Here is a 56,709-nt window from a genome sequence, read left to right on the forward strand (position 1 = left end):
GCATAGCCCTGTCGCCAGTCGCTCGTGTCCTGGGACCATCGGACCCCGCAGAACTCATGCCGGACCTCGAAGGTCAGCGGACGCTAGGCGGTAGTCCGGTGGAACCAGATGCACCGACGACCCTGTGTCGCCGGCACCAACAAGATGCCTGACAGGACCGCCAGCCAGGAAGAGTCTGCGCAGTGAGCGGACGCCGTCGGCGTCGAGAGACGCCACCTTTGAGAGTGCCATGGACGACGGTGGCAGTGTTGCAGCGTGTCGAACCTGCACATTCGGCGCTTGGACCCGATAGACAGGGTGGAGGGGGCACCACGAAGCGGCGCCCCGCGGAGGCGAGGAGGCCCAGGAATGGAATACGTGGTGATTCAGGTGACGCTCAAGGCGAAGTTCCTCGGAACAGGATCGGGAAACCTATCCGAACTCGAGAGCGTGCTTAACAAGCAGGCGGCGAAGGGGTACCGCCTGCACACGATCACAACCGCGTCCGCGAAGAGCGGCGGACTCGGTGGTGGTGACCGGATCCAGGCCACTATGGTCTTCGAGAAGCTCAGTTGAGGCGACGGCGCGTGACTCGGTAGTTGTGTCGCAGTGCGGCGGGGATTTCAGCCCGAGTGCAGTGAGGACGCACGGCCAGGTGGGCACACTATGCGGCATGACCGGACGTCGGTCGAGACGGCGTCCCGGTACTCAGTCGAGCCGGCAAGAAGGCGGACGGGCGGGGCGCAGCACGCGCCAGGGTCGATCGGCTGAGGTCAGTCGCTGGGGAACAAGGCGGTCCAGGCGGCGGCGTACTCCTCGTTCACTGACGGGACGACGGTGCCGCTCACCCGCAGCAGGTGCGTGCCCTTCAGGTGGTGCCACTCCGTTCCGAACGCCGGGGCCCAGATCGGCGAGGGTCTCCTGGATGTAGTCAGACCGGGCCTGTGCGTCTTCCGGAGTGGCGAAGACCTCGATGACGGCACCGGCGTCGATGCCGTCCCCGCCCTCAGCACGGGCGTCGGTGATCCGCGCCGCGGAGATGTACTGGCCGGGCCGACCGATCAGCTCGTTCGGGTCGTTGGTGTCGTCGTACACCGCGACGTCGGTGATGTTCGCGTTGGCTGCGCGCAGGGCTTCACTGGCGGCGGCGTCGTCTACCGGAATCACGGCCGTAGGAGTCGGTTCAGGCTCCGGTGTGGCGGTCGGCTCCGCCGTTGGTTCCTCGCTGGTCTGCGGTTCCGGGGACCCGGCCGAGGCAGGGGCATCCGATGGCAGATCCGGACACACCGGAGCGGCTGCGTGCCGGCTACTGAGGATCTGGACACGAAGGTGAGACGGCGGGCCGTCTCACGGGTCAACAACGCGCAGCGGACCCCTCGGCAAGACACCCAGCCGACGAGTCGTGCCCACGCGAGCGCGCACCGCTCGCAACGTCTCGGCTGGGCGCGCCCGCGCCTGGCGGCCTAGACCGCGGTCAGCGAGTTGAAGAGCAGGCTGGTCTGCGTCTCGCGGACGCCGGCGACGGCGCGGATGCGCTCCAGGACAAGGTCGAAGTCCGAGAGGCTCCGGCACCTTAGCTGCACGACCAGGTCCCAGACCCCGGTCGTGGCGTGCAACGCCTCGACCTCGGGGTAGCCGCGGATCTCCCGAACAACGGCCGCACCTTGGTTCGGCGCGGAGCGGACCATCGTGACGCCGCGGATGGCGTCGCGGTCGACATCGTTGCTCAACCGGACGGTGAAGCCCTCGATGACCCCGGAGCTGACGAGCCGGGCGATGCGTGAGGTAACGGTCGAGCGGTTCACGCCCAGCGCTCGCGCCAGCACCGCTACCGACGTTCGACTGTCGGCGCGGAGGGCCGCGATAAGGCCATGATCGAGGTCGTCCAGCACCCAAACAGCCTACTGCGGGTCTGCAAACCGCTGCGGAGTCAGGCGGAAGTTGCAACGGGTGCCGATTGCATGACCACTTCGCCGGTTCCTAGCGTCTAGGGCATGACCAGCGCAGGAGCAACAGCAGCCGACTCGACCGTCCCCGGGAGGGAGCCGCGCCAGCCGCTCGCCGGTGTCGGCCTCACGCACTTCGCCGGTCGCGCCGGCGACCACAACGACCGTGCCATGGTCGCCTCGGCGCACCTCGTGGCAGCACTCGGGGAGCTCCTGGCGACGTCGCCGGCCGTGATCGGGACGCCCGAGCCCGCACTGTCGACAGGGTGGGCCGAGGGGCTGTCCGCCGCCATGCCGACGCTGCAGGCGATGCAGCAGCGCCTCACGGCCGTCTTCGACGCGGGCCAGGTGCCGGTCACGGCTTCCAGCCGGTGCGCAGTCGCACTGGCCACCCTGCCGGTGGTCGCCGCTGCCCGGCCGGACGCGGTCGTCGTCTGGTTCGACTCGCACGCCGACATCAACACCCCCGACAGCACCACCACCGGCTACCTCGGGGGGCTGGCCTACAGCGGGCCGATGGGGATGTGGGACTCCGGGCTCGGCAGCGGCCTCGCTGCCGAGAACGCGGTGCTCGTCGGGGCTCGCGACATCGACCCCGCCGAGCAGGATCTGCTCGACCAGGGCGTCATCAAGCTCGTCCGGGTCGGACCCGGGATGGCCGACGAGCTCCGGGCCGCGGTCGCGGGCCGCCCGGTGTACCTGCACCTCGACTGCGACGTCTTGGAGCCGGGCATCGTCGCGACCGACTACCAGGTCCCGGACGGCATGACGCTCGAGGATCTGCACGCCTGCGCGGCTGTGCTCGCAGAGTCTGAGATCGTCGGCCTCGAGCTCGCCGAGCTCGAAGCGGACGGCGACCCTGCCCTCATTCACGGTCACGTCCAGGGTCTGCTGACGGCCCTCCGCCCGGTGTTCATGTCGTCCTGGACCTCCTGACAGGCACACCTAGCGAAGCTGGACAGACGAGTCGCGTCTCTAACGAGTTCTTCCAGCCAACCCGGGCCCGTGCGAGCCTTCCTCACAGGAGGAGTCCGGAACCGGCTGTGCGGGCGCGACCGCCCAGTAGGACTCGACCGGTGTCGGTGGTGACGACGGTCAGTTCGCCGCCTCGGGGCGATGCCTGCTCCGCGGCCAGGGTCGCGCCGAGCTGGTCGCGCCAGTACGGGCCGACTGTGCAGTGGGCCGAGCCGGTGACGGGGTCCTCGGGGATGCCGTACGCCGGCGCGAAGTAGCGCGACACCACGCCGGCGTCGTTCCGCTTGGCGGTGACGATGAGGCCGCCTGCGGGCAGGGCGGCGACGGCCCGCAGGTCCGGCGTGAGCTCCCGCACGGTGTCCTCCGATGCGAGGACCGCGAGGATGTTCCGCTCGCCCGGGTCGGCGGCGTCGGTGACACCCGTCCAGACGGGGATCGGGCCGGCAAGCGCGGCCAGCAGGCCGTGGTCTGGCGGGACAGGACTGGCCGGGAGGGCGGGGAAGTCGAGCACGATCCGGTCGCCCTCGCGCCGTGCAGTGAGGCGCCCGCTCAGGGTCTCGAAGACGGCGGTTGCGTGGGCCGGCAGGACGCCGGTCTCCCAGAGCCGGTGGGCGGCGGCGAGCGTAGCGTGCCCGCAGAGTGCGACCTCGGCGACGGGTGTGAACCAGCGCAGGTGGAACGTCGCCCGGTCGCCGGGGGTGAGGAACGCCGTCTCGGCCTGCGCGAGCTCGTTGGCGATGCCCTGCATCCACGCGTCGTCGGAGAGTTCGTCCAGCAGCACGACGCCGGCGGGGTTCCCGGAGAACGCTCGCGCGGTCGTGAAGGCGTCCACGAGCGCGAACGCGGTCCGTCTCGTCATCGCGTTCGCTCCAGGACGACGTCCCACTCAGACCTCACGCCTGCACTCTACGATGCAATATGGTGCACCGCATGGAACATGAAGCGCCGCTGGCTCGTCTCATCGGGGAGCGGGTGAGGAACGAGCGGCAGGCCCGGCAATGGACGCTGGATCAGCTCGCCAACTTCTCCGACGTCAGCCGCCGCATGCTGGTCAACATCGAGCAGGGTGCTGCCAATCCCAGCATCGGCATCTTGCTCAAGCTCAGCGACGCGCTCGGGGTCGGCCTGCCCGCGCTGGTCGAGCAGCCCCGTCCAACGAGTGTGAAGGTGACCCGCCGCGGCAGCGGGCCTGTGCTCTGGTCGAGCGAGGCCGGCGGCCGCGCGGTCCTCGTCGCGAACACCGTCCCGCCGGACGTCGTCGAGCTGTGGGACTGGGCCCTGGGCCCGGGCGACCGCTCCGCCAGCGAAGCGCACGTCGACGGGACCCGCGAGCTGCTGCACGTCCTCGAGGGCGAGGCCACAGTCGAGGTCGCCGAACAGGTCCTGGTCCTGCAGGCCGGGGACGCACTGTCCTTCCCCGGCGACGTGCCCCACGCCTACGCCAATCCGGGCGCCACGCCGGTCCGGTTCTCCCTGTCGGTGTTCGAGCCCGCCGTCGGCACCACACCCCGAGGAAGGACCGCCCATGCGTGACCTGAACGGGCTGCAGACCTACCTGGACGGCGCCCACGTCGACGACGCCGTGCTCGCGCTCCGCCCGGACTACCGAGCCCTCCTGCTCGCCGTCGACGGGATCGAGCCACGCCCGAGCGACGTCGCCAGCGAGGAGCTGCTCCTGCGGGCGGAGGAATCCGCCCGCGAGCAGCTGGCCACCGTGCCGGTCGACCAGCTCCCGCACATCGCGGCCTGGCGCGAGGCCTACAAGGCCATGGGCTCCAAGCCCAGCCGCACACGCAACAGCGCAGAGGCGCTGCTGCGCCGCGCCGAGGCAGGACTGCCGCGGGTGAACACGCTGACGGACGTCTACAACGCTGTGAGCCTGCTGCACCACGTGCCGATCGGCGGTGAGGACCTGGACCGCTACGCCGGACCGCCGCGACTGATCCGTGCGACCGGGCAGGAGCCGTTCGACACCATGACCAGCGGCGAGACCGTCGTGGAGCACCCGGACCCCGGGGAGGTGGTGTGGACCGACCAGGCAGGCGTCACGTGCCGACGGTGGAACTGGCGACAGGCCAAGCGAACCCAGCTCACCGACCACACCACGGCCGCCCTGTTCATCCTCGACGCCCTCGAGCCGCTCAGCGACGACGAACTAGGTGCTGCCGGCGACGAGCTCATCGGCCACCTCCGCCGGCTCGGTCGCGATGTCCGCGTCGCGAGGCGCCTCCTGGGTCAGTCGTGACGGTCAGAGGCTCCCATGGGCGGCTGCCGCCGTGGACGCTGGCGACAGCCGCGATGCTGTCGGTGCAGCTCGGGTCGGCGCTGTCGGTCGACCTCATCGACGAGGTCGGCGCCGCGGGCACGGCCTGGTTGCGCCTGACCGCGGGCGCCCTGGTGTTCCTGGTGATCGCCCGGCCACCGCTGCGCTCGGTCCGGCGCGCGGACCTCCCGGCGCTGCTCGGCCTCGGCGTCACCAGCGGGATCGTCACCATCTGCTTCCTGGCCGCTCTCGACCGCATCCCGCTCGGCACGGCCGTCGCCGTGGAGTTCCTGGGACCGCTGACCGTCGCAGCCGTGCGCAGTCACAGCCGCAGCGCCCTAGTCTGGCCGGGACTGGCCCTGCTCGGCGTCGTCGGGCTGACCGAGCCATGGAAGGGCGACATCAACGGCCCTGGGCTGGGCTTCGCCGCCATGGCCGCCGTCGGCTGGGCCGGCTACATCGTCCTCACCCAGCATGTCGGCGACCGCTTCACCGGCATCAGCGCGCTGTCGATGACCGTCCCGATCGCCGCGCTCACCGCCGCCGTCGTCGGCGTCCCGCAGGCCGCCGGACACCTCACCCCCGGCGTACTGCTCGCCGCCGTTGGCCTGGCCCTGCTCCTGCCCGTCCTGCCCTACGCGCTGGAGATGCTCGCACTACGCCGAATGACCCCGACCGCGTTCGGCACACTCATGGCGCTGGAACCCGCGATGGGCCTGCTGCTCGGGCTGCTGGTGCTGTCGCAGCAGCCCACGGCCATCCAGGTCGCCGGCATCGCCCTGGTCGTCCTGGCCGGAGCCGGCGCGCAACGCGGCGGCCACCGGACCACGCCGAGCGACGCCGACGACGAGCCGGTCCTACCACTACTCAGCGCTCCGGAGCCGACATGATCCAGGCCGACAAGCCGGACGAGACCCGACGAGCCGCTGCTATCCGGCCTTGCCGCCGGTCTCACATCGGAAACCGAGGCGCCGCTCGCCGACCTGCCAGCACTGCGGGATGCACCCCCGTGTTCCGGCCCTAAGCCTTTCGGCGAAGTCACCCACCGAGGGCGCCGCAGGCCACGTCTTCACCACCATCCGGGAACTGGCGGCGGCCTCCACCCGTCTAACGATCATCGGCACGAGCGGTAACGCTCGCGCCAGAGAGATCGGTCGGGCTCCGTCCGTTCCTGTTCATTTTCGCAGCGAGGCCTCCGCGCCGGCCGGCCGTCTTCACGTGAGCCGACTCAGGGCACGCGGTACCCCGCCGCCCGGAAGAGCTCGTACCACTGCGGCCGGGTCAGCGGCAGGTCCGAGCCGAGGGCCGCCCCGGTGACGCGCTCGGGCGTCGTCGTGCCCACGACGACCTGGATGTCGGCCGGGTGGCGGGTGATCCACGCGGTCGCGACGGCGATGGCTGGGATGTCGTACTCCGCGGCGATCCGGTCGATGACGGCGTTGAGCTCGGCGTACTCGGGGTTGCCGAGGAACGTCCCGGCCCGGGAGCCGGCCTGGAACGGGGACCAGGCCTGGACGGTGATGCCGTTGAGGCGGCAGTAGTCGAGCAGACCGCCGCCGTCGAGGACGACGGACTGGTCGAGCCCGGCCATGTTGGCCGTGACCCCCTGTGCGACGAGGGGGGCGTGCGTCATCGACAGCTGGAGCTGGTTGGCGACGAGCGGCTGGCGGACGGACCGCCGGAGGAGCTCGATCTGCCCCGGGGTGTGGTTGGAGACGCCGAACGCTCTGACCTTCCCCGCCGACTCGAGCTCGTCGAAGGCGCGGGCCACCTCGTCCGGCTCGACGAGGGCGTCGGGGCGGTGCAGCAGCAGGACGTCGATGCGGTCCGTGGCGAGGGCCTCGAGCGAGGCGTCGACCGACTCGAGGATGTGCTCGGCGGAGAAGTCGAAGTACGGCCCGTCGCGCACGATCCCGCACTTGGTCTGGATGGTCCACGTGTCCCGCTCGGACGGCGAGAGCCGCATCGCCTCGGCCCACCGGCGTTCGCAGCCGTGCAGGCTGTTCCCGTAGATGTCGGCGTGGTCGACCATGTCGATCCCGGCGTCGCGCGCCGTGCGCACGAGGGTGCGGACGTCGTCGTCGGACTTGCCGTCGATGCGCATGAGGCCGAGGACGACGTTCGACGCCGCCATCGCCTCCGTCAGGTTGATGTGTCGCATCTCAGGCCTCCGACAGGGTCGCGACCTCGGCGGCGTCGAGCTCGAGGTCCGCGGCGGCCGCGGAGTCCTCGATGCTCGTCGGCCGGGAGGCACCGGGGATGGGAAGGACGACCGGGGCGAGCGCGAGCTCCCACGCGAGGGTCACCTGGTAGACGCTCACGCCGTGCGCGTCGGCGACCCGCTGGAACGCCTCGTGCCGCGTGGCGAGCTCACCCGCGTTTGAGATGCCGCCCAGCGGGGACCAGGGCAGGAACGCGATCCCGAGCTCGGCGCAGTGCCGGAGCTCGCCCAGGCTCGAGCGGAAGGCGGGCGAGAACTGGTTCTGCACGGAGACGAGCCGGCCGCCGAGGACGCGCTGGGCCTCGTCGATCTGGCCGACGTCGGCGTTGGAGATCCCGGCCATCTGGATGACGCCCTCGTCGAGGAGCTCGGCGAGCGCTCCGACCGAGTCGGCGTAGGGCACGTTCGGGTCGGGCCGGTGGAACTGGTAGAGGCCGATCGCCTCGACGCCGAGCCTCTGCGCCGAGGCCTTGGCCGCGGACTTGAGGTACTCCGGACGACCGTCCTTGGTCCAGGAGCCGTCTCCGGGCCGCAGGTGGCCGCCCTTCGTCGCGACGAGCACGTCGGACGCGTCGCCGCCGTATCTGCGCAGGGCCTTGGCGATGAGCGACTCGTTGTGGCCGACCTCGCCGGCGTCCCGGTGGTACGAGTCCGCCGTGTCGATGAGCGTGACACCGGCGTCGAGCGCGGCGTGGATCGTCGCGATCGAGCGGCTCTCCTCGGGGCGCCCCTCGATCGACATGGGCATGCCACCGAGGCCGATCGCCGACACGGTGCGGTTGCCCAGAGTTCGCTGCTGCACGGGTTCTCCCTACATGGTGGATGACGGCGCAACACTAGACACCGGACCGCGCCGGGGCGACCGATGGAGACCTGCGCCCCCTACCTCCGCGCCCGCAGGCCAGCGCCCGCCGGTCCGCGGTGCTTGCGCCACGACGACGCCGCACGCAGCGCGCCGTCGCGGACGGTGGGCGTGCGGGCGGTGCGGGCGCCAGAACGCGTGGGCGCGACTCAGCGAGAGCGGTCGAGGGTGGCTCGTCCGTCCACCGTGATCTCGACGGTGGCGCTGTCACCGAGGATCTGGGCGGCGCCCCGCGGGACGGGCACGCGCACCCGCCAGTGCCCGGGCCGGTCGTCGACGTCGCGCAACGGCGGGGTGCCGGCCGGGTCCCAGTCCCGGATGGCCCCGCCGATCTCGGAGTTCCACGTCGCCCACGTGCACCCGCTGTCGGGCCCGCTGAGGGCGATGTCGACGACGAGCACGTCGGCCCAGTCCTCGGTCTGCTCGAGGTGGTCGGTGAAGAAGAGGATCCCCCCGCGCTCGCGCAGCGAGATGAGGCGGAGCCGCAGCACGTGGCGCATCGTCCGCACCCGGTCGCCGGTGCTGGGATCCTCCGGGCGCTTCGCCGTTGCGGAGAGGAACGTCGTCACGAGCGGGACGGGCGTGCGCGGCGCGTCCTGGCTGCGCGGGCGCTCGATCTGGATCGGGCACAGGTGCGCCGTGCTCTGCTCGTGGAGGATCGCGGGCAGCCCGCGGATCGACAGGGACGTCTCGAGCTGCCACACGGTGTCGTCGTCCGGGTCCCCGGGCAGGTCGAGGTCGACGAGGTTGGCGCGCACCGCGAGGTCCCCGAAGAGGAAGCGCCGCAGGTTCTGGTAGCCCTCCTCGGAGTTGACGATGCCGAAGCGCCCGCTGTGGCTGCGGTGGACGAGCGAGCGCGGGGCCCCGCGGACGTAGGCGTTGTCGATCTGGACGAGCCCGTCGCTCGCGGCGCCCACCGCCCCGGAGGACAGCCCCATCGCCGTCGTGTAGTCGGTCGAGTTCGTGCCGACGAGGCAGAAGAACCGGTCGAGCGGGTAGCCGTCGGCGGGCATGCGCGTGGCGTCGAACGCGCCGTCCGCGCCGATGGCCGGCGACCCCGACGGCGTGAGGTACTCGCGCATGCGCCGGGGGCCGAAGATGTCCGCACCGAAGAGGCCGGTCATGTCCCGCAGCCGCTCGAGCAGGCCCATACCGACGGCGAACTCGATCCCGCCGTGCGGCGTCGCGTAGGTGAACACCCGGTCGACGACGTCCGCGCCGGCGTCGGGACGGCCCCCGAGCTCCGGGTGCTCGGGGATGACCTTCTGGACGAGGCAGCGCACGACGAGGCCACCCATCGAGTGCGCGACGAGGAAGACCCGCGGGGCGCCGGTCTTGACCCGCACCGACTGGATGAGGTCGAGGAGGCTGCCGGCCGCGCGCTCGAGGGAGAACGCGTTCGGCTCGCGCGTGAGGGTGGGGGCGAACTCGTCGTAGAAGCGGTGGACCCACAGCGTCTCCGCCGGCACCGTGCCGTTCTCCTGGGCCTGGAGGTAGGCCCGCTGGTCGCCGCGGACGAGGAGCTGGTAGCCCTCGTCGATCATGAGGCGCAGGAGCGGGCTCTCGAACTGGTGGAAGACCGGGCGGTCCGCCTTGTCCACCCGCACCTGGACGGATCCCTCGTTGAAGCCGTAGAACGGGTCCTCGACCGCGGAGCTGATGCCCGACCCGCTGCCCGCGAAGCCGCGCACGTAGATGACCGGCAGCCGGCCGTTGCCCGGGTACGCCATCGGAGCCTCCTCGCTCGCGCCTCGCGGGGCGGCCCGGCGGGTGCTGCCCGGGGTGCTCCGCGCCGCCAGTGTCCCGACAGGTCCGGCGGGCTGTCCAGGGCTCCCCGGAAGGTCTGCGCGATCGGGCCGCGTCATGGCACTGCGCGCCCGGAGGCGGGCGTGCGGCACGAGGGCCGCGACCGCCCGTCGTGGGCCGCATGTGATGATCGCGACCATGGATGCTGAGCAGGCGGTCGTCCTCGTGCCGAGCCGGTACGAGGAGTGGGTGCGACGCTACGGCGACATGGCCTCGCACGTCACCACCCTCGTCCCCGGTGCCGTGGTGGAGCACATCGGCTCGACCGCCGTGCCCGGCCTCCCTGCCAAGGACGTCGTCGACGTCATGGTCGGGGTCGACGCCCGAGCCGTCCGGTCGACGGCCAGGCGGCTCGCGGCGGCAGGGCTCGACCTCGAGGGAGAGCGCGACCACCACTGCTGGCTGAGCGCGCCCGACCGGTCGGACCGGGCCTACGTCGTCCACGTCGTCGAGCACGGCGGCCGTCCGTGGACGAGGCGGGTGGCCTTCCGTGACCTCCTGCGCGGGGACGCGGCCGCGCGCGCGGCCTACCTCGACGTCAAGCGGGAGGCGGCGCGATCGACGCGTGGCTGGGACGCCTACACGCAGGCGAAGACCGGCGTCGTGGCCGAGCTCCTCGACCGCGCAGCGCCCGATCAGCGCTGAGCGCCCACGCCAGGCGTCGCCTCCGGTGACGGAGCCGCCCCGTTGTCACCGAGACGCCCAGTGCTGTTCGCTACGGTGTTCCCGACCAGTTCGCTGCTGCGCGGGTGCGGTACCCCTCACCCCGGACCTGAGGGGTGACGCCGATGAGGGTTGAGCAGCGGGCGCGGAGCCGAGCGCGCGGGGCCCACGTGATCGCGGTGGTCTCGCTGGTCGCGGTCGGGCTCGCCGGGTGCGGGCAGGCCGCCGCCGACGCTCCGCCCGAGGCCGCTGCGCCCACCGGGACGGCCTCGCCGGCGGCCTCCCCGACCCCGATCCGGGCGGGGGACCCCGCGTACGCCTGGCCGACCGAGGAGACCGCCGACCTCGTCATGCCGGTCGGGTGGTGGGGAGACTCGCCCCCGGAGCCGCAGTACTCCCAGCTCGCCCGCGAGCACACGCACGTCGTCCTCATCAACACGTGGCGCAACGTCGTGGTCGATGTCGTCGAGCGCGACAGCACCGGCACCGCCCACTCGCGACGCCCGACCGAGCCCGTCCGCATCGACCCGCAGTGGCCGGAGGAGTCCCTCGTCGTCCTCGACGCCCACACCCACGAGATGGTCGACGCCGTCGCGATCCCCGAGACGATCACGGCGATGCTCGAGGCTCCGGGGCGCCCGGGGGCGGAGGGTTGGGATCTCCTCAGCGACGAGGACACCCAGCGGTGGGCGGCGCTCGCCGCGGGCAGCGACTTCGAGCTCGTCGAGGCCCGGACCGACGGCAACGGTCAGGTCGGTGGGTTGTTCGAGGACGGGTCGGCCATCGGCATCACGTTCAAGGTCACGCCCGGTACCGGCCTCGTCCTCGCCGACGGCATCGACCTCGAGCCCTACGAGCCGATGAGCCTTGACGGCTTCGACGCTCGCGTCCACGCCGGCCCCGACGACGTCGACGTGCGCGCGCTGAGTCTCGACGCGACCTGCGCGGGCCTCGTCTCGACCTACCACCTCGAGCCGGCCGAGGTCACCGACACCCAGCGCGACTTCATCGTCGGCGTCCTGGCCGGGCGCGTCCTCACGACTGGCTGCTCGTAGCCGAACGGCAGCCCACACCCACCAGGGCGGTGGCGCAGGTTCGCCGGTCGGGAGGCACGGGACGACCAGCCCGTTCCCGACCCGGGTGCACCGCGGTCGCCCTCAGGCGGTGTCTTCGCGGACCGAGACCGGCCGGCGCGATGCCCGGCCCGGACGGCGTGGGACGGGCCTGGGCCTGGGCCTGAGGCGCCGGGCGCGTGCAGCCGCGTGCCGCACCCGCTCGGCCCGGTGCAGGACGTCAGCGGCGCCGGCGGGTACCGAAGATCGTCCGCGTGATCTCCCGCCCGAGCTGGGTCCCCGCGGAGGAGAGTAAGCTGTCCAGGGCCGTGCGCCCGGTGGGCCGCCGCGCGGACCCGTCCCGCGACGTCCGCCGGGTGGACGCGCGGTCCTCCCGCGCGAGCTTCTCCTGCAGGTCGCGCAGCTCCTTGTCCCGCGCGGCGCGCTCGGCCTCGGCGCGCGCCTCGGCGGCCTCCGCGGCGACCTCGGCCTCCTGGCGGGCGACGCGCGCGGCCAGGAGCTCGTACGCTGACTCGTTGTCCACCGCGGTGCCGTACCGTGCCGCGAGGTCCGAGGCCGCGATGACGCCGTCGACGGTGGCGCGGGCGGCGGGCGCCATCGACGAGCGTGGTGCGCGCACCCGGGTCCAGGCGACCGGTGTCGGGACGCCCGTCTCGGACAGGACCGTGACGACGGCCTCGCCCGTCCCGACCGACGTGAGCGTCTCCTCGAGGTCGTACGGGGAGGTGGGGAAGGTCCGCGCGGCCTCACGCAGGGCCGCGGCGTCCTTGGGGGTGAACGCCCGCAGCGCGTGCTGGATGCGGGCGCCGAGCTGGGCCAGGACGTCGGCCGGTACGTCCTTGGGCACCTGGGTGACGAAGACGATGCCCACGCCCTTGGACCGGATGAGCCGCACCGTCTGGGTCACCTGGTCGAGGAAGTCCTTCGAGGCCCCGGAGAAGAGCAGGTGCGCCTCGTCGAAGAAGAAGACGAGCTTGGGCTTGTCGAGGTCGCCCACCTCGGGCAGGGAGGCATAGAGGTCCGCCAGCAGCCACATGACGAACGTAGAGAACAGGCCCGGCCGGTCCTGGAGGGCCGGGAGCTGGAGCGCCGAGATGACGCCGCGACCATCGGCGGCGGTGCGGATGAGGTCGTGCGTGGAGAAGGCGGGCTCACCGAAGAACACGTCCGCGCCCTGCGCCTGGAGCGCCGCTATCTCGCGGAGGATGACGCCTGCGGTGGCCGTGGAGATCCCGCCGATGTCCTTGAGCTCGGGCTTGCCGTCGTCGGAGGTGAGGTAGGAGATCGTCGCGCGCAGGTCCTTGAGGTCGAGGAGCGCCAGCCCCTGCTCGTCCGCCCAGTGGAAGATGAGCGCGAGGCTCGACTCCTGGGTGTCGTTGAGCCCGAGGACCTTCGCCAGGAGCAGGGGCCCGAAGTCGGTGACCGTCGTGCGGATCGGCACCCCGTCGCCGACGCCGCCGAGGCTGAGGAGCTCGGTGGGGAACGCCGTCGGCGACCACTCCTGCCCGATGCCCACAGTGCGGGCGAGGAGGGCGTCCCCGCCCGGCCCCGGCTCGGCGAGTCCGGTGAGGTCGCCCTTGACGTCCGTGAGGAAGACTGGCACGCCCTGCTCCGAGAGGCCCTCGGCGAGGACCTGGAGGGTGCGGGTCTTGCCCGTGCCGGTCGCGCCCGCGACGAGGCCGTGACGGTTGAGCGTGCCGAGCGGGATGCCCACCTGGGCGCCGGGCACGGGGGCACCGTCCTCGACGAGGGCGCCGATCGGGAGCACGCCGTCACCTGGGGGGTAGCCGGCCGCTACCGCACGGGCGTGCTCCGAGAGGGCCGCGGCGACGACGGGCGTCCCGGCGGTGAGCACGTCCGCCGGCTCAGCCGCACCGGGCGCATCTGTCGCCGGTGCGTCTACCGTGCGCTGCGCGTCCGTCCGCCCACGGTCATGCGCTGGCGGCCGTTCGTCAGCCACCTCCGCCACCGTCGCCGGCTCGGGGTGCGGGACGCCAGCAGCGAGGGCGGCGTCGAGCGCGGCCTGCGCGGCCTCCGCTCGCGCTGCAGCCGCCTCGGCGACCGCCTGGGCGGCCTCGGCCCGCAGGCGCGCGATCTCAGCGGGGGAGGCCGGTGGAGCGCCTGTGGGCGGCGCGCTGGCGGGCGCGGATGGTGCGTCGTCGGCCATGCAGCGATCCTAGGTGCGCGCCCGCCGTGGTCGGGTCGAGCGCTCGGCGTCCCGGCGCCGCGACGTCCCGTCGCTCCGGTGGTCCGGCCGGCGGCCTCGGTGGTCGCGCGTCAGCTCGCGACGACGCCTCCGTCGCGGACCTCGACGGACACCGCGGGCAGGGGGTCCTCGGCCGGCCCGCGCAGGGCGTCACCGGTGGCGAGGTCGAACTCCGAGCCGTGGCACGGGCACCGCAGCGTCCCGTCCTCGGGGGTGACGACGCACCCTTGGTGCGTGCAGATCGCGCTGAAGGCCACGACCTCGCCCTGCGACGGCTGCGCGACGAGGATCTCGGCGCCGTCCGGCGTCGTCACCGCCACGGCCCCGCCGACGGGGACGTCGGCGAGCGCGACGAGCGGCTCGGCGCCCGACGGTGCGGGGGAGCCGCTGCCTCCGGACGGCGCGGACGAGCCGCCCCCCTCGGACGGTGGCGCGCTGCCGCCCGTCGGACCGGGCGTCCCGCCGTCGGCGCCGCAGGCGGCAAGCGTGACGAGCCCGGCGGCGGACCCCGCGCCGAGGAGCACGGCCCGGCGGCTGGGACACATCGGCGATTGTGCGGACAACGTCGCGTCCATGGTGGGAACGTACAACGTGCGGCGCGTGCCGTACACAGCCGAGGAGAGAGGGATCGCCATGCCGAGCTCAGCTGCCGAGGCCCGCCCACCCGGCGCCGCCGTGCCCGAGCCGCGCTCCTCGACCGTCCTGCGCTGGCTCACGGCCGCCGGCGTGCTCGTCTCCGCCGTCGTCCACCTCTACCTCTACCTCGACGGGTTCGACGCCATCGAGATCATCGGGCCGCTCTTCCTCCTCAACGGGGTGGCGGGGATCGTCATCGGCCTCGCCCTGCTCGTCTGGCGCCACCCGGTGTGGCTCGTGGCCGCTGTGGGCTTCTCCGCGGCAACGGCGCTCGCGTTCCTCGTCTCGACGACCGTGGGGCTCTTCGGCGTGCGGGAGCCGTTCTGGGGCGTGTCCCAGACGACGGCGCTCGTGGCCGAGCTCGTCGGGCTCGTCTGCGGGGCGCTGCTCCTCGCGCGGTGGTGGCGGCGTCGCCGCTGAGCGTCGTCCCTACGAGAGCGTCGTCGCGTCGTCGAGCCGGTAGTACGTGCGGTTCGTGTAGACGAGCGGGTTGCGCACCTCGGACTGCTGCGCCAGGACGGCGCGGACCGTGATGAGCAGGCTGTCGCCCACGGGAATGCGCTCCTCGATGACGCCGCGCACCCACGCCGTCGTCCCCCGCAGGATGGGCTCCCCGGTCGGCAGCGGCGCCCACCGGACCCCGTCGAAGCGGTCGACGCCGCGCGCCGCGAAGCGGGCGGCGACGTCCCGCTGGTCCTCGGCGAGGAAGTTGACGACGACGCTGTCCGCCTGCTCGAGCGCCGGTCGCGAGGACGACGTCGCCGCGAGCGAGAACGCGAGGACCGGGGGCGCGGCGGAGACGGAGATGACGGAGGTCGCGGTGAACCCGACCGGACCGTCCGGGCCGCGCAGGGTGACGACGCCGACCCCAGCCGGGTGGTGGCGGAAGACCCCCTTGAAGTCCGCGGCGCTGATCTCGCGGTAGTCCGGCTGCACGGTGTGCAGCCCCACGGCGTGCTCGGCGCTCATGCCACGCTCCGATCGGTCTCGACTACATCTGTCTATGACAACGCTGGGGGTGCGCCGCCATTCCCGGCGGGCGGTCGCGCGCGCCGAACGGGTCGTCGGTCGAGCGGGTTCGTGACCCATCGATGTCCCTTGAGCCGGACCGTACGCGGCGGCTCGCCGCTGTCGCGACGCGGGGTCGGCCGTCTCGCCAGGGGAGACGCAGACCACCGCTGCGTCCACTCATCTCGACATGTGAGAGGAGATCGGGCTGGGCGCGGCTGGTCGCGCGGACCTCTGCCACGTCTCGCGCGGCGGAACCTGAGACGCGCCCGACCGATTGTTGACATGTGAAGCATGTCTCCTCTAGCGTCTGCCCCAGGTTCAGAGCACCAGTGCGCTACTCGCGCAAAGCCCCGGCTTGCTGGTCGACAACCCCGCACGTGCGCGGGGTGCCCCGGGTGATGACCTGGCCTCACGAATGGCGTGAGGCAACGCTGCGCACCTCTGGTGCACGAGCACGAAGGAAGCAGGACGACCATGAGCACGCACCCGAGCCCCAGGTTGAGCCCCATCTCGCCTCGCTGCTCCATGCGCATGTGTTGTCGTCCCTGTATGTCGGTCTGACGACGTACCCAGCGATGCCCCGGCGCACCCCGCGCTGACGCATCACCGCTGACGAGGCCCCGGCGCGGGCGAGTGGCACGCGCGCCCCGGGACGACCTGCGGCAGCACTCCTTCTTGCGCGCGCTGCGCGACGACACCAGATGGACACGTGCCCCCATGACTGTTGCCTACCTCCCTGCCCGGCCCACCGACTCCGCCCGCACGACCCTCGGCCTCGACCTCACCGGCCTCGGCGCCGACCCGGGGAGCAGCTCCCTCGGTGTCGACCTGCCCGTCGAGAAGGCGAACCTCGCCCGCCTCGCCTCCTACACTCGCGCCGCGCACGAGGGCGGCGTCGCGTTCGTCGCGCTCGACGAGCAGTTCCGCCTGCGCTCCGACCGAGCCGTGCGCCGGGACGCATGGCTCGACCCGGTCGTGGCGGCCAGGCGCATCAGCCCGCACGCCCGTTCGGCGGGCCTCGTCTCGAGCGTCCCGCTCCGGCAGGCCGACCCGGGCGCCCTCGCCGGTGAGCTCGCGCAGATGGCGGGACCTGCCGGGACGTGGGCGGGGCTACAAGTGAGCGCCGGTACCGCGCGGGCGGACGCCGTCGCCGACGTCCTCGACCACGTGAGCCGCTCGCTCGGCCGGACGCGGCCGGGGTCCCGCCCCGTCGCCCGCCCGAGGGTCGTCGTGCCGCTGCGCTCCGAGGCGGACATCGAGCTGGCGGGCTCCGTCGCCGACGTCGTGCGGGTGCGCGAGCGCGACCTCAGCTGGGCGCGGGAGCTGCGCTACGCCGTCCGCGCGACGTCCCGCGCCGCCGGGCGCGGTGACGTCAGCGTGCTCGTCGACCTCCACACCGTCATCTCGGCCGACCGCGGCGCCGCGGAGGCACGGGCCGGGCTCGTCGCGGACATCGCCGGCGAGCACCCGTCGTGGGCGGGCGCGCTCGAGGCGGTCGGGACGGCCGAGGACGTCGTCGAGACGATGGAGCGGTGGATCACGGCGGGTGCGGCCGACGGGTTCGTCATCCTGCCGGGCTCGGTGCCCGCGGACGTCGCCGCCCTCCTGCGCGAGGTGGTGCCGGGCCTGCGCGCCCGTGGCCTCCTCGCCGAGGCCGCGGCGCCCGCCGCGGCGCCCGCGCGTCCCGCGGTTGACGGTGCCCGGAAGCCGCAGGCCCGCCGTGCGCCCGTCCGCGTCGTCCGGCCGCCGAGCCAGGCGGCCCGCACCCTCGCGGCGCGCCCGGCCTGAACGGACCGCGGGCGGGAGGGGCACCCGGGGGCCTGGTTCGCACGCGTCCCCGGGACTAGCCTCGGACGCATGAAGTTCGGCTTCGTGGCGAGCTGCGGCGGCACCGACGACATCCTCGAGATGGCCGTCGAGGCCGAGCGCTGCGGCTGGGACGGCTTCTTCACGTGGGACGGGATCACGATCGGCGCCCACGAGACCTTCGATCCCTGGGCGGTCCTCGGTGCCGTCGCCGTCCGGACGCGCACGATCCGCATCGGGGCCATGGTCTTCTCCCTGCCCCGGCGCAAGCCGTGGGAGGTGGCCCGCCAGGCCCTGACGGTCGACCACCTCTCGGGTGGGCGGCTCGTCCTGCCGGTCGGCCTCGGTGCGGTGGACGACGGCGGCTACAGCCGCGTCTCCGGGGAGGTGACCGACCGCCGCGCCCGCGCCGAGCGGCTCGACGAGACCCTCGCGTTCCTCGCGCAGGCGTGGACTGGGGAGACCTTCAGCCACGGCGGTGCGCACTACCGGGCCGAGGACATGATGTTCCGCCCGCTGCCCGTCCAGCGCCCGCGCATCCCCGTCTGGGTCGTCGCGGCCTGGCCGTCCGAGCGCTCGATGAGCCGGGCCGCCGCCTGGGACGGCGTGATCCCTCAGCCGCGGGGGCAGGCGATGGAGCAGCTCACGCCGGCCGACCTCGCGGCGATGGTGGCGTGGGTCGGGCAGCGCCGTGGCGGTGACGCCGGATCCTTCGACGTCGTCGTCGAGGGCGAGCTGCCGGAGGGTCGTGCGGCGGCTCGGGAGCACGTCCGCGCGCTCGCCGCGGCAGGTGCGACGTGGTGGGTCGACTCGTACTGGGACCTCGAGCACGAGACCCCGCAGACGCTCCTCGACCGCATCCGGCAGGGGCCGCCCGTCACGTGAGCGACCGGGTGCGCCCTCAGGGCGCGACGAGCGCGGCGTAGAGCTCCGCGTACCGGCGTCCGCGCCCGGCGTAGTACTCCGCCCGGTCGGGCACGGGCGCCGACGTCGTCCCCGTCGTCACTCTCGCGCGCGGCGTTCCCGGCGCGAGGGACGCGAGGGCGATGAGCGCCGTGCCGTGGAGCGTCGAACGCTTGATCGTCACAGGGGAGACCGGCGCGCCGAGAGCGTCGGCCAGCACCTGGAGCCAGGTGGGGAAGTCCTGGGTGACGCGACCGCCCGCCAGGATCCGCTCAGGCGCCCCGGCGACGGCGGCGAGCTCGGCAGCGACCCGGGCGTAGGACAGCGCGACACCCTCCATCGTCGCCCGGAAGAGCGCCGGGCCCGCCGTCGCTGCGGTGACGTCCGCGAGGACGGCCCGCGCACCGGCGGCCCAGCCGGTGCTGCGCTCCCCGCTGAAGTAGGGCAGCACCGCCGGCGTGGTCGGGTCCGGCGCGGCGGACAGGACCGCACCGAGGTCGGCGCCGTCGAGGCGGACGGTGCCCTCGAGCCAGCTCACCGCACGCCCGACGTCGTTGAGCGCGCCGCCGACGAGGGACCGGTCTGCGTCGACCCGGTAGCACCACAGCCCACCCGGCACGTGCGCCGGCACGCCAGGGACGAGCATCCGCATGGCGCCGCTCGTGGCGGCGGAGACGACGGCGACCGACGGGTCCTCGCCGCCCACGCCGACGTTGGCGGCGAACCCGTCCGCGATGACGGGGAACCACGCCGCGCCCCGGAGTGCGGGCCAGCGTGACTCGACACCGGTGAGCGGCCGGCCCGGGTCCCGGACCTCCGAGAGGTGCCCGGGGGTGATGCCGGCGAGCGCGAGGAGCCCGTCGTCCCACGCCCCGGTCCGCCGGTCGAGCAGGCCCGTCCACGCCGCCGTCGAGGTGCCGACGGCGGTCGTCCCGAGCAGCCGGTCGTAGACGTACTCACCGACGGAGAGCCACCGGTGCACCGCGGCGAACGTGACGGCATCGGTCTCGCGCAGCCAACGCAGGCGAGCGGGCAGGTAGCTGGAGTGCAGGCGCGTGCCGGTCCGCTCCCGGAGCGACTCCTCGTCCACCTCGGCCCGCAGGGCGGTGACCTGGTCGGCGCACCGGGCGTCGGCGTACGTGAAGCACGGCGTGAGCGCGCGCCCACCCGCGTCCACGCCGACGAGGGAGGAGGCGAAGGTGTCGAGCGCGACGCCCGCGACACGGCCGGCGAGGTGCGGCTGCGCCAGCGCCGTGAGGATGTCCTCGACCTCGCTGACGACGGTGTCCGGGTCGATGACGGAGGTGCCGTCTGCGCCGGTCGTGAACTGGTGCCGCACCTTGTGCCGGAGCCCGCGCACCGGCAGGCCGGCCGTGTCGTAGACCCCGCCCCGGCTGCCGGTCGACCCGACGTCGAGGGCGAGGACGAGCGGGCCTGCGGCGTCGGCGAGCTCGACGCTGAAGTCGGACATGCGCACCTCGTGAGGGCTGGGGGCCTGGGCTTCGATGCTAGGCGCCCGGCACCAACGGGTCACGTCCGCTCCCCGCGCGCCGTAGGGTCAGGCCATGGCAGGCGTCGCGGTCCTCACCGACTCCACGGCATCGTTGCCGCCGGAGCGCGCGGCGGAGCTCGGCATCACCGTCGTCCCCCTGCGCGTCATCCTCGACGGGCAGGACCTCCCCGACGACGGCGTCACGCTCACGCGGACCGACCTCGCGAGTGCCATGCGCGCCGGCGCGACCGTGACGACGTCCCAACCGAGCGCCGCCACCTTCACCGACGCGATGGTCGCCGCCCTCGACGCGGGGGCGGACGCCGTCGTCAGCCTCCACATCTCCGCCGAGCTGTCGGGGACGGGCGAGACGGCGCGGGTCGCGGCGGCTGCGGCCGCCGATGCCCGTCCCGGCGCGCGCATCCACGCGGTGGACACCCGGACCGCGGCGGCCGGGACCGGCCTCGCGGCCATCGCGGCGGCCGAGGTCGCGGCCGCCGGCGGGGACGTCGAGCGCGTCCTCGCCGCGGCGCGCGAGGTGGCCGCCCGGAGCAGGGTGTTCTTCGTCGTGGCGGACCTGCACCACCTCGCCCGGGGCGGGCGGATCGGCCAGGCCCGTGCCTTCGTCGGGTCCGCGCTCGGGATCCGGCCCATCCTCGGCATCGAGGCGGGGCGGATCGCCGTCCTCGAGACCGTCCGGGGGGCGGCGCGCGCCCGCCGCCGCCTCGTCGAGCACGCCGTCCGGGCGGCGGGCGGGCCCGGCGCCGCGACCCCGCGGGGAACGGCGGCCCGGGTGCGGGTCGCCGTCCACCACTTCGACGCGGCCGACGACGCGCACGCGCTCGCGACGCAGGTGCGGGAGCGGCTCGAGGAGACGGGCGCCGACGTGGCCGAGCTGATCTTCAGCGAGGTCACGGCCGTCATCGGCGCGCACACCGGGCCGGGGTGCCTCGGGCTCGTCGTCGCACCGGCCGGGCCCGCCGCCCGGGCTTCCTCCACATCGCGGTCCGAGGTCTGACCGTCCCCAGCGTGGCCGTGGGGCCGGCCGACGTACGGGTGCGCGCACCTACGTTCGGCGCGTGGACGGTCACGGGGCACGGAGGGCGGCCGGCCCGCAGAGCCAGCGGCTGCGGAGCCTGACCCGGAGCGCGTACAACGCCACGGCCGGCCACCTCGACCTTGACGGCGAGATCGGTGCGCCGCTGACCGAGGAACCGGCACGGGGCGGCCACGCTGCGCGGAGCGCTGCGGGGGTGCGCGACGGCGCGGGGCCGCGGCGACCGCGCGGACGGTCCCGGCGGTGGGCGGTCCCCTCCCGGGCGGCGCTCGTGGCGGGCACGGTCGTCCTGCTCCTCGCCGGGATGCTCGGTGCGCGCGCGCTCGTGGTCGGCCCGACCGATCCGGTGCTGCTGCCGCCGGTGGCCGGCGCCCCGCACGGCGGCGCCGAGCAGGAGGGGGCGGACGGGGCGTCGGAAGGCGGCGCAGCTGAGGGAGTCGGCGAGCAGGGAGGTGGCGGCAACGGCGCCGGTGGAGGTGGTGACCGCGGCGGCAGTGGTGACGGTAGCGGCGGTGACGACGTGAGCGGTGGGGGCGGCGGAGGTGGCGGCGCGGACGACGCCGCCGGCTCGCCTGCGGGCACTGGCCCGCCCGGCACCGACCGGGGGAGCGATGCCGGCGCCGTCGTCGTCCACGTCGCGGGTGCCGTCACCCGGCCCGGCGTCGTCCGGCTCGCCGCGGGGTCGCGGGTGGCTGACGCGCTCGACGCGGCGGACGGGGCGCTCGCGACGGCCGAGCTCGCCGCGATCAACCTCGCCCGCGTGCTCGTCGACGGCGAGCAGGTGTACGTCCCGGCCGTCGGGGAGGCGGTCCCCGGCGTGGCGCCCGGGCCGGTGGGTGGCTCCGGCGGCGCTGGCAGCGCCGCGGGCGGTGAGGGTGCCGGCGCGGGTGCACCGGGAGGTGGCGGGTCGGCGACGGGCAGCGCGCTCGGGGCGGATGGTGTCGTCGACCTCAACACGGCGGGGCTGGCCGAGCTCGACACCCTGCCCGGGGTCGGGCCGGCGATCGCGCAGCGGATCCTCGACTGGCGGACGGACAACGGTCCCTTCCTCGCCGCGGACGAGCTGCTCGAGGTCTCGGGCATCGGGCCGACGACGCTCGAGCGGCTGCGAGAGCGGGTGCGTCCGTGAAGCCCGTCCCGCCCGTCGACGCCCGCCTCGTGCCGGCGGCGCTCGTGGCCTGGCTCCTCGCGTTCGGGGGCGTCCTCGTGCCCGCGGCGACCGTAGCCGTCTGCGGCACGCTCGTGGCGGTCGCGTGCGTCTGGCCTGCCGTCCGGACGGTCCGCGAGCTTCGGCGCGCGAGCCCCCGGGCGCGGGACCCGACCGGCCCCCGCGTCTCCGCACACCCGCGCGGGCGCACCGGTCGGCTCAGCGGAATGTGGCGGCGCGGCGGCGGAGACCTGCCCGGGCGCAGCGGCCGGCTCCGCGGGACGTCACAGCAGGGCGGCACGGACGAGGGGAACGTTCCCTCCGGGCGCCACCGCGCCGCTGTGCACGCGCCGGTGGCGGCGGCCGTCCTCGTCGCCGGTGCCGTGGCCGCTGCCACGCTCCTCGCGGTGGCCGGGCACGTCCACGTCCGCACGAGCGGCACCCTGGCGGTGCTCACCGAGCGGTCGGCGAGCGTCGCGTTGACGGGGCGGGTCGCCGCGGACCCGGCACCGCTCGCGCCGGCCCACGCGTGGGACACGGAGCCGCGCTACCGGGTGCGCCTCGACGTCGGCGCGGTCGAGCGTCGCGGCGTCGTCGGTGCCGCCCGGGCGCCGGTCCTCGTCCTCGGACCGCAGGAGTGGGCGTCGGTCACGCTCGGCGCGACGGTCCAGGCACGGGGGCGGCTCGTCGCCACCGACCCGGGCGACGACGTCGTCGCGCTCCTCGTCGCCGGTGGGCCGGAGGTGGTCCGCCCGCCCCCTGGTTACCAGCGGGCGGCGGGGGCCATGCGGGCCGGGCTCGTCGACGCCGTCGCGGCTGCCTCGCCGCAGGCGCGCGGGCTCGTCCCCGGGATCGCCGTCGGTGACGACAGTGCGCTGCCGCCGGAGCTCGACGCCGCGATGACGGCGGTCTCGCTCACCCACGTCACGGCCGTCTCGGGCGCGCACGTCGCCATCATCCTCGGCACCGTCCTCGCCCTGCTCGTGTGGGTGCCCCGCTGGACACGGGCGGTGCTCGGCGGGCTCGTGCTCGTGGGGTTCGTCGTCCTCGTCCGGCCCGAACCGAGCGTGCTGCGTGCCGCCACGATGGGCGCCGTCGCCCTCGTCGCGCTCCTCCTCGGCCGCCCGGCCCGGGCGCTGCCGGGCCTGTGCGCGGCGGTCGTCGTCCTGCTCCTGGTCGACCCGTGGATGGCACGCTCCTACGGGTTCGTCCTCTCCGTGCTCGCCACCGGCGGGCTCGTCCTGCTCGCCGGCCCGTGGGCGCAGGCGCTGTCCACCCGGTTGCCCGGCTGGCTCGCGCACACGATCGCCGTGCCGGCGGCAGCCCAGGTCTGCTGCGCGCCGGTGATCATCCTCCTCAGCCCCGGCATCGCCACCTACGCGGTGCCGGCCAACGTGCTGGCGGCCCCCGCCGTCCCACCGGCCACCGTCCTCGGCGTCCTCGCGACCCTCTGCGCGCCGTGGTGGCCGGACGCGGCGGGCGCGCTCGCGGGCGCAGCGGGGTGGTTCACGGCCTGGATCGCACTCATGGCGACGTTCTGGGCGGGCCTGCCCGGCGCGCAGGTGCCTTGGCTCGGGGGCGCGCCCGGCGCCGTGGCGCTCGTCGTCGTCACGATCGTGGCCATCATCCTCGCGCGGCGTCTCACCTGGCGGCCCGCGCAGATGGTCGTGCTCGTCGTCGTCGCCCTGCTCGTCGTCGTGCCGGGCCCGCGCCGCGCGGTGACCGCCTGGTGGCCGGGGGCGTGGCCGCCGCAGGGCTGGCTCGCCGTGCAGTGCGACGTCGGGCAGGGCAGCGCGTTCGTCGTCCGCAGCGGGCCGGGCGCCGCGGTCATGGTCGACGTCGGCCCGCTCGACGGCGGAGCCGACGCTTGCCTGCGGGGGCTGGGTGTCACGCACCTCGACCTGCTCGTCCTCACCCATCTGCACGCGGACCACGTCGGTGACCTCGCGGCGGTCATGGAGGGCCGGACCGTCGAGCGCGCGCTCCTCAGCCCGCACGGCGAGCCGCGAGCCGCAGCAGCGGCCGTGCTCGACGATCTCGCGGACGCCGGCGTCGAGGTGCTCCGGCCCGCGGCGGGCGACGCGGGGACCGACGGGGCCGAGCCCGTCCGGTGGAAGGTGCTCTGGCCGACGGCGCGTGCCGTGTCCGCGGCACCGGCGGGTGACGGTGACGCGGTCAACGACCTCTCGCTCGTCGTCCGGCTCGAGACGCCGGGCCTCTCGGTCGTCGCCCTCGGGGACATCGAGCCGGGCGGGCAGCGCGGCCTCCTGCGGGAGCTGCGCCTCGCGGATGCTGCGGGCGGGCCGGGCCCGCCCGACGACGTCGTCCTCGTCCCGCACCACGGCTCGCCCCGGCAGGACGCGGCCCTGGCCGAGCACCTGGCGGGTCGGCTCGCCCTCGTCAGCGTGGGCACCGGCAACGACTACGGCCACCCCGCGCCGACGACGCTCGCGATGTACCGCGCGGGCGGCGCGCTCGTCCTGCGCACGGACGAGTGCGGGGCGGTCGCCGTCGTCCGCACGCGCGGCGGCCTCGGGGCGGTGTCGGGCTGCCGCCCGCGCACCGGTCGCCTGAGGCTGTCGGTAGGTCGTGGCAGGCTGGACCCGTGCCACCGAGGACCCGCAGACCGAGCCCAGCGCCCGCAGGGGTGAGCTGGGACGCCGTCACGCTCGCGCCCGTCGTGCTCGTCCGGGGCCCTGAGGGTCTCCTCGCGGACCGTGCCGTCGCGCGGCTCCTCGACCAGGCCCGCGCCGACGACGAGCACGTCGAGGTCACGCACCTCGAGGCCGCCGGCTACGAGTCGGGCCAGCTCGAGATGATCGCGAGCCCCTCGCTGTTCGGGGAGAAGCGCTGCGTCGTCGTGGCCGGGGTCGAGGCCTGCACCGACGCCCTCATCGACGACGTGCTGGTCTACCTGCGCAACACGCCCGACGACGTGTGGCTCGTCCTTCGCCACAACGGCGGGCAGCGGGGAAAGAAGCTCCTCGACGCCGTCGTCGCCGGTGGGCACCCCGTCGTCGCGTGCGAGCAGATCAAGAAGGACGGCGACAAGGCCGCGTTCGTCTCCGCCGAGTTCCGGCGCGCCAGGCGGCAGGTCGAGCCCGCCGCCGTCCAGGCCCTCGTCCAGGCCGTCGGGTCTGACCTGCGCGAGCTCGGCGCGGCCTGCCTCCAGCTCGTCGCGGACACGACCGGGACGGTCACGTCCGACGTCGTCGAGCGCTACCACGGCGGTCGGGTGGAGGCGTCCGGCTTCCGCGTCGCCGACGCCGCGATCGCCGGCCACGCGGCGGAGGCCGTCACCCTCCTCCGGCACGCCCTCGGCACGGGTGCGGACCCCGTCCCGCTCGTCGCCGTGCTCGCCCTCAAGCTCCGCACGATGGCGAAGGTCGATGCCACGCGCGGGCGCAGCGGCTACAGCGTCGCGGACCTCGGCATGGCGCCGTGGCAGGTGGACCAGGCGCGCCGGTCCCTCGCCGGGTGGACGCCGGAGGGGCTCGCGGCCGCCATCACCGCCGTCGCCGCCGCCGACGCCGAGGTCAAGGGGATGGGCCGGGACCCGGAGTTCGCGGTCGAGCGCGCCGTCCTGCGGATCGCCGCGAGCCGGGGCGGCTCGTGAGCGGGACGCCCGGCGCGGCGGCGGGCGAGCAGACCGGCCCGGCCGGCGCGGCGCATGCCCCGGGCGATCCCGCAGACCTGCCCGCGGCGCAGGCTGACCCGGTTGCGCCCGGCGACCACCACGGCCGTTTCCAGGTCGTCCCGGCGGCGTACGTCGTCCTCACGCGCGCCGGCGCCGACGGGCCCGAGGTGCTCCTCCAGCTCCGCCGCGGCACCGGCTACATGGACGGGTACTGGGCCTGCGGCGCCGCCGGCCACGTCGAGGCGGGCGAGAGCGTCCACGCCGCCGCGGCGCGCGAGGCCCGCGAGGAGCTCGGGGTCCGGATCGCCGCCGCGGACCTCCTCCCGCTCACGGCCATGCACCGCACGGCCGGGAACGGGCGTGCCATCGACGAGCGGGTCGACTTCTTCTTCTCCTGCCGGCACTGGGAGGGCGAGCCGCGCGCCGCCGAGGACGCGAAGACGGCCGACCTGCGCTGGATCGCCCTCGACCGCCTCGACGAGCTCGGCGCGCCGGTCGTCCCGCACGAGCGCGTCGTCCTCGACGGCCTGCTCCGGGGCGACCTGCCCCCCGTCGTCACCGTCGGCTTCGACCCAGTCGGTTCCGACCCCGCCGGCTAGCGGACGCTCGGCGCTGCCGGGACTGGAGGCGCGCTCAGCGCTCGCCGACCCGCACGGGCAGGGCCTCGCCGGCCCGCACGTGTTCAGGCCTCGCCGGCCCGCACGGTTCAGGCCTCGCCAGCCCGGCGTCTGGTCCGCCCCCACGGCACGGTCGCGACCGTCACCGCCAGGAGCGCGAGGACCGTGCCGGCCACCGTCGCCGCCGTGACGCCGGCGCCGGGCGCGGGGACGAACGCGTCGAGGGCCAGGGAGCCGAGGAGCTGCCCGGTGACGGTCCCGAGCCCGACGAGGAGCACGCCGGTGTGCGGGACGAGGGCGGCGGACCCGGCGATGAAGATGATGCCGAGCGGGCCGCCGGTGTAGAGCCACCACTCGCCCGGCAGCGGGCCGGGGCCGCCCGCGACGACGGTCTTGACGGCGAACGCGATCCCGAGCGCGACGGTCCCTCCGAGGAAGTTCGTCACGGTCGCCGTGAGCGGGGAGCCGGTGACCGACCCGATCCGCCCGTTCATCGCGTGCTGGAACCCGGTGAGGAGGCCGGCGACGACGGCAGCGGCCGCCGGGCCGAGGAGGGCGAGGACCGGCCGCCCCGGCTGGAAGGACCCCGACGCCGCGATGGCGACGGCGACAAGGACGAGCACCGCACCGACGAGCCGCGCCGCGGTGGGGCGGCGCCGCGCCGCCTGGGCGAAGCCGACGCCGTCGACGAGCAGGCCGCCGAGCGTCTGGCCGGCGACGACGGAGACGGTGAAGACCGCGACGCCGATGAGCGCGACCATCGTGGACTGGGTGAAGACGAGGAACGCGCCGATGAGACCGGCGAGGACGTACACGCGCGGCACGCTGCCGCCGGCGATCGCCGGGCGCAGGCGGCGGAGCCCGCGCCGCAGGTCCGGGAGCACGAGGGCCGCGAGCGCGAGGAGCAGGAGACCTCCGGCGAAGCTGAGCAGCGCGGCGGTGATGCCGTCGTCGAGCTCGTCGCCCAGCTGGCCGTTGATGCGGGACTGGACCGGGATGGCCACGCCCATGGCGGTGGCGCACATGACACCGAGCCACGCCGGGAGGGGCGCGCGCATGCTCTGGGCGAGCTCGGGGGAGCCGGGCACGGAGGTCCTACCGATCTGGGCGGTCAGCGGGGAGTTGCGCTGCGGCGGCGGGGGAGTGCGCCGCAACGGGCGTGCGGAAGAGCGCGGCGATTGGCGCGCACCGCGGCGGGGCGGCGACGGGCGTGCACGAGCGGGCGGCGACGGGCACGCACCTCGGCGGCGCGACGCGGTCGTGGGCGCCGGTGCGTCCACGACGAACGACGGCGCCACTCCCGGTGGGGAGCGACGCCGTCACCTCGAGCGGGAGGGCGGCTCAGAGAGCCGTGACCTGCTTGGCCAGCTTCGACTTGCGGTTCGCGGCCTGGTTGGCGTGGATGACGCCCTTGCTCACGGCCTTGTCGAGCTTGCGCCCGGCGACCTGGAGCGCCGTCGCGGCGGTCTCCTTGTCACCGGCGGCGACGGCCTCGCGGACGCGACGGACGTGCGTCTTGAGCTCCGACTTCACGGCCTTGTTGCGCAGGCGCGCCTTCTCGTTGGTGCGGATGCGCTTGATCTGGGACTTGATGTTCGCCACGTGTTAGCTCTCTCGTGCGTTCGCCGGAGCGATATGAGTATGGGTCTGTGAGGGCAGTGCCATGACCGGGACTGGGGCGTGGGGACACCCGTGGTGTGGTCATGGGCCAGCCCCCGCACGACCTGGCGGAGGCTCAGCCCGGCAGTCTACCAGCAGCGGGGCGGCGCCTGCCGTGTCGTGCCCGTCACGTTCGCGAGCGCCGCGACGCCGTCGGCGCTGTCCGGACGCTCATCCGTGGAGGCTGCGCAGCGCCCGCGCGACCTCGTCGAACCGCGCCCGGGGGAGGGAGGCGCCCTCGCGGCGGACCGCGCCCGGGTCGAGCCAGAGCAGCCGGTCGAGGCGGACCTCGCTCTCGCGGCCTTGGGAGTCCCACGCCCCGGTGCCGACGTCGAGCCAGTGGCGGCCGTGGCGGGCCTCGTCGGCCCGGTCGGCGTCGTGGTCCTTCGACGTCATCTGGGCGGCGACGAGCCCCGCGCCCTCGCGCGCCAGGACGAGGACCGGGCGGTCCTTGCCCTCGGACGGGTCGTCCTCGTACGGCACCCACGCCCACACGACCTCGCCCGGGTCCGGCTGGTCGTCCGGCTCCGGGCTGTACTCGAGGGCAGGCAGGCCGAGCGCCGCGACGTCGTACTCGCTCGCGCCGCGGGTGAGGACCCGGTCGTGCGTCGTCGCGCCGTCAGCGGCGTCGCGCCCCCGCGAGGACGGCACGACCGTCTCCGGTCCCGACGCCCGCGGGCGCGACGGCGTGGGCGTCGGGCGGTCGCGGGGCGCGGGCGACGGCGCCCGTCCGTCCCGAGTCCCCGCACCGGCGGAGGAGCGCCGCGCCGCGGACGTCACGGTGCTGCGGGCGAGACGCAGGACGCGCTGGAGAAGTGGATTCATCCCGCCAGGCTAGCGACGCGCAGCAGGGCGGGCGCGCCGCTACGCTGATCAACGTGACCGGCCTGTTCGACACCTACCCGGCGGGCGCAGCCTGGGACGAGATGTTCGGGGACGGCGGCGCGGTCCGCGACGCCTACACCGGCGTCCACACCACGATGAACCACCTCCCGGCGGGGGAGCTCCAGGCCCGGGCCGACGCCCTCGCGCGGACGTACCTCGCCCAGGGCATCACCTTCGACGTCGGCGGTGAGGAGCGCCCCTTCCCGCTCGACACCGTCCCCCGCGTCATCGCCGCCGACGAATGGGACGTCCTCGCGCCGGGGATCGCGCAGCGGGTGCGGGCGCTCGAGGCGCTCCTCGCCGACGTCTACGGCCCCCAGCGTGTCATCGCCGACGGCGTCCTGCCCCGCTCGCTCGTCGTCTCCTCCGCCCACTTCGCCCGCGCCGCCCGGGGCATCCGCCCCGCCAACGGGGTCCGGGTCCACGTCGCGGGGATCGACGTCATCCGGGACGCGGAGGACCGCTGGCGCGTCCTCGAGGACAACGTCCGCGTCCCGTCCGGCGTCAGCTACGTCCTGTCCAACCGGCGCGCGATGGCCCAGGGCTTCCCCGAGCTCTTCGCGCGGCTGCGGGTCCGACCGGTCGCCGACTACCCGCGCCGCCTCCTCGCCGCGCTGACGGCGGCCGCACCCGAGGGGGTCGAGGACGCGGTCGTCGTCGTCCTCACCCCCGGCGTCTACAACAGCGCCTACTACGAGCACTCCCTGCTCGCCCGGCTCATGGGGGTCGAGCTCGTCGAGGGGCGCGACCTCTTCTGCTCCGGCGGGCGGGTGTACATGCGCACCACCGAGGGGCGCCGGCGCGTCGACGTCATCTACCGGCGTGTCGACGACGAGTACATCGACCCGGTCGCCTTCCGGTCCGACTCGCTCCTCGGCTGCCCCGGTCTGCTCGGTGCGGCGCGCGCCGGGAACGTGACGATCGCCAACGCCGTCGGCAACGGGGTGGCGGACGACAAGCTCATGTACACCTACGTCCCGGACCTCATCCGGTACTACCTCGGCGAGGAACCCCTCATCGCCAACGTCGACACGTGGCGCCTCGAGGACCCGCAGGCGCTCGAGGAGGTCTGCGACCGCCTCGCCGAGCTCGTCGTCAAGCCCGTCGACGGTTCCGGTGGCAAGGGCATCGTCATCGGACCCGCCGCCTCCCGCGCCGAGCTCGACGCCGCGAGGAAGCGGCTGCGCGCCGCCCCGCGCGGGTGGATCGCCCAGCCCGTCGTCCAGCTCTCGACCGTCCCGACCCTGACGGGGGAGAGCGTCGGGCCGCGCCACGTCGACCTGCGCCCCTTCGCCGTCAACGACGGCGAGGACGTCTGGGTCCTGCCCGGCGGCCTCACCCGCGTCGCGCTCGCCGAGGGCCAGCTCGTCGTCAACTCCTCCCAGGGCGGGGGCTCCAAGGACACGTGGGTGCTCGGTCAGCGCCGCCCGGCCGGCGCCGCCGCCCCGAGCGTCCTGCCCGAGACCGGTCACGGGTCGGACGTGGCGGGGGTACCGATGGACGCGAGCCCCGCCGACGGCGTCCGTGAGCAGCAGGAGCAGCAGCAGCAGTCCGGCGGGGCCGCCGCGCGTCACCCGGGTAGGGCCGAGGCGCACCCCGCACCCCACCCGGGCGGGGCCGCCGACGACGGCGCGCGCCGGTTCCCGAGCGCGGGCGGAGGCGTGCCGTGCTGAGCCGCATCGCCGAGTCGCTCTTCTGGATCGGTCGCTACGTCGAGCGCGCCGACGTCACCGCGCGCATCCTCGACGTCCACCTCCAGCTCCTCCTCGAGGACCCGTGGGTGGAGGAGGACACCGCCTGCCGCTCGCTGCTCGCCATCATGGGGATGCCGGCCCCCTCCGACGGCGGGCCCGTCACCCGCCAGAGCGTCCTCTCCGCCCTCGCCTACGACCGGCGCTCGCCGGGATCGATCGCCGGCGCGCTCGTCGCGGCCCGCGAGAACGCGCGGCGCGCCCGGGAGACGATCTCGACCGAGATGTGGGAGTGCCTCAACACGACGTGGAACACGCTGCCGTCGATGATGCACGGCGTGCCGGCGCACGACTACTTCGGGTGGGTCCGCGAGCGGGCCGCCATCGTCGCCGGCATCACCGACTCGGCGACGAGCCGCGACCTCACGTGGACGTTCCTCGTCCTCGGCCGCAGCATCGAGCGCGCCGACATGACCGCCCGGCTCGTCGCGAGCCGCGCCGTGGCGGGGGCGGGCGGGCCGAGCTGGGCCACGCTCCTGCGCTCGTGCGGCGCGTACGAGGCGTTCCTGCGCACCTACCGCGGGCGCGTCGCGGACTCCCAGGCAGCGCAGTTCCTCCTCCTCGACCGGCTCTTCCCGCGCTCCGTCGTCCACGCGATGGAGCGCGCCGAGCAGTGCCTCGCCGACCTCAGCCCGCGGCCCTCGGACGGGTCCGTCCGGGAGGACGCCACCCGCATGCTGGGGCGTGCGCGCACCGGGCTCGAGTACCGCCCGCTCGCCGAGCTCCTCGGCAACCTGCCCGCGGAGATGGAGACGATCCAGCTGGCGTGCTCGCGCGCCTCGGACGCCATTCGGCAGCGGTACTTCCTCGGGGAGCCGCCGGACTGGTCGGGAGGGACGCTGTGAGCCGGCTCCACATCGTCCACCGGACGAGCTTCACCTACGAGCGGCCCGTGACGGCCTCCTACAACGAGGCGCGGATGCGTCCGGTGACCTTCCCCGGCCAGCGGGTCCTGTCCTCGCGGCTCGAGGCGACGCCGAGCACGTGGTCCCAGGAGTACCGGGACTACTGGGGCACCCAGGTCGACGCCTTCGAGGCGCTCACCCCGCACGAGACCCTCACCGTCGTCGCCGAGTCCCGGGTGGAGCGGGACGCGCCCCGCGGGGACGTCGTCACGTGCGGGTGGGACGCGCTGCGCGCCGGCGCGCTCCAGGACCGGATGAGCGAGTTCCTCATGCTGACCCCGACGACGGCGCCCGACGCCGACCTCGTCGAGCTCGCCCAGGACTCCGCGTCCGGGCGTGAGCCGCACGAGGCGGGCGTGGCGATCTGCGACGCGCTGCGCGCCGCCGTCGAGTACGCGCCGGGTGCCACGAGCGTGCACACCCGCGCCGCCGAGGCGTGGCAGGCGCGCACCGGCGTGTGCCAGGACATCGTCCACCTCGCCGCCGGCGCGCTGCGCGCCGTCGGGATCCCCGCCCGGTACGTCTCCGGCTACCTCCACCCGCTCGCCGCGAGCACGGTCGGCGAGGTGGCCCTCGGGGAGAGCCACGCGTGGATCGAGCTGTGGTGCGGCGACTGGTACGCCTACGACCCGACGAACCGGATCGGCGTCGGCGAGCACCACGTGCTCGTGGCGCGGGGGCGCGAGTACCGCGACGTCACCCCGCTGCGCGGGGTCTACGCCGGCGGTGGCGCCTCGACCCAGCACGTCGAGGTCGCCATCACCCTCGAGGCGTAGGGGCCCTGCCGCACGGCTGGGTCGGGCCCGCGTGCCTGCCGCCGGCCGACCGCTGGCGGGTACCGGTCGTGCAGCCGCCGCCGAGACTCCCGGCCAGCGACCTCGTCGGTGCGGTGCCCGGGGGCCGGGCTCAGCCGACGAGGAGGGCGATCGCCGCGCCGAACGTGCCGAGGACGCCGAGCGGGATCGCGGCGACGGTCCCGACGAAGGCGAGGAGCGTCACGCGCAGGTCGTCCCGGAGGTAGGGGGCGTTGACAGGGCCGCCGGCGGCCCGCAGGAGCGAGCGCTGCGTCGCCTCGACGCCCGGGAGCCACCGGGCGGTGCGCACCTGGTGCTCGGCGTACGCCTCGGACAGGAGGCCGAGCTCGGACTCGAGCTGCGCGCGCTGGGCGTCCTGGGCGCCGCCGCCGGTGGTCCCGACGACGATCTCCTGCGAGCCGGGGGCGACCGTCGGGTGCTCGACGAGTGACGCCGTCGTGCGCTGGAGCCGCTCCCGGCGCCACGCGAGGAGGAGGACCGGCACGGCCAGGACGAGGGCGCCGACGAACGGCAGCCACGCGGCCCAGGACTCGGCGCCGCGCCCGAGGAGGAACCCGAGCAGCGCGAACGCGGCGACCGGCACGCCGGCCGCGACGAGGAGGATCCGTCCCGGCTTGCGCGAGAGCCGCACGAGGTTCGGCACCACCCGGTTGAGGGCGTCGCCCATCGCAGTCATGCCACCAGGTTGCCACGCCGCGCGGCCGCGTCGCGCCGCGCGGGCCGAGGTGCGGGCCGAGGTGCCGGCCGAGGTGCCGGCCGACGTGCGGGCCGAGGACGACGCACCCGGTCTCGGCCGCGCGGCGCGCGTCCCGGTCGGCCTGCACGGGCGCGCGGCGATCGGGCTCCTTCGGGCGAGCCGGTCGCACCGGTGCCGCGCAGCGGCGCGCTCATGCGACCATGGTCTGAGCCTGTCCCGGCGCACGCCGCACCCGAGCGGCCCGCGCGACGTCGTCCCGAGGAAGCAATCAGTGCCCCCCATCCCGAGCCCCGCGCTCAACGCGCAGATCGCCCCGTCGGCCACCGCCCCGGAGCTCCTGCGCAACTTCTGCATCATCGCCCACATCGACCACGGCAAGTCGACGCTCGCCGACCGGATGCTCCAGCTCACCGGCGTCGTCGACGACCGCGCCATGCGCGCGCAGTACCTCGACCGGATGGACATCGAGCGCGAGCGCGGCATCACGATCAAGTCGCAGGCCGTGCGGATGCCGTGGCAGCAGGGCGAGCGCGCGTACGCGCTCAACATGATCGACACCCCCGGGCACGTCGACTTCACCTACGAGGTCTCGCGCTCCCTCGCCGCGTGCGAGGGCGCCGTGCTCCTCGTCGACGCCGCGCAGGGCATCGAGGCGCAGACGCTGGCGAACCTCTACCTCGCCATGGAGAACGACCTCACGGTCATCCCCGTCCTCAACAAGATCGACCTGCCGGCCGCCCAGCCGGAGAAGTACGCGGAGGAGCTCGCCAACCTCATCGGCGGGCAGCCTGAGGACTGCCTGCGCGTCTCGGGCAAGACCGGCGCGGGCGTCACCGAGCTGCTCGACCGGATCGTCAGGGACATCCCGAGCCCGGTCGGGGACCCGGACGGTCCCGCACGCGCCGTCATCTTCGACTCGGTCTACGACACCTACCGGGGCGTCGTCACGTACGTGCGCGTCGTCGACGGCAACCTCTCCCCGCGCGAGCGCATCACGATGCTCTCGACGCGCGCCACGCACGACCTCCTCGAGATCGGCGTCAGCTCGCCTGAGCCGACGCCGACGGCGGGCCTCGGCGTGGGTGAGGTCGGCTACCTCATCACCGGCGTCAAGGACGTGCGCCAGTCCCGCGTGGGCGACACGGTCACCTCGGCCCACAAGCCCGCGACCGAGCCGGTGGGCGAGTACCGCGAGCCGCGCCCGATGGTGTTCTCCGGGCTCTTCCCCATCGACGGCTCGGACTACCCCGTCCTGCGCGACGCCCTCGACAAGCTCAAGCTCAACGACGCGGCCCTCGCGTTCGAGCCGGAGACGTCCGTGGCGCTCGGCTTCGGCTTCCGTTGCGGGTTCCTCGGGCTGCTCCACCTCGAGATCGTGCGCGAGCGGCTCGAGCGTGAGTTCAACCTCGACCTCATCTCGACCGCGCCGAACGTCGTCTACGACGTCGTCATGGAGGACCGCTCCCGCGTGCGGGTGACGAACCCGAGCGGGTTCCCCGAGGGCAAGGTCATGGAGGTCCTCGAGCCGGTCGTCAAGGCGACGATCCTGTGCCCGGCGGAGTTCATCGGCGCCGTCATGGAGCTGTGCCAGAACCGGCGCGGGGTCCAGCTCGGCATGGACTACCTCTCCGCGGACCGCGTCGAGCTGCGCTACACGCTCCCGCTCGCCGAGATCGTCTTCGACTTCTTCGACCAGCTCAAGTCCCGCACGCGCGGGTACGCCTCCCTCGACTACGAGCCCGCCGGCGACGAGGCGGCGGACCTCGTCAAGGTCGACATCCTCCTCAACCACGAGGCCGTCGACGCGTTCAGCGCCATCGTCCACAAGGACAAGGCCTACGCGTACGGCGTCATGATGGCCGGCAAGCTGCGCGAGATCATCCCCCGCCAGCAGTTCGAGGTGCCGATCCAGGCCGCCGTCGGCGCGCGCGTCATCGCCCGTGAGACCGTCAAGGCCCTGCGCAAGGACATGCTCGCCAAGTGCTACGGCGGTGACATCACCCGTAAGCGCAAGCTCCTCGAGAAGCAGAAGGAGGGCAAGAAGCGCATGAAGAACATCGGACGGGTCGAGGTGCCGCAGGAGGCCTTCATCGCGGCGCTGGGCAGCGAGGGCCCCGGCGGCAAGGACGCCAAGGCCAAGAAGTGAGCCGGACGGACCTCGCCGCGCAGGTGGGTCCGGCCGAGGAGAGCGGCGCCGGGTCTTCCATCCGCCGCTCGTTCCTCGCGGCTCCCGCCAGGCCCGCCACGACCCTGCACCGCTCTTCCCGGCCGGGTGCGGGGCGACTCTCGTGAGTCCCGCCCTGCCTGACGGCGAGGCGGCGCCCGACGACGGCGCGCTCCCCGTCTCCGCGGCTCACGGGGCCGACGCGCGGGACTTCGGCGTCTACCTCCACGTGCCGTTCTGCACCGTGCGCTGCGGGTACTGCGACTTCAACACGTACACGGCGACCGAGCTCGGGGCGGGCGCGAGCCAGGCGTCCTACGCCGAGACAGCGCTGCGGGAGATCGACCTCGCCGCCCGGGTGCTCGCGGACCCGGCGCTCGGCGCGGCCGGGATGCCCGCGCGGGAGGTCGCGACCGTGTTCGTCGGCGGCGGCACCCCGACGATCCTGCCCGCGGGCGACCTCGCCCGGATGCTCGGGGCCGTCCGCGACGCGTGGGGTCTCGGGCCGGGCGCGGAGGTCACGACCGAGGCGAACCCGGACTCCGTCACGCCCGAGTCGCTCGCGACGCTCGCCGCTGCCGGGTTCACGCGGGTCTCCTTCGGCATGCAGTCCGCCGTGCCCCACGTGCTCGCCACGCTCGACCGCACGCACGACCCAGCCCGCCTGCCCGACGTCGTCGCCTGGGCGCGGGCCGCGGGCCTCGGCGTCTCGGTCGACCTCATCTACGGCACGCCGGGGGAGTCGATGGCGGACTGGCGGGCGAGCCTCGACGCCGCCGTCGCGCTCGAGCCGGACCACGTCTCCGCCTACGCGCTCGTCGTCGAACCGGGGACGAAGATGGCCGCCCAGGTGCGGCGCGGCGAGCTGACGATGCTCGACGGAGATGATGAGGCCGCGAAGTACGAGCTCGCCGAGGAGGTGCTCTCCGCCGCGGGCCTCGGCTGGTACGAGGTGAGCAACTTCGCGCGCGGCCCGGAGCACGCCTCGCAGCACAACCGCTCCTACTGGCGCGGGCAGGACTGGTGGGGCATCGGCCCCGGCGCCCACAGCCACGTCGGTGGCGTGCGCTGGTGGAACGTCAAGCACCCGCGCGCCTACGCCCACCGCCTCGAGCAGGGGCTGAGCCCGGCGGCCGCGCGCGAGGTGCTCGACGACGGCACACGCGAGATCGAGCGCGTCCTCCTCGGCGTCCGGCTCGCCGAGGGGCTCGAGCTCGCGCCGGGAACCGGCCGCGTCCCGGAGGCGCAGCGGCACGCCGTCGCGAGCCTCCTCGCCCAGGGCCTTGTCGAGTTCGCGCCCGCGCGCGCCGGGCGGATCGTCCTCACCCTGCGGGGCCGGCTGCTCGCCGACGCCGTCGTGCGCGAGCTCACGGCGTGAGCGCGCGGGAGCTCCAGGCCTGAGCTGGCGGGGAGCTCCGCGCTTGAGCATGCGGTCACTCGCTTCCTGAGCGTGCGGGACCTCCCGGCCTCCGGGCGGGAGCTCCTCGGCCGAGCGTGCGTGAGGTCACCGCTCGAGCGTGGGGTCACTCGCCGCTGCCGCGTCCGCAGGCTCGGACAGGCGGGACCTTCACGCGGCCGTCGTCCCGCTCTACGCTCGGCCCAGCGGGAGTGGTCGGCGCGCGGGCGCCCCGCGCACCGGCTTGAGGCCGGTCGGCAGAGGAGGGGCGATGAGATCCTTCGGCAGGGCTGACGACCTGCGCGGCGCGCAGTTCGTCGACGCCGACCTCCGTGGTGCCCGGTTCGTCCGCGCCGACCTCTGCGGCGTGGTCATGCGCGGCGTCGACGTGCAGGGGGCGGACCTCGACGCGCCGTGGCTCCTCGAGGACGGGGGCTCCCTGCGCGTCAACGGGGTCGACGTCGTGGCGTTCGTCGACGGCGAGCTCAACCGCCGTTTTCCCGGTCGCGCGGAGCGGCGGGCGGTTGACCCGGACGGGTTGCGCGCCGCGTGGGCGGCGCTCGAGCGCACGTGGGAGGCGACGCTCGAGCGGGCGGCCGCGATGCCGGACGGCACGGTCGACGTCTCGGTCGACGGCGAGTGGTCGTTCGCCCAGACCCTGCGGCACCTCGTCATGGCGACGGACACGTGGCTGGGCCGGGCGATCTTGGAGCGGGACCAGCCCTACCACCCTCTCGGCCAGCCGAACGTCGAGTACGAGGCCGACGGGAACGACCCGACAGTCTTCGCCCCGGGCTCGCCGGCGTACCCCGACGTCCTCGAGGCCCGCGCGGGCCGCGTCGCCCTCGTGCGGGACTTCCTCGCCGGCGTCACCGCCGAGGACCTCCGCGCGCAGCGCCGGAACCCGTGGGCGCCCGAGCACGCGGAGACGACGCTCTCGTGCCTCCACACGATCCTCGGGGAGGAGTGGGAGCACCACCGGTACGCCGTCCGCGACCTCGACGCGATCGCGGCGGGCGCCTCCTCGTAGCCCCAGACCTCGGCGTGGCGCCGCGACACTGGGCCACGCGCCCCTGGTAGCCCCAGACCTCGGCGTGGCGCCGTGCCACGCTGGGGGGATGGACCAGCGCCTCAGCTTCGTCACGCTCGCCGTGCACGACCTCTCGGCCGCTCGGGCGTTCTACGTCGACGGTCTCGGCTGGCAGCCCGCCGTCGACGTGCCTGGCGAGGTGCTCATGATGAAGGTGGGCGAGCACGTCGTCCTGTCGCTGTGGGACGCGGAGCACTTCGCGGCGGAGGTCGGCCCCATCGCCCGCGGCCCCGGCGTCGCTCCCCTCACGCTCTCGCACAACTGCGCGACCAAGGGCGAGGTCGACGACGTCCTGGCCACCGCCCGCCGTGCAGGCGCGGAGGCCACCGCAGCCGCCGAGCGCGAGTGGGGCGGCTACTCCGGGTACTTCGCCGACCCCGACGGGTTCCGCTGGGAGATCGCCTACAACCCCGGCCCGATCGGCGCAGAGGTCATCCCCTGAGCGGCGCCCGCGCGGTGCCGCGCGGGCCGGCGCGCGCAGCGCGTTACCGGGGAGTGCTGCAGCGTCATAGGCACAGCCACGCTCCCCGATGACCTGGCGAGCGCGCGAGCGCGGCAACGGCGAGGCCTTGAGCGGGAGCGGCGGAGGAAGGCCCGCACCGGCGTGGTGGGTCTGGCGGGAGCCGCGAGGAACGAGCGGCGGATGGAAGCCGGCGCAGGCCTTCCTCCGCCGCGCCCCCACCCTTGGGACAGCCGCCCGGCGCCCGGCACTTCTGCATGATCACGGGTTGGCGAGCAGAGGTGGTTGAGGCGGGACGGGGGACGCCGGGCGGGGTACGCCGAGCGGAACTACTCCGGGATCGCCGTGACGAAGTCGATGAGCTCCTCCATGCGGCCGAGGAGCGCGGGGGAGAGGTCCTTGTAGTCGCGGACGCGGCCGAGGATCTGCTTCCAGCCGCGCGAGACGTCGGCCTGGTCGGCGTGCGGCCACCCGAGCGCCGCGAGCGTGCCGTGCTTGATGTCGGTCCCGCGGGGGACGTCGGGCCAGGCCTTGAGGCCCACGCGCTCGGGGCGCACCGCCTGCCACACGTCGATGTACGGGTGCCCGAGCACGAGGACGTTCTCCCGCCCCGCCAAGCCTCGCAGCGACGCCTCGACGAGGCGGGTCTCCTTCGACCCCGGGACGTAGTGGTCGACGAGCACGCCCGCCCGCCGCCGCGGCCCCGGCCGGAAGTCGCGCAGGACGGCGTCGAGGTTGTCGACGCCCTCGAGGAGCTCGACGACGACCCCCTCCACGCGCAGGTCGTCGCCCCACACGCGCTCGACGAGCTCGGCGTCGTGGCGGCCCTCGACCCAGATGCGCGAGGCCCGCGCCACGCGGGCCTTCGTCTGCGGCACCTCGAGCGAGCCGGAGGCGGTGAGGCGGCGCCCACCCGCCGTCGTCGGGCCCGACGCGGCGACGGGGCGCACCGGCGGGACGAGCCGGACCGGACGGCCGTCCACCCAGAAGCCGGCGCCGAGCGGGAAGGTCCGGGTCGCGCCGCGCCGGTCCTCGAGGACGACGACGTGCATCCCGCCGGACTTCTCCACGGCGACGACGGCGCCCACCCACCCGGTCTGGACCTCCTCGACGACGAGCCCGAGGTCCGCGGCGCGGTCGGTCGTCGTCGCCCGGTGCGCGAAGGCACCCGTGCGGTGCGGGTCCTGGCTGAGGATGTCGCTGCCGTAGCGGTCGAGGGGAGGCACCCGCCGAGGGTACGCACCCGGTGGGGCACCTCACGGGGTACGCGAAGGGCGTGGCGCGTAGGATTAGCACTCGGCATAGTTGAGTGCTGGCACGGGAGGAGGAACGGATGAGCGACGAACGGCGCCTCGATGTGCTGCGCGCCATCGTGGAGGACTACGTCGAGACCCGCGAGCCCGTCGGCTCCCGGATGCTCGTCGAGCGCCACTCCCTCGGGGTCTCCCCGGCGACGATCCGCAACGACATGGCGGCGCTCGAGGAGGGCGGGTTCATCGCCCAGCCGCACACCTCGGCCGGCCGCGTGCCCACGGACAAGGGCTACCGCCTCTTCGTCGACCAGATCTCGACCCTCAAGCCGCTCTCCTCGCCGGAGCGCCGGGCGATCCAGCACCTGCTCGCCGACGCCGTCGACCTCGACGACGTCGTCGAGCGCACCGTGCGGCTCCTCGCCCAGCTCACGCACCAGGTCGCCGTCGTGCAGTACCCCTCGCTGCGCCGCTCGGCCCTGCGTCACCTCGAGCTCGTCCCGGTCTCGGACCGGCGCCTGCTCGTCGTCATCATCACCGACACCGGGCGCGTCGAGCAGCGCACCGTCGAGTCGGCCGCGCCCGTCGACCCGGCCGTCGTCGCCGAGCTGCGGGCGCGCCTCAACGCGATCTGCGCCGGCCGGCGCCTCTCCGCCGTCGTCGTGCCCCTCGCGGAGGTGCCCGAGCACTTCGCGCCGCCGCACCGCCCCCTCGTCAGCGCGATCATCGACGAGCTGACGGACACGCTGCGGATGGACGCGGAGGAGCGGATCGTCATGGCGGGCACGGCGAACCTCGCCCGCTCCGACGTCGACTTCACCCGGACGATCGGCCCGGTCCTCGAGGCGCTCGAGGAGCAGGTCGTCCTCCTCAAGCTCTTCTCCGAGATGGCCGACGACGACGTGAGCGTCCGCATCGGCCAGGAGAACCGGCACGAGGGGCTCTCGGAGACGTCGCTCGTCGCGGCGTCGTACGGTGGTGCGGCGGCGTCGGACTCGGTCGCCCAGCTCGGCATCATCGGACCCACCCGGATGGACTACCCCACGACGATGAGCGCGGTACGGGCCGTGAGCCGTTACCTCTCCCGCATCCTCGCCGGGTGACGCACGCGCCCCGACGCCACCTCCGAGCGCCTGACGCTCACGCAGCCCAGCAGAAAGTGACTTGGTGAACGACTACTACGCGATCCTCGGTGTCTCCCGGCAGGCCAGCCAGGACGAGATCAAGAAGGCCTACCGCAAGCTCGCCCGCAAGCTGCACCCCGACGTCGCCGGCGAGGACGCGGGGGACCAGTTCAAGGAGGTCTCGCGCGCCTACGAGGTGCTCTCGAGCCCCGAGAAGCGCCAGCTCTACGACATGGGCGGCGAGTCGGCGCTCGGCGGCGGCAACGGCGGCGCGGGTGCGGGCTTCGGCTTCTCCGACATCTTCGAGACGTTCTTCGGCGCCGCCGCCGGCGGTGGCGCCGCCCGCGGGCCGGTCCCGCGCGGGCGCCGCGGGCAGGACGCCCTCGTGCCGCTCGAGATCGACCTGCACGACGCCGCGTTCGGCGCGGAGCGCGAGCTCCAGGTCGACACCGCCGTCCTGTGCGGGACGTGCGACGGCACGTGCACCCGGCCCGGCACGTCGCCGCGCACCTGCGAGGTCTGCGGCGGCCGCGGCTCGGTCCAGCGCGTCGCGCGCTCGTTCCTCGGCCAGGTCATGACCACCTCCCCGTGCTCCGCGTGCGGCGGCCACGGCACGACCATCCCGGACCCGTGCCCCGAGTGCTCCGGCGAGGGGCGCGTGCGCACCCGCCGCTCCATCCCGCTCAGCGTCCCGGCCGGCGTCGACGACGGCACGCGCATCAAGATGACCGGTGCCGGGGAGGTCGGCCCCGGCGGTGGTCCCGCCGGCGACCTCTACGTCGAGATCCGCGTCGAGCAGCATCCCGTCTTCGCCCGCCGCGGCGACGACCTCCACGCCCGCGTCGCCATCCCCATGACGGCCGCGGCCCTCGGCACCCGGCTCACCCTCGAGACGCTCGACGGCGTGCGGGAGGTCGACATCGCGCCCGGCACCCAGCCCGAGGAGGTCCTCACCCTGCGCAACCTCGGCATCGGGCACCTCCACACCGGCGGGCGCGGTGACCTCCTCGTCCACATCGACGTCGAGGTCCCGACCCGGCTCGACGACCGCCAGCGCGACCTTCTCGCCGAGCTCGCCCAGGTGCGTGGCGAGGAGCGCGTCGACCCGGGGCTCACGCCCGCGTCCTCCGGCATGTTCTCCCGGCTCCGGGACAAGTTCGCCGGTCGATGAGCGCCCCGGTCTTCCTCGCGGAGCCCTCCGCGCTCGCCGGCGTCCACGCCGGCGGGAGCGTGGGCGTCCGCGGCCCGGAGGCCCGGCACGCCGCGAGCGTGCGGCGCATGCGCGCCGGTGAGGTCCTCGACCTCGTCGACGGCGCGGGGACCCGCGTGCGCGGGACCGTCGCCTCGGCGTCCCCCGAGGAGCTCGTCGTCACGGTGACCGACGTCCACCACGAGCCGGCGTCCGTGCCCTGCCTCGTCCTCGTCCAGGCGCTCGCCAAGGGCGGCCGCGACGAGCAGGCCGTCGAGACGGCCACCGAGGCCGGTGCCGACGCCGTCGTGCCCTGGCAGTCGGAGCGGTGCGTCTCCGTGTGGGCGGGCAAGAAGGCCGACCGTGGACGCGAGCGCTGGGAGGCCGTCGCGCTCGCGGCCGCCAAGCAGTCACGCCGGGCGTGGGTGCCCGGCGTGCGCGAGCTCGTCGTCGGCCGCCGGCTCGTCAGCGATGCCGCCGCCGTCGTCGACGCCGGGGGAGCGGTGCTCGTCCTCCACGAGGAGGCCAGCGTGCCCCTCGCCGACGCGGTCCTGCCCGCCGGCGCCCCGAGCGGCGGCGCCCCGAGCGAGGGCGCCCCCGCGCCGGAGGTGCTCGTCGTCGTCGGGCCGGAGGGCGGCCTCTCCCAGGACGAGGTGGACGCGCTCGCGGGCGTGGGCGCCCAGGTCGTCCGGCTCGGCCCGCACGTCCTGCGGACCTCGACCGCCGGCCCGCTGGCGCTCGCGCTCCTCGCGCAGCGCCTCGGGCGCTGGGGATGAGCGACGTGGCACCGGACGCGCCCCCGCCCGCGGCTGCCCTGCCGCTGCGCGGGAGGACGGCGCTCGTCACCGGGGTCTCGCGCCGCCGCGGGATCGGGTACGCCGTGGCCGTCGAGCTCGCCTCCCTCGGGGCGGACGTGTTCATCCACCACTTCGGTCCCCACGACGCCGACCAGCCCTGGGGCGGTGACGACCTCGACGCGGTGCGGGCCGGCGTCGCGGCCTCCCTGCGTGCCGGCGCGCGGATGGGCGACGCATCGGCGGACCTGCAGGACCCGGCCGCCGTCGAGGCGCTCGTCGACGAGGCCGCCGCGCTGACGGGGCGGCTCGACATCCTTGTCTGCAACCACGCCCGGAGCGGCGGCGACGGCTCGATCCTCGACGTCACGCCCAAGTCCCTCGACGCGTTCTGGGCCACCAACACCCGCTCGACCCTCCTGCTGACCCGGCACTTCGCGCACCGGCGCGCCACGGGTGCAGGCGCCGCCGGCCCCGGGCGCGCGGGTGGCCCCGCGCGCCCGGGCGAGCGGCCCGCGCGAGCCGGAGTGGTCGACGAGCGCGGTGCCGGTCGCGTGTTCTGGATGACGTCGGGGCAGGGGGACGGGCCGATGCGCGGTGAGGTGGCCTACGCGGCGAGCAAGGCCGCCCTCGCCGGGGTGACCGCCACCGTGGCGGCGGAGCTCCTCGAGGTCGGCATCGTGCTCAACACGATCAACCCGGGACCGGTCAGCACGGGCTACCTCGACCCGGGGACCACCGACCGCAGCCTCGACGAGCTCGAGGCGTGGCGCCGGGCCACCCCGTTCGGCCGGTGGGGGCGACCCGCGGACCCGGCGCGCCTCATCGGGTGGCTGGCGACGGACGACGGCGTGTGGGTGGTCGGACAGGTCCTCACCACCGACGGCGGACTACGCCTGTCCTGAGCCTGCGCGGCAGGCGGCCGGCGCGCCACCGCGGCCGAGCCGGCCCGCCGGCGGCGCGTCCCGCGTCGCGCACGCCGACGGCGGACCGGCGGTGTGACGCGCAGAACGCTGGCACGCCCCGCGTGCGCCGGTAGGATGGAGGCGTCTGACGTCACGTACCCAGGAGGACCACGGGCCCCCGCGCCCACGCCCATGTCTCACAGCACCGAGCGCGCCTCGTCGGACGGACCGACCGGCGCCCAGCAGGTCCAGCACCGCATCACGGTGCCCGACGACGTCCCCATGGTGTCCCTCCTCGGCCAGCGCGACGAAGTGCTGCGCGCGATCGAGGCCGGGTTCCCCGCCGTCGACATCCACGTGCGCGGCAACGTCATCGCGTTCGCCGGCCGCGCCGGGGAGGTCGCCCTCGCCGAGCGCCTCGTCGACGAGCTGAGCCAGGTCGCCCGCAGCGGCCAGCCGCTCACCGCCGACGCCGTCCAGCGCGCCATCGGCATGCTCACCGCCGTGACGAACGAGCGCCCGGCGGACGTCCTCACCCTCAACATCCTGTCGAGCCGGGGCCGCACGATCCGCCCCAAGACCCTCGGCCAGAAGTCCTACGTCGACGCGATCGACGCGCACACGATCACGTTCGGCGTCGGCCCCGCCGGCACCGGCAAGACGTACCTCGCCATGGCCAAGGCCGTCCACGCGCTGCAGTCCAAGCAGGTCAACCGCATCGTCCTCACCCGGCCGGCGGTCGAGGCGGGGGAGCGGCTCGGGTACCTGCCGGGCTCGCTCAACGACAAGATCGACCCGTACCTGCGCCCGCTCTACGACGCGCTGCACGACATGCTCGACCCGGACACGATCCCCAAGCTCATGGCGGCGGGCACGATCGAGGTCGCCCCGCTGGCGTACATGCGCGGACGCACCCTCAACGACGCCTTCATCATCCTCGACGAGGCCCAGAACACCTCGCCCGAGCAGATGAAGATGTTCCTCACGCGGCTCGGCTTCAACTCCCACGTCGTCGTCACCGGCGACGTCACCCAGGTCGACCTGCCCTCCGGCACGCGCTCCGGCCTGCGCGTCGTCGAGGAGATCCTCACCGGCATCGAGGACGTCGCGTTCTGCCGCCTCACCTCGGCCGACGTCGTCCGGCACCGCCTCGTCGGGGAGATCATCGACGCCTACGAGCGCTGGGACGCCACGGCGGCGCGCCCGAGCACGCGCCAGGCGCCGCACCGGCGGGGCGAGCGATGAGCACCGAGGTCAGCAACGAGTCGGGCCACGCCGTCGCGGAGGAGGAGTTCGCGGCCCTCGCGCGCTACGTCCTCGAGGAGATGCACGTCCACCCGCAGGCCGAGCTCTCGATCCTCTTCGTCACGACGGACGTCATGTCCGAGCTCCACGAGCGGTGGATGGACGAGCCCGGCCCCACGGACGTCCTCTCCTTCCCCATGGACGAGATGCGCCCCGGGCGCGAGGGCGAGGAGCCCGCCCCCGGCACGCTCGGCGACATCGTCCTGTGCCCTGAGGTGGCGGCCGCCCAGGCCCGCACGGCCGGCCACTCGACCGCGGAGGAGCTGCTCCTCCTCACGACGCACGGGATCCTCCACCTCCTCGGCTACGACCACGCCGAGCCGGAGGAGGAGAAGGAGATGTTCGCGCTCCAGCGCCGGCTGCTCCTCACCTTCCTCGCGGGTCGGTGACCGCGGCTGTGGACGGGCTGCTCCCCGACATACCCGAGTGGACCCTTCTCGTCATGGCCGGCGTCGCGCTCGTCGTCGGCGGCGTGCTCAGCGCGGGGGAGGCCGCCCTCGACCGCATCGGCCGCAGCGCGGTCGCGGACCTCGTCAGCGCGGGCCGCCCCCGCGCGGCACTCGTCGAGCGCCTCGTCCACGACCGGGCGGTCGTGCGGGCCACGACGGCGTTCGCGCGGGTGCTCGCCGAGATGTCCGCCGCCGTGTGCCTCACCCTCGCCGTCGCGGACCTCCTGCCCCAGTGGTGGCAGGTGCTCCTCGTGGCCGTGGGCGCCTCCGCGATCCTCCTCACCCTCGTCGTCGGCGTCAGCCCTCGTCGCCTGGGGCGACGGAACCCGGGCGGGGTGCTCCACGCCCTCGCCCCGCTCCTGCGGCTCCTCGCCGTCGTCGCCTCGCCGGTCGTCCGGGTGGGACGGGTCCTGCGGCCGGTCACCGAGCGCTCGCAGGCCGAGGCGCGCGAGGAGGCGGCCGAGGACCTGCGGGACATGGTCGACCGCGTGAGCCAGTCCGAGCAGTTCGCCCCGGACGAGCGGGACATGCTCCAGTCCGTCTTCGAGCTCGGCACGACGCTCGTGCGCGAGGTCATGGTGCCGCGCCCGGACATGGTGACGATCGACGCGGACAAGTCCCTGAGCAAGGTGCTCTCGCTCTTCGTCCGCTCCGGTTACTCCCGGGTGCCCGTCGTCGGCGAGTCCGTCGACGACCTGCTCGGCGTCGTCTACCTCAAGGACGTCCTGCGGCGCACGCACCCGCGCCCCGCCGCCGGCGCGGAGCCGGTCGAGACCGTCATGCGCGAGGCGGTCTTCGTCCCCGAGACCCGCAACGTCGACGACCTCCTGCGCGAGATGCAGGCCGAGTCCTTCCACATCGCCATGGTCGTCGACGAGTACGGCGGCATCGCCGGCCTCGTGACGATCGAGGACCTCCTCGAGGAGCTCGTCGGCGAGATGACCGACGAGCACGACCGCGCCGAGCCCGAGGTCGAGCACCTCGAGGACGGCGTCGTGCGGGTCCCGGCCCGGATGCCCATCGACGAGCTCGGCGACCTCTTCGGTCTCGACCTCGACGACGACGACGTCGACTCCGCGGGCGGCCTGCTCGCCAAGGCGCTCGGCAAGGTGCCGATCCCGGGCGCGGAGGTGGACGTCCTCGGGCTCCACCTCGTGGCCGAGCGGGCGCAGGGCCGCCGGCGGCAGATCGCGACGCTCCTCGCCTGGCGTGCGCCGGACGAGGCCATGGACGACGAGGAAGCGGTACGCGCATGAGCACGGACTTCGGCGGCATCGACGGCTACACCTGGCAGGAGGGCTTTCGGGCCGGCTTCGCCTGCCTCATCGGACGGCCCAACGCGGGCAAGTCCACCCTGACGAACGCGCTCGTCGGGCAGAAGGTGGCGATCACCTCCGGGCGGCCCCAGACCACCCGGCACACGATCCGCGGGATCGTGCACCGCCCGGACGGCCAGCTCGTCCTCGTCGACACACCCGGCCTGCACCGGCCGCGGACGCTGCTGGGCCAGCGCCTCAACGACCTCGTCCGCGAGACCCTCGGGGAGGTCGACGTCATCATCTTCTGCCTGCCGTCGGACGAGCGCATCGGCCCGGGCGACCGCTTCATCGCACGCCAGATCGCCGACGCCCGGACCCCCGTCGTCGCCGTGGCGACGAAGTCGGACAAGGTGAGCCACGAGCGGCTCACCGAGCACCTCCTCGAGATCGATGCGCTCGGTGAGTGGGCGGACATCGTGCCCGTCTCGGCCACGCGGGACAAGCAGGTCGACGTCCTCACGGACGTCGTCCTCGGCCTCATGCCGACGTCACCGCCCCTGTACCCCGACGGCGAGCTCACGGACGAGCCCGAGAACGTCATGGTCGCCGAGCTCGTCCGCGAGGCCGCGCTCGAGGGCGTGCGCGACGAGCTGCCGCACTCCCTCGCGGTCGTCGTCGAGGAGATCACCGAGCGGGAGCGCGCCGCCGACGACGCCCGGCCGGCGATGCTCGACGTGCGGGTCAACCTCTTCGTCGAGCGCGACTCGCAGAAGGCCATCGTCATCGGCAAGGGCGGGGCCCGGCTCCGCGCCGTCGGCACGGAGGCGCGCAAGGGGATCGAGGCTCTCCTCGGCACCCGGATCTACCTCGACCTGCGGGTCAAGGTCGCCAAGGACTGGCAGCGCGACCCCAAGCTCCTGCGCCGGCTCGGCTTCTGAGTGCCGCTGCGGGGAGGAACTAGCCTGGACCGGTGAGGTCCTGGAAAGCCGCGCTCACCATCGCGCTCGTGCTGCTCTTCGGCTTCGTCGGATCCATCGCCGGGCCGGGGTGGAACCCCGAGCCCCTCGCGCACACGATCGTCCCGGAGACCCGGGACGTGCGGATCGGGGGTGACGTCCCCACCGACCCCCCGGGCACGTACGAGGTGACGTCCGAGGTGGTCACCGTCGACCTCGACGGCGCCACGGTGGCCGCGACCGTGTACGGCCCCGACGGCGCGCCCGGCCAGCGCCCCGGGATCGTCTTCATGCACGGCGCGGGGACCGGCTCCCACCGCAACTTCTACGACCTCTCGACCGCGCTCGCCAGCGCCGGCGTCTTCACGATCGTGCCGGAGAAGCGCATGGACACGTACACGACGCGCGAGCGGGACTACCGCGGGATGGCCGAGGACTACCTCCGCTCCTTCGAGGTGCTCGCCGGGTGGCCGGGGGTCGACCGCGCCCGCGTCGGCGTCTACGGCGAGAGCGAGGGCGCCTTCGTCGCACCCGTGTCCGCCGTCCTCGACGACGACGTCGCCTTCGTCATCCTCGTCTCCGCGCCCGTCGTCACCCCGCGCGAGCAGGCGGCCTTCGCCGCGGACTCCTACCTGCGCAACCTCGGCGCCCCGGAGCAGCTCCTGCGGGCCGTCCCGCGCCTCGTCGGGAGCGAGATCCCCGGCGGCGGGTTCGCGTACGCCGACTTCGACCCGGGCCCCTACCAGCAGCTCATGACTCAGCCCGTCCTCATGGTGTACGGCACCGAGGACGCGTCCATGCCGACGGTCCAGGGGCCGGAGGAGGTCATCTCCGACATCGCCGAGGCGGGGAACACCGGGTACACCGTGCGGTACTTCGCCGACGCCAACCATGGGATCCGGATCGGCGGCGAGCTGGCCCCCGGCTTCGCCGAGGACGTCGCCCGGTGGGTCCAGGGCCTGCCGGAGACCGCCGACGCGCCGCCCCGCATCGCCGGTGCCCAGCCGATCCAGCACTTCCGGGCGGACCCCGTGGCGAGCCCGCGCTGGTACGCCTCGGGTGACATGCTCATCGTCTTGGTCGCCGTCGGGATCGGGCTCGTCGTCCTCGGCCCCCTGCTCTGGCTCGGCAGCCGCGTCGTGCGCCGCCCCGCCCGGCCGCTGCCGGCGCCCCTCGCGCGCTGGTCCGCGGCGATGGGCATGGCGGTCCTCGCGGTGTGGGTGTTCTTCGCCGCCTACCTCCTCGCGGTGGCGGACCTCGCATTCAACTACGAGCGGAACCCGCTCGTCGTCCAGGGCGGCTGGCTCGGCATCCAGGCCCTCGCCGTCGGTGCGACCGCCCTCGCCGTGGCCTCCGCCAGCCGGTGGCGGCGCCTCGCCGACGAGGGCGCCGCCTTCGGTGCCGTCGGCCGCATCACGCTCGTCAGCGTGCACCTCGGGGCGCTCACCCTGCTCCTGCTCGCCGGCTACTGGGGCATCTTCCCCACCCTCATGTGAGCGGCGTCGTCCCCGTCCTCGCGGGGCTGGTCCGCCGCTGCGACCCGTGCCCGGCCAGTGGTCGCGCAGCAGCGCCGTAGGATCCCGTGCGAGGTCGAAGGCGGAGAGGGAGCGGATGCACACCCAGTGGGGCGCGGCCACCGACGCCGGCGGGCGCCGGAGGATGAACGAGGACGCGGTGCTCACGCGCCCGCCGGTCTTCGTCGTCGCCGACGGCATGGGCGGGCACGCGCGCGGGGACATGGCGAGCCGGGCGGTCGTCGCCGAGCTCGAGCGCCTCGCGGACCCCGCGAGCACCGCGCCGCCCCGCCCCCGCGACGTCGAACGGGCGGTCCTGCGGGCGGCCGAGCGGATCCGCCAGGTCATGGCCGAGGAGACCGCCGGCACCGGCGCGTCCGGCCGCGAGCGGATGGCCGGGACCACCGTCGCCGGCGCCGTGCTCACCGAGCAGGACGGCGAGGCCTACTGGCTCGTCCTCAACGTCGGTGACTCGCGCGTGTACCGGTGCACCCAGACGGTGCTCGAGCAGGTCAGCGTCGACCACTCGCTCGTCCAGGAGCTCGTCGACGCGGGGACGATCGACGCCGAGCAGGCGCGCCGCCACCCCAACCGCAACGTCATCACGCGCGCCGTCGGCACCGGCGCGGATCCCGAGGTCGACTTCTGGATGCTGCGCGCGAACCCGCGCGAGCGGATGCTCGTGTGCAGCGACGGCCTCGTCGGCGAGCTGAACGAGGCGGAGATCGCCGACGTCGTGCGCGGGGCCCACGACCCCCAGGCCGCCGCCGACGCCCTCGTCGCGCGGGCCATGGCCGGCGGCGGGGCGAGCGACAACGTCTCCGCCGTCGTCGTCGAGGTGGTCCACGACCGCGGTGGCGTCGAGGAGACCGCACGCACCGGCGCGGCCGACGACGAGCAGCGCGAGGGCTCGACCCGGCCGCGCGCCGACGCGGTACCGGCAGCCGCCGTGCCCGCCGGCGCGGGCCACGACGAGGGAGCGCGATGACCGTGCACGAGTACCGGCCCGGCGGGTGGACCGCCCTCGTGACCGACGGCGCCGTCGCGCTCCTCCACCCCGGCGTCGCGCCAGGGGTGGCGCGCGAGCTCTGGCAGCTCGCGAGCGACGGCAAGCGCCTCGGGGCGTGGGTCGAGTACCTCGCCGGGCAGGGGATCTCCGCCCTTCCCTCGTTCGCCATGGTCGAGGCGCACGCGGAGGGCCTGCGCGTCCTCGTGCGCGGCGACGTCGACGTCCGGGCGGGGGACGTCGCGGTCAACGGGCGCGGCTACACGACGTGGCGCGAGCTCGTCCTCGACTCCGCCGACCGTGTCGAGCTGAGCGTCGAGGGCGGTGCCGCCGGTGCCGGGGACCTCGCCGGGGCGGCCCCCGGCCCGGACGACGACGCCGCGTGGCTGCCGGTGCTCGGGGGGATCGTCCGCGCCGGTGCCCTGCGCGTCGCGACCGGGGGTGGGCTCCCGCTGGCGCCGCCCGAGGACGAGGAGGAGGACGTCGAGCTGACGGTGGCGCGGATGCCGGCGCTGTCCGCCGCCGTCGCGCCCGGGCCCGCGTCCCCCGGACCGGCCGGCTGGGCCCCGGCCGCGCCCGCGGTGGTGGATGAGCCCGGTGCGCCGGACGCGCCCGCCGCGCAGGCGGGGCCGGAGGCACCCGTGGCCGCGCACGCAGCCGAGCCCACCGACGACGACGCGCCGCCGGCCGCTGCCGCGGCTCCGCCGCCGGGCACCGCCGCCGACGACCTCCCGGGGAGCGACCCCGGCGAGGACCTGCCGGGCGGGGAGCCCGACGACGACTACGACCACCTCCTGTGGTCGACCGAGCAGGTCGTCGCGAGCCGCGACGACGGCTCCGACGCGCCCGCGGCGGTCCCGCCCGGCTCGTCTGCGACCGACCTCCCGGCACCGGTCGACGCCGCGGCCACCGACCCGGAGACCACGCGCGCCCCCGACCCCGAGGTCACCGACGACGGTGCGCCGTGGGAGTCCTCCGCGCCGCACCCCGCCCCCGCGGCGGTGCCGCCCGCAGGTGCACCCGCCACGGTCGCACCGCCCGCCGGCACGCCGGTCGGCGACGCCGCGCCGCGCCGCCGGCCCGGCCTCATCGACTCCGTGCCCGGCCGGTCACGCCCTGCCGGCCAAGCGCCTCCGGCCGCGCCGGCAGCCTCGGGCCCGCTCGGTCACCCCGCGCCCTCGCCGACCTCATCGGCCCCGCTCGGTCCGCCCGCCCCCTCAGGCCCGCCCGCCCCGGCCGGTCCGCCTGCGCCCGGCGCCGTCGCTGCCGCGGACGGCCCCGCCGAGCCGGACGACCTCGGCGACCACGACGGGCACACGATCCTCACCGCCGACCTGCGCGCGAGCGCGGCGGGCCTCCCGGACGCCGACGCCCCCGCGGAGGAGCCGCCCCGCCCGCCGGACCCGGAGCTGGAGCTCGTCCTCTCGAGCGGTCCCCGCATCCTCATGGACCGCCCGGTGCTCCTCGGCCGCGCCCCCGAGGCCTCGCGATTCGTCGGCTCGGACGCGCCGCGCCTCGTCACCGTGCCCAACCCGAGCCGGGACATCTCCGGCACGCACGTCGAGCTGCGCCCCGCGGGCGGGCACGTCGTCGTCACGGACATGAACTCGACGAACGGCACCGTCCTCACCCCGCCCGGCCAGCCGGCGTTCCGGCTGCCGCCGGGAAGCGGCGTGCCCGTCGTCGCGGGGGCCGTCATCGAGCTCGGCGCCGGCATCACGGTCACCGTCGCGCGGGTGGGGGACGACCCGTGAGCCCGCGCCGCGCGCAGCAGCCGCCGGTCCTGCCGGGGTACACGTTCGAGAAGGTCCTCGGCTCCGGCGGGTTCGCCGACGTCTACCTCTACACCCAGCACCTCCCGCAGCGGAAGGTCGCCATCAAGGTCCTCACCCACGAGGCGACCGAGGGGCAGTCCCGGGAGGACTTCGTCGCCGAGGCCAACCTCATGGCGCAGCTCTCGACGCACTCCTCCATCGTGACGATCTACCACGCGGACACGGCGGCGGACGGTCGCCCCTACCTCGTCATGCAGTTCTGCCCGCTGCCCAACCTCTCGGAGCGCGTGCGGGTGCGCCCGCTCGGGGTGGCCGAGGCCCTCGGCATCGGTATCCGCCTGTCCGGCGCCGTCGAGACCGCGCACCGCGCCGGCATCGTCCACCGCGACATCAAGCCCGCCAACGTCCTCACGACGGAGTACGGGCGCCCGGCGCTCGCCGACTTCGGGATCGCGGGCCTGACCAACGCCGCCGCCGGGGACGCGGGCGGCGTCTCCGTGCCCTGGGCACCGCCGGAGTCCGTCGAGGGGCACAGCGCGCCGGGCGTGACCGGCGACGTCTACGCCCTCGCCGCGACGATCTACACCCTGCTCGCCGGCCGCTCGCCGTTCACCCGCCCGGGCGGGCCGAACTCGCGCCTCGACTACATGATGCGGATCAAGCGCGACCCGGTGCCTCCGATCGACCGCGAGGACGTGCCGGTCTCCCTCGAGCAGGTGCTCGCGCGGGCGATGGCGAAGTCCCCCGGGCAGCGGCACTCGAGCGCCCTCGAGCTCGCCCGCGCGCTCCAGGTCGTCGAGCAGGAGCTGCGCCTGCCGATGACCGACATCGAGGTGCCGGACACCTCGTGGATGGGCGGCGCCGCGCCGGCGGAGGAGGGGGCCTCGGGGCGCACCGTCGTGCGCAGCGTCACCGAGGTCGACCCGCACCCGCGCGCCGCCGCGAGCCCCGCCGAGGCGCCCGAGGACCCGCGCACCGTCCTGCGCCCCGTCACCGAGGCCGGCGCCCCCGCCGGCCGGCAGTGGGAGGACGACGGCGACGCCGGGCGGACCCGCGGCCGGGCGCGCCCCGCCGCGCCCGCGGAGGACGCGCCGCCGCCCGGACGGCCGTCGCTGCGCATCCTTCTCGCCTCCGGGGTCGGCGTCGCGGTCGTCGTCGCCGTCGTCCTGGCCGCGGGCGCGCTGCGGGGGGAGGAGCCCGACCTGGGGCCGTCCCCGTCCGCGACGGGGGTGGAGACGATCTCGGTCCCGGACCTCGTGCCGAGCCCGGAGGGGCTCGCCGGGGCGCGCGTCGACCCCGAGACCGTCGAGTTCACGTGGGACGAGCCGACGGACATGGGCGACATCGCCTACGCGTGGGCGCGGGCCGACGGCGCCGCCCTCGGCGAGAGCCAGCCCGTCGGTGAACCGCCCCTCGCCATCGAGTCCGCCGGGCGCGTCTGCATCGAGCTGAAGATCATCAGCGAGCAGGGCCGTGTGTCGGCCGAGCCCGCTACTGCGTGCGTCGACTGAGAGGACCGGCATGGCTGTCGAGCTCGAGTTCTGCGGGGAGTGGTTCCCGCTCCGCGCGGACGAAGCGTTCTACATCGGTCGGGAGGGCGTCCTCGAGATCGACGACAACCCCTACCTCCACCGGCGGTTCCTCAAGATCAGCGCCGAGGACGACTTCTGGTGGATCGCCAACGTCGGGTCCCGCCTGTCCGCCACGCTCGCCGACGCCGAGGGCAACACGCAGGCCTGGCTCGCGCCCGGGGCGCGGCTGCCCCTCGTCTATGCCCGCACGACGATCCTCTTCACGGCGGGTCCTACCACCTACGAGCTCACCCTCGTCAACTCCGACCCGGCGTTCGCCCCGGCCAACCCGGAGCCGACCGCCGTCGGGGACACGACGATCGGGCCGGTCACCCTCACGCAGTCCCAGCACCTCCTCGTCCTCGCCCTGGCCGAACCGGTCCTCGCCGGGCGGGGGAGCGCCTCGATCCCCACGTCCGCTCAGGCCGCCCAGCGGCTCGGCTGGGCCCTGACGAAGTTCAACCGCAAGCTCGACAACGTCTGCGACAAGCTCCACCGCAACGGGGTCCGCGGGCTGCGCGGCGGTCCCCGCCAGCTCGCCGTCAACCGGCGGGCGCGGCTCGTCGAGCACGCCGTCGCCTCGCGCATGGTGACGCCGGCCCAGCTCGAGGGCCTCGATGCCGAGCGAGCCCGGCAGGCGGGCACGGCAGATGTGCACGCTGAGCAGGCACGGTAGGGACCACGGTCCCGGCTGCTATATGGTGCGGCGTGCGTGGCTGACGAGGTCGTCATCGGACGATCGAGCGACGGCAGCCCCCGGAGCGAGGACCTCGACGGCCGAGTGCGGCTCGAGCAGTGCGACAGGTGTGTGCCGCGAGACAGGTGTGCGTAGCGGCGGGGTGACCCGCCGGCACGTCCGAGACCATGACCGATGAGGGGCAACGAGGGTGCGCATCCGCGGACGGCTGCGCGGCCGGCCAGACGCCGCCGCGCCCACGAACGACCCCGCACGGGCCGCAGCAGGAGGTCGCCGTGCGCGCCGTGACGCCGCCACCACCGCGGGGGCCGGGCGCCGCAGCCGCACTGCCAGCGGGCGCAGCACGCGTGCCCGCCGCGTGCCCCTGACCGGCCCCGAGCGCACCGCCCGCCGCCGCCGCGCCGCCGGGACCGGCGTCGTCACCGTCCTCGCCGGCGGCCTCATCGCGGCGTCCGTCATGTACGACGGCGTCGCCACGGCCGACGTCGACCTCAACGACGGCGGCGTGTGGGTGACGAGCGCCGAGGAGCTCCAGGTCGGGCGCCTCAACCACCAGGTCCAGCTCCTCGACGCGGGCCTCACCGCACGCAGCGCCTCCGCCGACGTCCTCCAGGAGGGCTCGACCGTCTTCATCGTCGACGACGGCGCGGGTGTCCTCCAGCAGGTCGACGTCGCCGCGGTCGCGACGTCGACGACCGTCACGCTGCCCTCCACCCGCCAGGTCGAGCTCGGCGGAGGGACGGTCGCCGTCCTCGACACGGGCGCCGGCCTCCTGCACACGGCCCCGGCCAGCGGGGTGGGCGTGCTCTCCGACGAGTCGGCCGAGCCGGTCGCCGAGCTCGGCTCGAACGCCGTCATCGCCGTCGGCACCGACGGCACGACGTACGGCCTCGCGCCGCAGACCGCCACGCTCGTGACGATCCCGGCGGACGCCGGCCCCGACGAGGAGCCGGAGACGGTCGAGCTCGGCGTCGAGCCCGAGGCGCTCGCCGACGCCGAGATCCAGCTCACCGCCGTCGGCGACGAACCGGTCGCCCTCGTGCGCGACGAGCAGGACCGCGTCACGCTCCTGCGCCCCGGCCACGAGCCGCTCGACCTCGCCGACTCCGGTGCGGATACTTCCGCCGCCCGCCTCCAGGCCGCCAGCGACGCCAACCGCGAGGTCGTCGTCGCCGCCCGGGACGGCCTCGTGCGCGTCCCGCTCGGACGCGGCGAGCCGACCGTCCAGGCCGTCTCCGTGCCCGGCGTCCCGGCGCAGCCGGTCGTCGTCTCGGGCTGCACCCACGCCGCGTGGTCGGGGGCGAGCGCGACGTACCAGGCACGGTGCGGCGACGGCGAGGTCGCCGAGAGCGAGATCGAGAAGCGGATCGCCGAGCCCGACCTGACGTTCCGCGTCAACCGGGACGTCGTCGTCCTCAACGACCTCGTCGCGGGCACCGTCTGGCTCATCAACGACGCCATGGAGATCGTCGAGAACTGGGAGGACGTCACCCCGCCGCAGAACCCGGACGAGGAGGAGGAGGAGTCCCAGCAGGAGCTGCGGGACGAGCTCCCCCTCGACCGGGACGCCGAGAACCGCGACCCCATCGCCACCGACGACGAGCTGGGCGTGCGCGCCGCGTCGACGACCATCCTCGAGGTCCTCGGCAACGACACCGACCCGGACGGCGACCTCCTCACGGTGAGCGCGTTCGACGCCCCGCCGGAGTCGTTCGGCACGGTCAGCCCCATCCTCGGTGGGCGCGCCCTCCAGATCGCCGTCGCGGACGGCGCCACCGGCTCGGTCGCGATCGGCTACACCGTCAGCGACGGCCGCGGCGGCGAGGCGACGGCGACCGCGCGGGTCACCGCCGTCCCCGACGACGAGAACCGCGCGCCGGAGCAGCTGCGCCCCATCTCCCTCACGCTCACGCTCGGGACGAGCGGCACCGTCAACGTCCTCGACGACGTGCGCGACCCCGACGGCGACGAGGTCGTCGTCGTCGCCGCGGAGACCGGCACGGACGACGTCGTGCGCTTCACGCCGGACGGCTCCGTCACCTTCGTCGACTCCGGCGTCTCGGCCGGGCGCAAGGACGTCCTCGTCACCGTGACCGACGGCCGCGAGGAGGCCGAGGTCGACGTCGCGGTCGACGTCCGCCCGGCCGGCCAGCTGCCGCCGGTGCCGGTCTTCGACTTCGTCACGGCCGTCGTCGGGCAGGAGATCGTCGTCGAGCCGATCGCCAACGACACCGACCCCGGCGGCCAGCCGCTGCGCCTCGCGGACGTCGAGCAGGTCGGGGACGCCCGCGTCATGCCCGACTACGACGCCGGGTCGTTCCGGTTCAGCGCCGACGCCGCCCGGACGTTCTACCTCACGTACATCGTCGTCAACGACGGCGGGTCGAGCGCGACCGGCCTCGTCCGGATCGACGTGCGCGAGCCGGGCGACACCGCGCCCATCGCCGTCCAGGACACCGCGCTCCTGCCCGCCGGCGGCGAGGTGCTCGTCGACGTCCTCGCCAACGACGAGGACCCGAGCGGCCGCGTCCTGTCCGTGCGCCAGGTCGACGTACCGGCCGAGAGCGGCCTCGTCGTCGCCGTCCTCGAGCACCGGATCCTCAAGATCAGCGCGACCCAGGACCTCACCCGGCCGATGCGGCTCGGGTACGAGGTCTCGAACGGCGAGCAGAGCGCCGAGGGCGAGGTCGTCGTCATGCCGATCCCCGCCGACTCCCTCGCGCAGCCGCCCGTGGCCCAGGCCGACATCGCCAACGTCCGTGCCGGCGACTTCGTCACCATCCCCGTCCTGTC

51 protein-coding genes and 1 riboswitch (1 of these 52 only partly in view) are annotated in these 56,709 nt (G+C 74.7%); of the genes, 36 read left to right on the forward strand and 15 right to left on the reverse strand.

Translation table 11 applies throughout. The features are described from left to right. The first annotated feature begins 348 nt into the window (after positions 1-348). Positions 349-555: a DUF4177 domain-containing protein gene (locus tag V2J63_RS03875; protein WP_331229683.1), complete on the forward strand. Its 207-nt coding sequence runs from the start codon at positions 349-351 to the stop codon at positions 553-555. A 132-nt stretch (positions 556-687) separates the two neighbouring features. Here V2J63_RS03875 and V2J63_RS03880 read toward each other — a convergent pair whose 3' ends face one another. Both V2J63_RS03880 and V2J63_RS03885 read right to left on the reverse strand, forming a co-directional pair. After that, entirely contained in the window at positions 688-1,146 is a 459-nt protein-coding gene (locus tag V2J63_RS03880) for a hypothetical protein (RefSeq protein ID WP_331229684.1), read from the reverse strand. A gap of 296 nt (positions 1,147-1,442) precedes the next feature. Beyond that, positions 1,443-1,871, reverse strand: coding sequence for an Lrp/AsnC family transcriptional regulator (locus tag V2J63_RS03885; protein WP_331229685.1), 429 nt, complete (start codon positions 1,869-1,871; stop codon positions 1,443-1,445). A 102-nt stretch (positions 1,872-1,973) separates the two neighbouring features. Here V2J63_RS03885 and V2J63_RS03890 point away from each other — a divergent pair, with 102 nt between their 5' ends. Then, positions 1,974-2,861 (forward strand): arginase family protein, encoded by an 888-nt coding sequence (locus V2J63_RS03890; protein ID WP_331229686.1) that lies wholly within the window; start codon positions 1,974-1,976, stop codon positions 2,859-2,861. An 82-nt stretch (positions 2,862-2,943) separates the two neighbouring features. Here the strand turns inward: V2J63_RS03890 and V2J63_RS03895 are convergent, their stop codons facing one another. After that, positions 2,944-3,759: a PhzF family phenazine biosynthesis protein gene (locus V2J63_RS03895; RefSeq protein ID WP_331229687.1), complete on the reverse strand. Its 816-nt coding sequence runs from the start codon at positions 3,757-3,759 to the stop codon at positions 2,944-2,946. Positions 3,760-3,818: 59 nt separating this feature from the next. Between V2J63_RS03895 and V2J63_RS03900 the strand changes: the two genes are divergently transcribed. Genes V2J63_RS03900 through V2J63_RS03910 form a run of 3 tightly spaced genes read left to right on the forward strand, consistent with a single transcriptional unit; the run spans position 3,819 to position 6,053 of the window. Next, positions 3,819-4,433: a helix-turn-helix domain-containing protein gene (locus V2J63_RS03900; protein ID WP_331229688.1), complete on the forward strand. Its 615-nt coding sequence runs from the start codon at positions 3,819-3,821 to the stop codon at positions 4,431-4,433. Further along, positions 4,426-5,145: a B3/B4 domain-containing protein gene (locus V2J63_RS03905; protein WP_331229689.1), complete on the forward strand. Its 720-nt coding sequence runs from the start codon at positions 4,426-4,428 to the stop codon at positions 5,143-5,145. Before V2J63_RS03900 ends, V2J63_RS03905 begins: the two co-directional genes overlap by 8 nt. 53 nt (positions 5,146-5,198) lie before the next feature. After that, positions 5,199-6,053: an EamA family transporter gene (locus V2J63_RS03910; RefSeq protein WP_331229690.1), complete on the forward strand. Its 855-nt coding sequence runs from the start codon at positions 5,199-5,201 to the stop codon at positions 6,051-6,053. A 338-nt stretch (positions 6,054-6,391) separates the two neighbouring features. On the opposite strand, the gene V2J63_RS03915 is transcribed toward V2J63_RS03910, so the two are convergent. The 3 genes from V2J63_RS03915 to V2J63_RS03925 form a co-directional block, all read right to left on the reverse strand. Further along, positions 6,392-7,324, reverse strand: coding sequence for an aldo/keto reductase (locus V2J63_RS03915; RefSeq protein ID WP_331229691.1), 933 nt, complete (start codon positions 7,322-7,324; stop codon positions 6,392-6,394). 1 nt (position 7,325) lies between these two features. Beyond that, positions 7,326-8,186 (reverse strand): aldo/keto reductase, encoded by an 861-nt coding sequence (locus V2J63_RS03920; RefSeq protein WP_331229692.1) that lies wholly within the window; start codon positions 8,184-8,186, stop codon positions 7,326-7,328. 209 nt (positions 8,187-8,395) lie between these two features. Next, positions 8,396-9,976, reverse strand: coding sequence for an esterase/lipase family protein (locus V2J63_RS03925; RefSeq protein WP_331229693.1), 1,581 nt, complete (start codon positions 9,974-9,976; stop codon positions 8,396-8,398). 214 nt (positions 9,977-10,190) lie between these two features. Between V2J63_RS03925 and V2J63_RS03930 the strand changes: the two genes are divergently transcribed. Together V2J63_RS03930 and V2J63_RS03935 are read left to right on the forward strand one after the other, a co-directional pair. Further along, positions 10,191-10,697 carry a GrpB family protein gene (locus tag V2J63_RS03930; protein WP_331229694.1) on the forward strand — a complete coding sequence of 169 codons (507 nt, stop codon included), beginning with the start codon at positions 10,191-10,193 and terminating at the stop codon, positions 10,695-10,697. 143 nt (positions 10,698-10,840) lie between these two features. Next, positions 10,841-11,770 (forward strand): hypothetical protein, encoded by a 930-nt coding sequence (locus V2J63_RS03935; protein WP_331229695.1) that lies wholly within the window; start codon positions 10,841-10,843, stop codon positions 11,768-11,770. A 238-nt stretch (positions 11,771-12,008) separates the two neighbouring features. Here the strand turns inward: V2J63_RS03935 and V2J63_RS03940 are convergent, their stop codons facing one another. Both V2J63_RS03940 and V2J63_RS03945 read right to left on the reverse strand, forming a co-directional pair. Then, positions 12,009-13,955 carry a helicase HerA-like domain-containing protein gene (locus tag V2J63_RS03940; RefSeq protein WP_331229696.1) on the reverse strand — a complete coding sequence of 649 codons (1,947 nt, stop codon included), beginning with the start codon at positions 13,953-13,955 and terminating at the stop codon, positions 12,009-12,011. Positions 13,956-14,065: 110 nt separating this feature from the next. Continuing rightward, entirely contained in the window at positions 14,066-14,539 is a 474-nt protein-coding gene (locus V2J63_RS03945) for a Rieske (2Fe-2S) protein (protein ID WP_331229697.1), read from the reverse strand. Between the two features lie 88 nt (positions 14,540-14,627). Here V2J63_RS03945 and V2J63_RS03950 point away from each other — a divergent pair, with 88 nt between their 5' ends. Then, positions 14,628-15,050 carry a hypothetical protein gene (locus V2J63_RS03950; protein WP_331229698.1) on the forward strand — a complete coding sequence of 141 codons (423 nt, stop codon included), beginning with the start codon at positions 14,628-14,630 and terminating at the stop codon, positions 15,048-15,050. Between the two features lie 9 nt (positions 15,051-15,059). Here the strand turns inward: V2J63_RS03950 and V2J63_RS03955 are convergent, their stop codons facing one another. Continuing rightward, positions 15,060-15,599, reverse strand: coding sequence for a flavin reductase family protein (locus V2J63_RS03955; RefSeq protein WP_331229699.1), 540 nt, complete (start codon positions 15,597-15,599; stop codon positions 15,060-15,062). A gap of 357 nt (positions 15,600-15,956) precedes the next feature. Next, positions 15,957-16,078, forward strand: a riboswitch (SAM riboswitch). A 280-nt stretch (positions 16,079-16,358) separates the two neighbouring features. Between V2J63_RS03955 and V2J63_RS03960 the strand changes: the two genes are divergently transcribed. Together V2J63_RS03960 and V2J63_RS03965 are read left to right on the forward strand one after the other, a co-directional pair. Further along, positions 16,359-17,429, forward strand: a complete 1,071-nt coding sequence (locus tag V2J63_RS03960; protein WP_331229700.1) for an LLM class oxidoreductase — start codon at positions 16,359-16,361, stop codon at positions 17,427-17,429. A 69-nt stretch (positions 17,430-17,498) separates the two neighbouring features. Continuing rightward, a complete protein-coding gene (locus V2J63_RS03965; RefSeq protein WP_331229701.1) occupies positions 17,499-18,332 on the forward strand; it encodes an LLM class flavin-dependent oxidoreductase in 834 nt (277 codons plus the stop codon). 16 nt (positions 18,333-18,348) lie between these two features. On the opposite strand, the gene V2J63_RS03970 is transcribed toward V2J63_RS03965, so the two are convergent. Then, a complete protein-coding gene (locus V2J63_RS03970) occupies positions 18,349-19,821 on the reverse strand; it encodes a gluconokinase (protein ID WP_331229702.1) in 1,473 nt (490 codons plus the stop codon). A 94-nt stretch (positions 19,822-19,915) separates the two neighbouring features. Between V2J63_RS03970 and V2J63_RS03975 the strand changes: the two genes are divergently transcribed. The 5 genes from V2J63_RS03975 to V2J63_RS03995 all read left to right on the forward strand — a co-directional run bounded on the left by V2J63_RS03975 (position 19,916) and on the right by V2J63_RS03995 (position 26,282). After that, the gene (locus V2J63_RS03975; protein ID WP_331229703.1) at positions 19,916-20,860 is read left to right on the forward strand and encodes a DegV family protein; all 945 of its coding nucleotides are present in this window, start codon (positions 19,916-19,918) and stop codon (positions 20,858-20,860) included. A 61-nt stretch (positions 20,861-20,921) separates the two neighbouring features. After that, on the forward strand, positions 20,922-22,028 hold the full coding sequence (locus V2J63_RS03980; protein ID WP_331229704.1) for a ComEA family DNA-binding protein: 1,107 nt from the start codon (positions 20,922-20,924) through the stop codon (positions 22,026-22,028). Beyond that, the gene (locus V2J63_RS03985) at positions 22,025-24,697 is read left to right on the forward strand and encodes a ComEC/Rec2 family competence protein (protein ID WP_331229705.1); all 2,673 of its coding nucleotides are present in this window, start codon (positions 22,025-22,027) and stop codon (positions 24,695-24,697) included. Before V2J63_RS03980 ends, V2J63_RS03985 begins: the two co-directional genes overlap by 4 nt. After that, positions 24,694-25,662 (forward strand): DNA polymerase III subunit delta, encoded by a 969-nt coding sequence (gene holA, locus V2J63_RS03990; RefSeq protein WP_331229706.1) that lies wholly within the window; start codon positions 24,694-24,696, stop codon positions 25,660-25,662. The genes V2J63_RS03985 and holA overlap by 4 nt, the downstream gene beginning before the upstream one ends. Beyond that, positions 25,659-26,282, forward strand: a complete 624-nt coding sequence (locus tag V2J63_RS03995; protein ID WP_331229707.1) for an NUDIX domain-containing protein — start codon at positions 25,659-25,661, stop codon at positions 26,280-26,282. The genes holA and V2J63_RS03995 overlap by 4 nt, the downstream gene beginning before the upstream one ends. Before the next feature lie 107 nt (positions 26,283-26,389). Here the strand turns inward: V2J63_RS03995 and V2J63_RS04000 are convergent, their stop codons facing one another. The 3 genes from V2J63_RS04000 to V2J63_RS04010 all read right to left on the reverse strand — a co-directional run bounded on the left by V2J63_RS04000 (position 26,390) and on the right by V2J63_RS04010 (position 28,784). Beyond that, entirely contained in the window at positions 26,390-27,388 is a 999-nt protein-coding gene (locus V2J63_RS04000) for a DMT family transporter (protein ID WP_331229708.1), read from the reverse strand. A gap of 253 nt (positions 27,389-27,641) precedes the next feature. Next, positions 27,642-27,902 carry a 30S ribosomal protein S20 gene (gene rpsT, locus V2J63_RS04005; RefSeq protein ID WP_331229709.1) on the reverse strand — a complete coding sequence of 87 codons (261 nt, stop codon included), beginning with the start codon at positions 27,900-27,902 and terminating at the stop codon, positions 27,642-27,644. A 228-nt stretch (positions 27,903-28,130) separates the two neighbouring features. Further along, positions 28,131-28,784: a type II toxin-antitoxin system PemK/MazF family toxin gene (locus V2J63_RS04010; RefSeq protein ID WP_331229710.1), complete on the reverse strand. Its 654-nt coding sequence runs from the start codon at positions 28,782-28,784 to the stop codon at positions 28,131-28,133. A 53-nt stretch (positions 28,785-28,837) separates the two neighbouring features. Between V2J63_RS04010 and V2J63_RS04015 the strand changes: the two genes are divergently transcribed. The 3 genes from V2J63_RS04015 to V2J63_RS04025 are packed head-to-tail and all read left to right on the forward strand — an operon-like array spanning position 28,838 to position 32,276. After that, positions 28,838-30,517: a circularly permuted type 2 ATP-grasp protein gene (locus V2J63_RS04015; protein WP_331229711.1), complete on the forward strand. Its 1,680-nt coding sequence runs from the start codon at positions 28,838-28,840 to the stop codon at positions 30,515-30,517. Beyond that, positions 30,511-31,440 carry an alpha-E domain-containing protein gene (locus V2J63_RS04020; RefSeq protein WP_331229712.1) on the forward strand — a complete coding sequence of 310 codons (930 nt, stop codon included), beginning with the start codon at positions 30,511-30,513 and terminating at the stop codon, positions 31,438-31,440. The genes V2J63_RS04015 and V2J63_RS04020 overlap by 7 nt, the downstream gene beginning before the upstream one ends. Then, a complete protein-coding gene (locus tag V2J63_RS04025; protein ID WP_331229713.1) occupies positions 31,437-32,276 on the forward strand; it encodes a transglutaminase family protein in 840 nt (279 codons plus the stop codon). Before V2J63_RS04020 ends, V2J63_RS04025 begins: the two co-directional genes overlap by 4 nt. Before the next feature lie 130 nt (positions 32,277-32,406). Here the strand turns inward: V2J63_RS04025 and V2J63_RS04030 are convergent, their stop codons facing one another. Further along, positions 32,407-32,991 (reverse strand): hypothetical protein, encoded by a 585-nt coding sequence (locus V2J63_RS04030; RefSeq protein WP_331229714.1) that lies wholly within the window; start codon positions 32,989-32,991, stop codon positions 32,407-32,409. A gap of 292 nt (positions 32,992-33,283) precedes the next feature. On the opposite strand from V2J63_RS04030, the gene lepA reads away from it, so the two are divergent. From lepA to V2J63_RS04050, 4 genes are all read left to right on the forward strand, one after another. Then, positions 33,284-35,158: a translation elongation factor 4 gene (gene lepA, locus V2J63_RS04035; protein ID WP_331229715.1), complete on the forward strand. Its 1,875-nt coding sequence runs from the start codon at positions 33,284-33,286 to the stop codon at positions 35,156-35,158. A gap of 142 nt (positions 35,159-35,300) precedes the next feature. Next, complete coding sequence (gene hemW / locus V2J63_RS04040; protein ID WP_331229716.1) at positions 35,301-36,554, forward strand: radical SAM family heme chaperone HemW; 1,254 nt, start codon at positions 35,301-35,303, stop codon at positions 36,552-36,554. A gap of 289 nt (positions 36,555-36,843) precedes the next feature. Further along, a complete protein-coding gene (locus tag V2J63_RS04045) occupies positions 36,844-37,602 on the forward strand; it encodes a DinB family protein (RefSeq protein WP_331229717.1) in 759 nt (252 codons plus the stop codon). A gap of 88 nt (positions 37,603-37,690) precedes the next feature. Further along, positions 37,691-38,104, forward strand: coding sequence for a VOC family protein (locus V2J63_RS04050; RefSeq protein WP_331229718.1), 414 nt, complete (start codon positions 37,691-37,693; stop codon positions 38,102-38,104). A gap of 347 nt (positions 38,105-38,451) precedes the next feature. Here V2J63_RS04050 and V2J63_RS04055 read toward each other — a convergent pair whose 3' ends face one another. Then, positions 38,452-39,348 (reverse strand): DUF3097 domain-containing protein, encoded by an 897-nt coding sequence (locus V2J63_RS04055; RefSeq protein ID WP_331229719.1) that lies wholly within the window; start codon positions 39,346-39,348, stop codon positions 38,452-38,454. 107 nt (positions 39,349-39,455) lie between these two features. Between V2J63_RS04055 and hrcA the strand changes: the two genes are divergently transcribed. The 14 genes from hrcA to V2J63_RS04125 form a co-directional block, all read left to right on the forward strand. After that, a complete protein-coding gene (hrcA, locus tag V2J63_RS04060) occupies positions 39,456-40,475 on the forward strand; it encodes a heat-inducible transcriptional repressor HrcA (protein WP_331229720.1) in 1,020 nt (339 codons plus the stop codon). 64 nt (positions 40,476-40,539) lie between these two features. Then, positions 40,540-41,667 (forward strand): molecular chaperone DnaJ, encoded by a 1,128-nt coding sequence (gene dnaJ, locus V2J63_RS04065; protein WP_331229721.1) that lies wholly within the window; start codon positions 40,540-40,542, stop codon positions 41,665-41,667. Then, the gene (locus tag V2J63_RS04070; protein ID WP_331229722.1) at positions 41,664-42,461 is read left to right on the forward strand and encodes a 16S rRNA (uracil(1498)-N(3))-methyltransferase; all 798 of its coding nucleotides are present in this window, start codon (positions 41,664-41,666) and stop codon (positions 42,459-42,461) included. Before dnaJ ends, V2J63_RS04070 begins: the two co-directional genes overlap by 4 nt. Next, a complete protein-coding gene (locus V2J63_RS04075) occupies positions 42,458-43,384 on the forward strand; it encodes an SDR family oxidoreductase (RefSeq protein WP_331229723.1) in 927 nt (308 codons plus the stop codon). The genes V2J63_RS04070 and V2J63_RS04075 overlap by 4 nt, the downstream gene beginning before the upstream one ends. Before the next feature lie 192 nt (positions 43,385-43,576). Next, entirely contained in the window at positions 43,577-44,629 is a 1,053-nt protein-coding gene (locus V2J63_RS04080; protein WP_331229724.1) for a PhoH family protein, read from the forward strand. After that, entirely contained in the window at positions 44,626-45,078 is a 453-nt protein-coding gene (gene ybeY, locus V2J63_RS04085; RefSeq protein ID WP_331229725.1) for an rRNA maturation RNase YbeY, read from the forward strand. Before V2J63_RS04080 ends, ybeY begins: the two co-directional genes overlap by 4 nt. A gap of 53 nt (positions 45,079-45,131) precedes the next feature. Continuing rightward, positions 45,132-46,394 (forward strand): hemolysin family protein, encoded by a 1,263-nt coding sequence (locus tag V2J63_RS04090; RefSeq protein WP_491062023.1) that lies wholly within the window; start codon positions 45,132-45,134, stop codon positions 46,392-46,394. Beyond that, complete coding sequence (gene era, locus V2J63_RS04095) at positions 46,391-47,335, forward strand: GTPase Era (RefSeq protein ID WP_331229727.1); 945 nt, start codon at positions 46,391-46,393, stop codon at positions 47,333-47,335. The genes V2J63_RS04090 and era overlap by 4 nt, the downstream gene beginning before the upstream one ends. Before the next feature lie 32 nt (positions 47,336-47,367). Then, complete coding sequence (locus V2J63_RS04100; RefSeq protein ID WP_331229728.1) at positions 47,368-48,849, forward strand: alpha/beta hydrolase family protein; 1,482 nt, start codon at positions 47,368-47,370, stop codon at positions 48,847-48,849. 115 nt (positions 48,850-48,964) lie between these two features. Then, positions 48,965-49,855 carry a PP2C family protein-serine/threonine phosphatase gene (locus tag V2J63_RS04105; RefSeq protein ID WP_331229729.1) on the forward strand — a complete coding sequence of 297 codons (891 nt, stop codon included), beginning with the start codon at positions 48,965-48,967 and terminating at the stop codon, positions 49,853-49,855. Further along, a complete protein-coding gene (locus V2J63_RS04110) occupies positions 49,852-51,627 on the forward strand; it encodes an FHA domain-containing protein (protein WP_331229730.1) in 1,776 nt (591 codons plus the stop codon). Before V2J63_RS04105 ends, V2J63_RS04110 begins: the two co-directional genes overlap by 4 nt. Next, positions 51,624-53,159: a serine/threonine-protein kinase gene (locus V2J63_RS04115; RefSeq protein WP_331229731.1), complete on the forward strand. Its 1,536-nt coding sequence runs from the start codon at positions 51,624-51,626 to the stop codon at positions 53,157-53,159. The genes V2J63_RS04110 and V2J63_RS04115 overlap by 4 nt, the downstream gene beginning before the upstream one ends. Positions 53,160-53,169: 10 nt before the next feature. Continuing rightward, a complete protein-coding gene (locus V2J63_RS04120) occupies positions 53,170-53,895 on the forward strand; it encodes a hypothetical protein (RefSeq protein ID WP_331229732.1) in 726 nt (241 codons plus the stop codon). Positions 53,896-54,274: 379 nt separating this feature from the next. Then, positions 54,275-56,709: the 5' portion of an Ig-like domain-containing protein gene (locus tag V2J63_RS04125; RefSeq protein WP_331229733.1), read on the forward strand. 3,655 nt of this gene lie beyond the right edge of the window; only the first 2,435 of its 6,090 coding nucleotides appear in the window; its start codon is at positions 54,275-54,277; its stop codon lies beyond the right edge, outside the window.

It is taken from the genome of Georgenia wangjunii (assembly GCF_036421975.1).
In the GTDB taxonomy this organism is placed as follows: domain Bacteria; phylum Actinomycetota; class Actinomycetes; order Actinomycetales; family Actinomycetaceae; genus Georgenia_A; species Georgenia_A wangjunii.

Excerpts from the sequence above, each read along its gene's own strand:
- V2J63_RS03875 (WP_331229683.1), top strand. The coding sequence starts at position 349 with ATGGAATACGTGGTGATTCAGGTGACGCTCAAGGCGAAGTTCCTCGGA.
- V2J63_RS03890 (WP_331229686.1), top strand. The coding sequence starts at position 1,974 with ATGACCAGCGCAGGAGCAACAGCAGCCGACTCGACCGTCCCCGGGAGG.
- V2J63_RS03895 (WP_331229687.1), bottom strand. The coding sequence starts at position 3,759 with ATGACGAGACGGACCGCGTTCGCGCTCGTGGACGCCTTCACGACCGCG.
- V2J63_RS03900 (WP_331229688.1), top strand. The coding sequence starts at position 3,819 with ATGGTGCACCGCATGGAACATGAAGCGCCGCTGGCTCGTCTCATCGGG.
- V2J63_RS03905 (WP_331229689.1), top strand. The coding sequence starts at position 4,426 with ATGCGTGACCTGAACGGGCTGCAGACCTACCTGGACGGCGCCCACGTC.
- V2J63_RS03910 (WP_331229690.1), top strand. The coding sequence starts at position 5,199 with ATGCTGTCGGTGCAGCTCGGGTCGGCGCTGTCGGTCGACCTCATCGAC.
- V2J63_RS03915 (WP_331229691.1), bottom strand. The coding sequence starts at position 7,324 with ATGCGACACATCAACCTGACGGAGGCGATGGCGGCGTCGAACGTCGTC.
- V2J63_RS03925 (WP_331229693.1), bottom strand. The coding sequence starts at position 9,976 with ATGGCGTACCCGGGCAACGGCCGGCTGCCGGTCATCTACGTGCGCGGC.
- V2J63_RS03930 (WP_331229694.1), top strand. The coding sequence starts at position 10,191 with ATGGATGCTGAGCAGGCGGTCGTCCTCGTGCCGAGCCGGTACGAGGAG.
- V2J63_RS03935 (WP_331229695.1), top strand. The coding sequence starts at position 10,841 with ATGAGGGTTGAGCAGCGGGCGCGGAGCCGAGCGCGCGGGGCCCACGTG.
- V2J63_RS03940 (WP_331229696.1), bottom strand. The coding sequence starts at position 13,955 with ATGGCCGACGACGCACCATCCGCGCCCGCCAGCGCGCCGCCCACAGGC.
- V2J63_RS03945 (WP_331229697.1), bottom strand. The coding sequence starts at position 14,539 with ATGTGTCCCAGCCGCCGGGCCGTGCTCCTCGGCGCGGGGTCCGCCGCC.
- V2J63_RS03950 (WP_331229698.1), top strand. The coding sequence starts at position 14,628 with ATGCCGAGCTCAGCTGCCGAGGCCCGCCCACCCGGCGCCGCCGTGCCC.
- V2J63_RS03955 (WP_331229699.1), bottom strand. The coding sequence starts at position 15,599 with ATGAGCGCCGAGCACGCCGTGGGGCTGCACACCGTGCAGCCGGACTAC.
- V2J63_RS03960 (WP_331229700.1), top strand. The coding sequence starts at position 16,359 with ATGACTGTTGCCTACCTCCCTGCCCGGCCCACCGACTCCGCCCGCACG.
- V2J63_RS03965 (WP_331229701.1), top strand. The coding sequence starts at position 17,499 with ATGAAGTTCGGCTTCGTGGCGAGCTGCGGCGGCACCGACGACATCCTC.
- V2J63_RS03970 (WP_331229702.1), bottom strand. The coding sequence starts at position 19,821 with ATGTCCGACTTCAGCGTCGAGCTCGCCGACGCCGCAGGCCCGCTCGTC.
- V2J63_RS03975 (WP_331229703.1), top strand. The coding sequence starts at position 19,916 with ATGGCAGGCGTCGCGGTCCTCACCGACTCCACGGCATCGTTGCCGCCG.
- V2J63_RS04010 (WP_331229710.1), bottom strand. The coding sequence starts at position 28,784 with ATGAATCCACTTCTCCAGCGCGTCCTGCGTCTCGCCCGCAGCACCGTG.
- V2J63_RS04030 (WP_331229714.1), bottom strand. The coding sequence starts at position 32,991 with ATGACTGCGATGGGCGACGCCCTCAACCGGGTGGTGCCGAACCTCGTG.
- V2J63_RS04045 (WP_331229717.1), top strand. The coding sequence starts at position 36,844 with ATGAGATCCTTCGGCAGGGCTGACGACCTGCGCGGCGCGCAGTTCGTC.
- V2J63_RS04050 (WP_331229718.1), top strand. The coding sequence starts at position 37,691 with ATGGACCAGCGCCTCAGCTTCGTCACGCTCGCCGTGCACGACCTCTCG.
- hrcA (WP_331229720.1), top strand. The coding sequence starts at position 39,456 with ATGAGCGACGAACGGCGCCTCGATGTGCTGCGCGCCATCGTGGAGGAC.
- V2J63_RS04070 (WP_331229722.1), top strand. The coding sequence starts at position 41,664 with ATGAGCGCCCCGGTCTTCCTCGCGGAGCCCTCCGCGCTCGCCGGCGTC.
- V2J63_RS04075 (WP_331229723.1), top strand. The coding sequence starts at position 42,458 with ATGAGCGACGTGGCACCGGACGCGCCCCCGCCCGCGGCTGCCCTGCCG.
- V2J63_RS04080 (WP_331229724.1), top strand. The coding sequence starts at position 43,577 with ATGTCTCACAGCACCGAGCGCGCCTCGTCGGACGGACCGACCGGCGCC.
- ybeY (WP_331229725.1), top strand. The coding sequence starts at position 44,626 with ATGAGCACCGAGGTCAGCAACGAGTCGGGCCACGCCGTCGCGGAGGAG.
- V2J63_RS04090 (WP_491062023.1), top strand. The coding sequence starts at position 45,132 with ATGGCCGGCGTCGCGCTCGTCGTCGGCGGCGTGCTCAGCGCGGGGGAG.
- era (WP_331229727.1), top strand. The coding sequence starts at position 46,391 with ATGAGCACGGACTTCGGCGGCATCGACGGCTACACCTGGCAGGAGGGC.
- V2J63_RS04105 (WP_331229729.1), top strand. The coding sequence starts at position 48,965 with ATGCACACCCAGTGGGGCGCGGCCACCGACGCCGGCGGGCGCCGGAGG.
- V2J63_RS04110 (WP_331229730.1), top strand. The coding sequence starts at position 49,852 with ATGACCGTGCACGAGTACCGGCCCGGCGGGTGGACCGCCCTCGTGACC.
- V2J63_RS04120 (WP_331229732.1), top strand. The coding sequence starts at position 53,170 with ATGGCTGTCGAGCTCGAGTTCTGCGGGGAGTGGTTCCCGCTCCGCGCG.